This window comes from Paenibacillus diazotrophicus, from assembly GCF_042610465.1.
The window spans coordinates 286,774-344,444 of record NZ_JBGJZN010000004.1; the positions used below are offsets into that span (position 1 = coordinate 286,774).

Sequence of the window (57,671 nt, forward strand, 5' to 3'; positions counted from 1 at the left end):
CGTAAATAAAAAGTAGCGCTCCCGGCCCTGGGCTGCCGTTCTCCTGAACAGCATATTCCCGGTCCGAGAGCGCTTTTTTTTTACCGTCCCATGAACTCCTCCACATACTGGTCGGCTTTGGTCTGGTTGCACAGATTGCAGGCGCAGACACAGTTGTCCGGCGTAGTGTGGCCCCCTTTGGCACGGGGCAGCAAATGATCTATGGTATCTCCGTACAAACCGCAGAAATGGCATGTATAGTTATCCCTGGTCAGAATAAATGCGCGGAAATCCTTATTGCTGTAGATTCGGCGGATCGTGCGGCGGTTCACTACCACGGCGGCATGCTCCCTGACGAGGGTTACAGCAAGCTCAAGGTCGATTTCCTGATGCCAGCGCCGCCCCTTATCGCTGTGCCCCCGCATGAGAATCATGCCTTTGGATGAGGGAATGAGGGCAGATGCGTCCTGGGGATCAGGCTTCGGTCCTCTAATCTGCGGCGCCTTATACCGGGGGTCTGCCCCGCGTGGCCGTGCTTTGCCCTTGATCCCGTGTGCCGATGGAGCTGCCTGGCCATCCTTGGAGCGTCCCGGCGGGGAAGGCTTATGGGCTCCAGGTACAGCAGGCTTGGAAGCTGAAGCAGCCGGGACCGGGGGAAGTGGATGACGCGTAAGCACGAGCGTATCAGTCAATCCCGCATCGGAGATCACTGTAGCCGAAATTGCTGCAGCCCCTTTTCCCCGCACAGCCGGCTTGGGTCTATTCGCCAGAAGCTCCTTGCGGCAATCCCGGCAGGCACCGCGGCGGGACTGGCCTTTGGAGCGCTTGCCGGTGCGCCTGCGGAATTCAGTTAGAGGTTTATACTGCTGACAGTAGGCGCATTGTTTGGTTAATGGCTGATGGATATCGGTCATAGGTATGTGTGGAAGGCCGTCTTGAATACGCCTGTCCAGTCCCCTTCTTTTTTGTGGTAGCTTTAGTATAACGCAAAGAACGGTGAATCACACAGCAGACAGGGTGGGGGACGATCTCCTAATTTCTGCTGGACGGCGGGACCTAAAGGCGTTAGAATGGCAGTGAATATAAAAGGGCTTTCATAGTGGGCCGGCGGGAGTGAACCGGATTGACAACGATTTATGATATAGCCAAAAAAACCGGCTACTCGCCAACGACAGTGTCCAAGGCGTTCAACAATTATTCCGATGTGCGGGAGAAAACCCGTCAGGACATATTGCGGACGGCTCAGGAAATGGGGTATTTGCCAAACGCCCATGCCCGTACCTTGACCACCAAGAAGTCATGGACGATCGGTGTGCTGTTTGTAGAGGGAACCGGGGCGGGGATCCGCCATCCCTTTTTCAGTGCGGTCATCGAGAGCTTCAAGCAGGTTGCGGTAGCCAAAGGGTATGCGCTGATGTTCATCTCCAAGGATGTCGGCGGCAAGCAGAGCGGATATCTGGAGAATTGCCGCATTCGCGGGGTGGATGGAGTTGTGGTCTTCTTGTCTGACTATGACGACCCTTATTTTCTGGAGCTGCTCGAAAGTGATATTCCTACGGTTATTCTGGATTATGATACATCACAGTCGCATACGGTATGTTCGGATAATATGGAAGGAGCGCATCTGGCGGTGAATTACCTGGCGTCTTTGGGTCACCGTAGAATTGCCCATATTTCCGGGGGCGAGAACTCCTTTCCGGGAAGCCAGCGCGAGCTCGGGTACATAGCGGCAATGGAGCTGCAGGGGCTTGAGGTGCGGGAAGGATACATCGCTGAGGGAGCTTTTTTCTCCAGGGAAAGCGGTTATGCTGCTATGCTGAAGCTGCTGGAGCTGCCGGAGCGTCCTACGGCTGTATTTGCTTCGGGTGACCTGCTGGCATTGGGTGCAGTGATGGCAGCCAAAGACAAAGGTCTCTCTGTTCCTTCCGATATTTCAGTCCTCGGCTATGATGATATTGAGCTTGCCGCCTATGTAACACCGGCATTGACGACCATCCGGCAGGATACGGAAAAGCTCGGGACCCGGGCTGCGGAGATTCTGCTTGCTTCAATCGACGGCAAAAGACAAGAGAAGGAAGCACTGCTACTTCCGGTGGAGGTAGTCGTACGGGATTCCTGCGCGCCGCCGGGCGGAAAATAAAGAGTTCCGCCGGGTGCGCATTTTTTTTCGAAATAATCGAAACCGGTTTCGATTATCATATAAGTACAACTAAAAGGAGATGGATGAATTGACAAAAGTACGCACAGTGATGACCGCCAAGGACACAGGAGAACGCTTAAGCCCAGTAGAGGCAATCGCATTCAGAGTCCGCACAACCGATGAGAAGGCGGATGTGCAATTGCAGCCGGAACGGGAGTTTCAGCAAATGCTTGGTTTTGGGGGCGCTTTCACAGAAGCGGCGGCCTATACCCTGTCCCGGATGAGCCCCGTGAAGCGGGCGGAGGTCATCCGGAGGTATTTTCATCCGGAGGAAGGATTGAACTACAGCATGGGGCGTGTGCATATCCACAGCTGCGATTTTGCCCTCGGGAATTATACCTATGTTCAGGAGGGGGATGCGAAGCTCGCGACTTTTGATATTTCCCATGACCACAAGTGGGTGCTTCCGCTGATTAAAGACGCGATGGCAGTCAGAGGCGGGCCTTTGACGATGCTGGCTTCTCCCTGGAGCCCCCCGGCCTGGATGAAGACCAATGGGGAGATGAACAACGGCGGTTCACTGAAGCCGGAGTATGCAGCAGTTTGGGCGCGGTATTATACCAAATTCATTGAAGCTTACCGCAAGGAGGGCATTCCGGTCTGGGCCGTCTCCGTACAGAATGAGCCCGCAGCCGTACAGACTTGGGATTCCTGTGTGTACAGTGCGGAGGAGGAGCGGGATTTTGTCAAAACCCATCTGGGCCCTGTGATGCATGAGGCGGGAATGGCGGATGTAAACATCGTAATCTGGGACCACAACCGCGATATCATGGTCGAACGCGCCTCTACTGTGTTGTCCGACCCGGAAGCTGCCCGGTATGTATGGGGTACAGGCATTCACTGGTACGGCGGTGAGGAATTCGATAAGGTGGCCAAGGTGCATGAGCTGTTTCCGGAAAAGCATCTGCTGTTCACGGAGGGCTGCCAGGAGGGCGGTGTGCGTCTGGGCGAATGGTTCACCGGTGAACGTTACGGGCGGAATATGATCGGTGATCTGAACGCCTGGACGGAAGGCTATCTGGACTGGAATCTTGTGCTCGACGAGACCGGGGGACCGAATCATGTGGGCAATTTCTGCGATGCTCCGGTGATTGCCGATACGACTTCGGATGAGGTGCATTACAACAGCTCCTATTATTACATCGGACATTTCAGTAAATTCATTGCTCCCGGTGCTATGCGCATTGGCCTGGAGTCTGCCGCCGGAGGTATTCTGTCCACTGCATTCCGCAATCCGGACGGCAGTCTCGCCGTTGTTCTCATGAATGAGGGGGAGGATACGTGCATCGTGACTCTGGGGCTTGGTGATGAGTTGGCCGAATGCACGCTACCGCCGCATTCCATCGCAACACATCTTATCTTTTCGTAATTTCATCACGTTCAGCATGCTGTTAATTGGTGCAGTTTAATTTAAGGAGGCAAATGTATGAGCCATTATTATTTTGATTCCGGCAACTTTGTGATCGAACAGTTTCATGAGGGCAAGCCATTTTCGAGCTTTCTGCCCGGACTGGCAGGACTGAAGGGCATTCCTATGTGGACCTTTTATACGAACCGGGGTCAGGGAATTTGCAGCTTTGGAGTACGCGATAAAAACTCGCCGATTATGGAGTTCTCACCAGCGAATATTTCCTACAAGAACGTTGCTTCGTCCGGCTTCCGCACGTTCATCAAGATAAAGGGTGCTCAGGAAGTGTATGAGCCGTTCCAGTCGGCACGGCCTGATTCCGATGCGAAACGCAAGATGACGATTCTCCCGAATGGGCTGATGATCGAGGAATCCCATACGGGCTATGGATTAAAGACAACCGTTCACTATTTCAATATGCCGAATGATGATTACGCTGCATTGGTCCGGCGCGTAGAAATCGAGAATATAAGCGGAGGGGAGCTTGAATTAGAGCTTCTGGATGGTCTGCCGGAGATTTTACCGTATGGTGTAGAGAATAGCGGGTACAAGGAGATCGGCAACCTGCTGCGCAGCTGGATGGAAGTATACAATCTGGACCATGGAATTCCATTCTACAAGCTGCGATCCAGCACGAATGATGATGCGCAGGTCAGTGAAATCCGAAACGGGCATTTCTATCTGTCCTTCACTGCAGAAGGGGAGCGGCTGGCACCGGTTGTGGACTTCGAGACGGTGTTCGGAGGCAATACTTCGCTTGGTTATCCGGACCGTTTTGCTGATCTGCCGCTTGAAGAGCTGCTCGCACAGCCCCAGTATCCCGTCAATAAGGTTCCCTGCGGCTTCAGTGGTACGGCCCGGACGCTCGCTCCAGGCAGCAAGGTGATCCTGAACACCATTATTGGACATGTGAACGATATCGACAAAATCAACCGGAAGGCGGATACTCTCTGCCATGATGAATACATTATGTCCAAAGCCTTGGAAGCTGCCAGCCTGACTGAAGAGCTGACAGCAGATATTGCCACCCGTACCGCTTCGCCGGTATTTGATGCATACTGCCGGCAGTCCTATCTGGATAATTTTCTCCGTGGCGGCTATCCGTTCATCTTCGATAACGGGGGAGAAGGCTTTGTCGTGCATCTGTTCTCCCGCAAGCATGGCGACATGGAACGTGATTACAACTTTTTCTCGCTGGCGCCGGAATATTACTCCCAGGGAAACGGGAACTTCCGCGACATGAATCAGAACCGGCGCAATGATGTATTCTTCAATCCCCGGGTCGGCAGCTTCAACATCAAAATGTTCTACAGCCTGATTCAGGCGGATGGCTACAATCCGCTCAGTGTTCAGGGGACTACCTTTGAAATTCTGCCCGGCAAAGCGCCGCAACTAGCGGAATGGATTCGCGGAGCAGTGGCCGATCATCAGGAGGAGCTGGTGAAGCTCTGCGCGGGCCGGTTCACTCCAGGACGCCTGATTAACTATATTGCTGATTATGACGTTACCTTAAAGGTGAGCGAGCAGGAATTCCTGAGCGGTGTGCTTGCTTGGTCGCAGCAGAACATCGAGGCCGCCTTCGGGGAAGGCTTCTGGTCCGACCACTGGACGTATAACCTCGATCTGGTGGAGGGTTATCTGGATATTTTCCCTGAACGCAGACAGGAGCTGCTCTTCGGAGATGAGAGCTATGCGTTCTATGACAGCCCGGCCTATGTACTGCCGCGAAGCGAGAAGTATGTGCTGAGTGACGGCAAGGTCCGGCAATATGGTGCTCTTCTAGAGGATGAGGAGAAGCTGCATCTGCTGAAGCGAAAGGCTTCGGAGACGCACTGGCTCCGCACCGGAGGCGGACATGGGGACATCTACCGCACCAGTCTGTTCGTGAAGATGCTGTCATTGGCCTTGAACAAATTTGCCACACTGGACCCTTATGGCATGGGTGTGGAGATGGAGGGCAACAAGCCGGGCTGGAATGATGCCATGAACGGCCTGCCGGGGTTATTCGGATCAGGGATGAGTGAGACGTTTGAACTGAAGCGGATGATCGTCTTTATGCTAGAGGTTCTGGATAGCAATGAAGAGGGGGCTGGAACATCAGGATTATCCGTCAAGCTTCCGACAGAAATGTCCCTGCTGCTGGAACAGGTGCACCATGCTGTAACGGCAGTACTTGCAGGAGAGCTTGGGCAGTTTGAATATTGGGATACTGTAGCATCCGCCCGTGAGTCCTACCGGGAGCGTATCCGCTTCGGTATCACCGGAGAAGAGCAGCCGGTTAATCTTACGGTGATACGTGAGGCGCTGGGCCAATTCCTGAGCAAGCTTAATATCGGGATTGAGCAGGCAGTCGAACTGGGCGGCGGTCTGACTCCGACTTATTTCCGCTTTGAGGCTGTGCGGTTTCAGGTAGTGACCGATGAGGCCGGGCAGCCGGTAATGAGCGGCTACGGTCTGCCTAAGGCGGTGGTGGAAGCGTTCGAGGCCTTTCCGCTGCCGTACTTTCTGGAGGGGCCTGCCCGTTGGCTGAAGACACTGGACAGTCCGGATGAGGCGCGGGATATCTACAACCGGATCAAGCAAACGGAGCTGTATGATCCGGTCACGTCGATGTACCGCACATCAGTCTCTCTGGATGAGGAGTCCAATGAAATCGGACGGATGCGTGCATTCACGCCGGGCTGGCTGGAGCGGGAATCTAACTTCCTGCATATGTCCTACAAATATTTGCTGGAGCTTCTGAAAGCGGGGCTCTATGAGGAGTTCTACGGAGAACTGAAAACTTCGCTTATCCCTTTCCTGGACCCGGCAGTCTATGGACGGAGTACACTGGAGAACTCCTCCTTCATCGCCACGGGCGGCAATCCGGATCCGGGCACGCACGGAAGAGGTTTCGTCGCCAGACTTAGCGGTTCCACCGCAGAGTTTCTGAGCATGTGGCGGACGATGATGGCCGGAAGCGGGGTGTTCTCGGTGGTGGACGGGGAACTGGCCTTATCCTTTGACCCGGCGCTTCCGGGCTGGCTGTTTGATGAGCAGGGGGAGTTATCTTTTACCTTCCTGGGAAAGACCCGGGTTACCTATTACAATCCGCGCCATCTGAACACTTTCGGTGAGGGAGGGGCATCCATTCAGAGTCTTACGCTGGCTTACCGCGACGGGACCGCAAGCCGGATACCTGGCCCGCTGCTGCGTGGCGCGGAGGCCGAAGCGCTGCGCCGGGGAGAAGTCGCCGAAATCCGGGCGGTGCTGGAGTAATTGATGCAGCCTAAGCCACCAGCTGCCATTGAATCCTAGAACGGTAAGTCATCAATCTCAGAGTGGACAGTAAAGGGCAAGTAGAGGCGGAACAGCCTCTCCTTGCCCCTCACTCTGCCTGATTTTCTATTTCATTTGAACTTAAAGTCCAGCTTGAGGAGGTGGGAGTGGCGGAGGGGAAGTTTGAAACTGGAGGAGCGGCAGCGTTCGCCTTTGTATCCGGATTTCATCCGCTAGAAGCGGTATGAATCAAGAAATCTGGATACAACAGCGACCGGAAGTCCAAACATTCCCCGCAGTCACGGTTTTCACCGAGCCAGCCGCGCTTTACTACAAATTCTATAGCCGAAAAATCAGCCCCCAAATACGAAATCTGGGCCCTTACAGCCCAACCTGAAAAGCTATACAATAAACGCATGGAGCTGTAAGCGCTTCACATAAATGCAGACAGACAGATTTTGGAGGCCATATGATGGAGAACAAAAGCAGCACTGAAGCAAATTCCGCGATGAAACCGCTTCTTTCGCCAAAAATCGAAACCGGTTCAGATTCCAGAAGCGCGTTCTGGAGGCGGCTTCTGGCCCAGCGCCATTTACAGACAATGGCCCTGCTCGGCGTGGTCTGGATGATTATTTTCAACTACATTCCAATGTACGGGCTGATTATTTCCTTCAAGGAATACAACATCGTGAAATCGATCGCTGAGGCTCCCTGGGTGGGGCTGACGCACTTCCGTGAGTTCATGGATGATGATGATCTGGTCAATGTTATCAAGAATACACTGGGCATCAGCTTGATCAAGCTGCTGATCGGTTTCCCGCTTCCGATTATCTTTGCACTGTTTCTGAACGAGGTCCGCTCCTTAAGGTACAAGAAAGCGATCCAGACTATTTCGTATCTTCCGCATTTTCTCTCTTGGGTGGTACTGGGCGGAATTCTGGCGACCTGGCTGGCAGATGTGGGGATTGTGAACCATATTTTGATGGGACTGCATCTGATCGATCAGCCGATTACCTATCTTGCTGAGCCCAGCTATTTCTGGACGATTATTATTTCCTCCGACATTTGGAAGGAGCTTGGGTGGTCCGCAATTATCTACCTGGCAGCGATCTCCGGGGTCTCTCCTGAAATGTACGAAGCAGCGACGATCGACGGAGCCGGACGATTCCAGAAAATGTGGTTTGTCACACTGCCGGCGATTAAATCGACGATCAGCATTCTTTTCATTCTGGCAGTCAGCGGTGTGCTGAACTCCAACTTTGACCAGATCCTGGTGCTGCGCAATTCGCTCAATGACAGCGCCAGTAATGTAATTGACTATTACATCTACTATACAGGCATAGTCTCGAACCGCTTCTCCTACTCTGCGGCGGTTACCCTGATTAAGGCGTTCATTGCACTCATTCTGCTGCTGATTGCCAATCAGGTATCCAAAAAAATTAACGATACGTCGCTGTTCTAGAAGGAGGACTTAACCAATGTTTGCACTCAAGCGCAAGACGAAGGGCGAAGCCCTGTTTGATATCGTCAACAATCTGATTATGCTGTGTGTCTGTTTCCTGACGCTTTACCCGATCTGGTACGTGCTGATCAATGCCTTCAATGACGGAAATGATGCGATGCTGGGCGGGATTTACTGGTGGCCGCGAATGTTCAGCCTGAAGAATTTTGACGCGGTGTTTGCGAGTCCCGGCATCATGCAGGCCATGGGAATTACCGTTGCCAAAACGGTGCTCGGCGTGCTGGTACACGTGTTCTTCACGGCGATGGTGGCCTACGCTTTATCCCGTAAAGGGCTCATCGGCGGCAAGTTCTATATCCTGCTGGGTACGATTACCCTATTCTTCAACGGTGGCCTCATCCCGACCTTTCTGCTGAACCGGGACCTGCATCTGCTGGATAACTTCATGGTCTATATCATTCCGGTGATGTTCAGCTTCTTCGATCTCATTATCTTCATGACCTTTTTCCGGGAAATTCCCGAGGGTCTTGAGGAGGCGGCACGGATTGACGGTGCCAATGACTGGTCGATCTTCCTGCGGGTCGTGCTTCCGGTATCCATGCCGGTCATTGCCACGATTGCCCTCTTCCATGGTGTGTATCAGTGGAATGATTACTTCGCCGGGATCATCTACGTCAACAATCCGGACCTGCAGCCGATTCAGACTTACCTGTTCCGGGTGGTGGCACAGTCCAGCTCTAACCAGATGATGGTGGCCGTGCAGGGCAGCAGTGTTACCAAAAGCGTGACCTCACAGTCTATCAAGCTGGCTACCATGGTGGTCACTACGCTGCCGATCGTATTCGTCTATCCGTTCCTGCAGCGCTATTTCGTAAAGGGCATGATGATTGGCTCGATCAAGGGCTAAAGGTTTGTCTTGAGGTAAGCAACTTAAGCCTCAAGCCACTCAAGCAACAGGTAACTCCTCCGGCACCCGGGTACATGTGGGGTATGGAGTTGAGCTTATAATTTACTACAATCTCAGAAAAGGGGTAAATAAGCATGAGCATGAAACGCAAGCCGAAAGCAATGGTACTGCTGCTCTTGGGGCTGATGCTGGCATTCTCGGCAACGGGCTGTTCGAATGGCAATAATGCCGGAAATAATGGCAAGGATAACGCGGGCAACGCTACAAAGACGGCAGAGGCTACCAAAGCACCGGCGGAGCCGGCTGCATCAGCGGTCTCAGCGGATGAGCCGGGCTGGAAAAGCGACACCTCACCGATCACGTTCGACTGGTATCTGAATTTCGCCTGGTTTCCGAATAAATGGGGTGTAGATCCTACCTCCCAATACGTAACGAAAAAGACAGGTGTAAATATCAACTTTATCGTTCCCGCAGGAAATGAGAATGAGAAGCTCAACACTCTGATTGCTTCCGGCAAGCTGCCTGACTTCATTACGCTGGGCTTCTGGGAAGATGCGATCAAGAAGATGATCGAGGGTAATCTGGTGCTTCCGCTGAACAAGCTGGCCGAAGAATACGACCCGTACTTCTTTAAAGTATCCGATGCAGATAAGCTGGGCTGGTACACACAACCGGACGGCAATGTATACGGCTATCCTAACTCCTCATCTTCACCTGCTGATTATAAAAAATACGGTGATAGCTATGTCTCCAACCAGACCTTTGTAGTCCGCAAGGATATTTACGAAGCCATCGGCAGTCCGGATATGCGCACACCGGAGGGCTTCCTGAACGCACTGAAGATGGCGAAGGAGAAATTCCCTGAGATTAACGGCCAGCCGATTATTCCGCTCGGTCTTCATGAGTTCACGGAGAACGGCAACGACTCGCTGGAAGGTTACATTCAGAACTTCCTGAACATTCCTTGGGAAAAGGACGGCAAGGTCTATGACCGCGAAACCGACCCTGAATATGTAAGATGGATGAAAACGCTCCGTCAGGCCAACCAGGACGGACTGCTGGCTAAGGATATTTTCATTGACAAACGTGCTCAAATGGAAGAAAAGATCGCACAAGGCCGCTATTTCGCCATGCTCTATCAACGCACTGACTTTGCTTCACAGCTCGGCACCATTTTCCAAAAGAATCCTGAACAAACTTATATTGCTGTAGACGGACCTGCGAACACCAAGATGGACCCTCCGGCACTGAACGGCCCGGGGATCTCCGGCTGGACCGTAACGCTGATCTCCAAGGATGTGAAGGATAAAGCCCGGGCGATTAAATTCCTCAGCTACCTGAACAGTGAAGAAGGCAACAAGGATCTTTATCTGGGTGAAAAAGGGGTCAGCTATGATACAATTGACGGGAAGGATCAGTTTCTTCCTGAAGCCTTTGATTTAATGAACAAGGACCGTGCAGCCTTCGATAAAAAGTATGGATCTTCCTTCACCTTCTGGATGATGCAAAATACGAATATTACAGACCAATGGGCTCCAAAATCAGTTGAGCCTTTCAAACAATTGGAAGACTGGACCCGCGGCAAAGCGGTCAACACTTCGGAATTCCAGCAGATTGATCCTACAGGCAACTCGCCTGAAGGCATTATCGCCACCAAGCTCAAAACCCTTCGCGGCAAAACGCTGCCGAAGCTGCTGATGGCTTCCTCCGATGCTGAGTTCGATAAGCTCTGGAGCGAGTATCTGGCGAAGAAAGAAAAAGAAGGTCAAGCGACCTTCGATGCTTACCGCCAGACGAAATATGAAGAGAACAAAAAGAAACTTGGAATGTAACTCTCTAGAATAATGCCCAATGGCCCGCTGACTGCGGGCTTTTGGGTTATTTTCTAAATATAAGAATTTATAGGATTCACGCAATTCATTATCCTTCTATTTCTTACTGAAACGGTACCGTCCTGTAGAAGGACGGCTTAGCTGTTTCTGCTTGTCTAATCTGCGGCCTTTGAGGCGAGGTGTACAGGATACAGGTGAACATGCGCACACGAACCGGGGCATTATGGAGCTCCTTCAGCTATTGGTGGGGACGGAGATCGCTGCAAAGCCGGCTGGTGGCGGCCTATATTTTCATTATTTTGGGTCCCTGCCTGTTGGTGTCCCTCTATTCCTATAGAGCGATCAATAATACGTATGTCCGCGATGCTGTGGACAAAAACAACTATTTACTGCAAATGGAAAAGATGCATATCCTCAATCAGATCGAAGCCATGGAGCGTGCGGCGCAGATGGCTTATTCCGACAAGGTGATCCAGAATTATCTGCTTAATGAGAGTGACCCTTCACTTGGAGAACTGATTGATTTCAATACGACCACTTATGTGAATTTGAACCGGATTCAATTCAATAATCCCAATATTGAGCATCTGCGGCTGTATTCGGCGAGCAAGGAGGTGCACGAGATCTGGCCGATTATTTTCCGGGAGGACCGGGTGTCCATGGAGCCATGGTTTCAGCAAGCACTGAAGCTGCAGGGGCAGGAGCTGTGGTCTTTTCAGAAGAGCGATCCAGATCTTATGCAGCGCTATACGGGCCATGCACCGCAGGGGCAGCCCAAGGTTTCTTTGCTGAGGGAAATTAGCATTCCGGCCGGCCATCATGTCGGCATGATTCAGGTAGATATGCTGCTCAGTCGCTTCACGCCAAAAACCTATACCGATGTGCGTGACAACCAGTCTCAGATGTTCATCGCAGGGGACGGGCTGCAGCTGTTTACGCGGGCGGACCATTCTTTTGAGCAGGATAACCCGAAGCTGAACGGAGCGATTGCCGAACGCTTGCAGCAGTATGAGAAAACCGGGGAGTGGGATGTGCACTACAAGGAGGATGGCAACTCTTTTCTGCTGATTCAGACCCCGATTCCTCAGATTGGCGCTTCATTGCTGAATGTGGTGTCGATGGAGGGTGTCATGAGGGATATTTCTCATACCCGCAATCTGATTATCGGTCTTAACATCGGTTTTATCGTTCTGGTTACGGTTATAGCTTATGTGCTGAATGCCTTCATTCTGAAGAATCTGCGCCGGTTAACAGAGACGATGAAACGGGTGCGCAGAGGGGAGGCGTATACGGGCATCAGCATCCGCGGAGGCGGGGAGGTCGGAGAGCTGGCGCATCATTTCTCCAAGCTGATGAATACGATCAATACACTGGTGGCCCAGGCGGTGAACAAGGAGGCGCTCTCCAAAGAGGCGGAGCTTCGGACGCTGCATAACCAGATTGATGCCCATTTCCTCTACAATACGCTGGAAAATATTAAGATGCTGGCAGAGATCGAGAATCAGCGGGGCATTTCCGATGCCCTGACTTCGCTCGGCGGCATGATGCGGTACAATTTCAAATGGTCCGGCGAGTATGTGAAGCTGCGGGATGAAATCCGCCATATCGAGAATTACATCGAAGTGATGAATATCCGGTTTGAGCATCCCATTACGCTGGAGCTTTTGATTGCTCCCTCTTATCTGGAACTGGAGGTACTGAAAATGTCGCTGCAGCCGGTGGTGGAGAACAGCGTGAAGCATGCCTGGTCTTCCAGAGAGGAAGAGCTGCAGGACCGCTCCATCCGCATCCAGATTTCAGAGGCAGAGGGGGACATCTTCATTGCAATCCGGGATAATGGGTTCGGACTGACACCCGAGCGCCTGAAGGAGCTGCATGCCTTGATTTATGCCAAGGATGAACCGGGAGCGGATGCTTCCGGATCAGCGGCAGGAGGTTACAGAGTTGGCGGTATTGGACTGCGGAATGTACATCAGCGGCTGCAGTTATTCTATGGGGACGCATACGGGCTGGAAGTGCAGAGTCAAGCGGGGGAATGGACGACGGTGTTCATGACGCTGCCTAAAGTTCTTTTGACGGGGGATAGACAGACATGAAGAAGCTGCTGATCATAGATGATGAGAAAATGATCCGACAGGGCCTGAAGGCCATGATTGAGCGGGAATACCCGTCCCGTTACAGCATCGAGCTCGCGGGGAACGGTGCAGAGGCACTGGCGCTGTATCAGCAGGAGCGCAGAGATATTATTATTACCGATATCCGCATGCCGGTGATGGATGGGATTACTCTGCTGGAGCGTCTTGCCGCTGAAGCTGAGCCAGGCGGGGAAGGACCGGCGGTCGTCATTCTGAGCGGTTACGATGATTTCGAATATGCCAAAAGCGCAATCCGCTACCGCGTCAAGGACTACCTGCTGAAGCCGATAAGACGCGAGGAGTTATTCGGAATTCTGGAGCAGATCAACAGAGAGTGTCTGGAGCAGGAGTCAAGCTCCCGCAGGCTTGCTGAGGAGACGGAGGGCTACCGCCAGGAGCTGCGTAATGCCCGCCTGCGCGAACTGCTCATGCAGGAGCCTGTGGAGCCGTCACTAACGCAGCTGCAGGAGCTGGACCGGTTGCCTGTTCCTTTTACAGTGGGTGTGCTGAATTTCTATTACAAAGACGGGAAGCGCATGAAGCCTGGTGAAGTTCAGGGTTTGATCGAGCGGATGACCGGACCGCTGGCCGGGCCGTTTGCTGAAGTTCTGACAGATTGGGAAGGGAAGCTGGTCCTGGTCGGAGGCAGCAAGGAGGCGTTCCGGGAGCTGTCCCGGCAGGCTGATACAAGAGAACTGAATGGGCTGCTCATCGGTATCAGCGGTGATAACCGGAATCCGGCAGACTTCCGTACCGCGTACAAAGAGGCTTGCCGCGCGCTGCAGTATACATTCCTGCCGCCGCAGTCCAGCTTCATCGACTACGCGGATTTCCGGGAAGGACGGCTGCGTTTTGCATGGCCGGAGGAGGAGCTGCGCAAGCTGCTGAACATGCTCGGTACAGACCGCGAGAAGGAAATTAAGAGCCTGCTGGGGACGATTTTTCAGCTGGATCATTTACAGCATCTCGATCTGGCGTATCTTGAACAGGTAGGACGCAGCATGAACGAACGGGTACTCGATGAGGTATTCCGGCTGCACGGGGAGGCCTCTGTAGAAGTGCTCAAGCTGTACCGTACGGTGGGCAATCTGTATAATTTCCGCCATTTTCATGACTATTACCGGACACTGGAGCATTTGCTCATTAAGGTGAACGACTATATTATAGGAATTAAATCTGCCCATACGGAGCATGCCGACATGGAGGAAGCGCTGGCTTATATAGAGGCGAATTATACCCGTCCGCTGAATATGGCGATGGTGAGCAATCATGTGTCGCTTAACTACTCTTATTTCAGTGAGGCCTTCAAGGCCTACACTGGAGAGAGCTTTGTGCTGTATCTCAAAAAAGTCCGCATCCGCCATGCCAAAGCGCTGCTCTCTGAGAACCGCATCAAGCTGGCCGGTGTCTCCGAAGCCGTCGGCTTCGAGAACAGCAAGCAGTTCGCCCGCGTGTTCAAGGAGCTGGAAGGCATCTCGCCAGGCGAATACCGAGCCAAGCTTCTCCTGGAGCGCTATTCTGGACATTTGGGAGATAAGGAATCGTAAGAACCCGGAACGGCAGCGGTTTTACCGGTGGCGTGGCTGCGTGGCTGCTGGCTCGCGTGATCAGCTTAGGCTTTTAGTTACTTCTTTGTTAGTGGTAATTTGTATAATTAATTTAGCGATATCAGGCTCTTTTTTGGGTTTAGGTGGAAAAAGGGAACTTAAATTTTCAGCTATAAGCGTATTTGGGTGTTTATTAACGATTACGGAAAATTGAAGTGTACTAATTCCAACTGGATTATCGAATGAAAGTGTTAGGGGGGAACGTTTGAGTGGAAGAAATACAAGGGGAGCTTATTACTGTAGAGACACTGGCTTCGGATTTTCGGGAGCTGGGGGTGCGTGAGGGGATGACGCTGCTGCTGCACTCTTCTTTTAAATCGCTGGGGCAATGGGTGGCAGGCGGGCCGGTTGCCGTTATTCTGGCGCTGGAGCAGGTGCTTGGGGAAGAAGGGACTTTGGTGATGCCGACCCACTCCTCAGATGTTACCGACCCGGCAGGCTGGAGCAATCCGCCGGTACCGGAGGCGTGGTGGCAGACCATCCGGGAACAGATGCCGGCCTATGACCCGGATCTAACGCTGCTAAGGGGGATGGGCGTGATCCCGGAAACCTTCCGGAAGCAAAAGGGGGTTAGGCGCAGCAGCCATCCGGTCCATTCTTTTGCTGCTTGGGGAAGATATAGGGATGAGATTATCGATGGGCATGCGCTGGATTTTGCTTTTGGTGAACAGTCGCCTCTGGCCCGAATCTATGACCTGAAGGGAAGCGTACTGCTGCTTGGTGTGGACAGCTTCAACAATACTTCACTCCATTTGGCTGAATACCGGGCAGAGTATGCCGGGAAGCAGGAGGTTACTGCGGGAGCGCCCATGCGGGTTGACGGAGCCAGACAATGGGTGGAATACAGGGATTATAACTGGAATTCGGATGATTTTGCCGCCATTGGCACGGACTTTGGACAGGAGACAGGACAGATTACATATGGAAAAGTTGCCGCAGCCGCGGCTCAGCTTATCCCGCAGCGTGAGATCGTGGATTATGCGGTGAAGTGGCTGGAGCAGAAGCGGGTATAACCAGGTCAGGTGGGTATTGAAAATAGTGATATAGAGGAGTGGAGTACATTGGCTGCAACAACCGTATATTTAACCCGGCACGGGCAGACCGAGTGGAATGTCCAAAACCGGATGCAGGGGCATCTCGATTCACCGCTTACACCACTCGGCGAGCAGCAGGCACAGTGGCTGAACCAGGGACTGCAAACGGTGCCTCTGGATATCATCTACTCAAGCTCAAGCCCGAGAGCTTTGCGGACAGCAGAGATTGTCCGGGGCGAGCGGAGCATCCCGCTCATCGCTTGTGATGAATTCAAGGAGATTGGTATGGGACTGTGGGAGGGGCGGGAATCAGGTGAGATTCAGAGTGCTGACTCAGCGCAGCACTTTAATTTTTGGAAAGACCCCGAGGAATTCAATGTAGAGGGCAGCGAGACCTTTGCCGGCGTGCAGAAGCGGGCTCTGGATAAGCTGCATGAAGTAGTGGCGGAGCATGACGGTCAGAGTATTCTAATTGTTACCCATACGGTAGTGATCAAAGTGCTGATGGCTTATTTCGAAGAGAGAGCTATGGAGAATCTGTGGGATTTGCCTTATATTCATCCTACCTGTCTGTGCAGAATTGATTTTACGGACGGAGCGGCGGAGATTCTGCTGCACGGGGATACGAGCCATTATGGGAATAGCGTAGAAGATGAACTTTTCGATTAATTAGAGTGAACGTAAGGATCTTACTTGCTGTATTAGCGAAACTCTGGGTCCACAAGGGTTTCCCCCATTCGGCTTATATAGCCAAGAAACTTGCAGGCGATGCTCGGGGAATACGGGTGTCGCCTGTTCGTGTTCATGCGAGTGCAGTCCATGCGGTCAATGCGGTCCATGCGGCCCAGAAAGCTCCTATTTTCGCCAATTGACCTTATCAGCCGGCCTAACGGACCCATGGTTCAGCGTGGTTTATTGACCCAGGGCTGCGGGTTTACCGTTTGGCTGAAGCGGCTGGAGTCACGCCTTGAGGCGCAACTGCCGGCCTGCTGTTCTGCAGATATCTCGCTTCAATCATGGACAGGTCGCCATCAAGCATTCTGAGGCCGGGGAGCAGCAGGGCGGCTCCGGCACATAACGCCGGCAGCAGTCCAGCGGCGAGGAACAAAGCGGACACACCGTAGATTTCGGCAATCGCCCCTCCGGCAAAAGCGCCAAAGGGCTGCAGGCTGCCGCCGATCAAAAACCGGATCGAGTTAACCCGTCCCTGAAGATTGCCGGGAACCAGACGTCCATGAAGGGAGGAGCTTAAGGAGCCGAAGAAGGGGCCAAGGGCGCCGGATATAAATACGGCCGCAAGCGCAAAGGGGAAGCTGGGAATAAGCCCCCACATGGATGTCATGACTCCAATGGCTCCAAGACTGCAGAGCATCACCAGGCGTCTGTGCTGAATCTCACCCAGCACCGAGATTACGCCCAGCCCGACCAGCGATCCTAGTGCAGAAGCTGTGGTAAGTGTTCCCAAGGCTGCGGCATCACGGTGGAGCACTTCGCGCACATAGGGAACCATCATCGTCCAGACCGCGATGGAGCTCAGGTTACTGACCGAAGCCATGAACATAATGGTGAGCATTGCCGGGAACTGCTTGTAAAAGGTAAAACCTTCAGCCATCTCGCGCATGTACAGGGAGAGGGAGAAGCCGCCTAAGGCGGCAGCCGGTTTGGTAGTTGGCCCCGGAAGCTTCGGCAGGTACAGTAGCGTGGCGATGGCGGCAGTGTAGCAGAGCAGATTGATACCGAGTGCCGGGAGCGCCCCGCTGGCTGCGGTCAGCACACCCGCCAGCGCAGGCCCGAGCAGCGTCGCTGCTCCCTTGCAGCCGTCGATGACGGCAAAGGCGCGTACCAGCTTCCGGCTGTCCGCGACGCCGGGAATCACAGCCATCGCCGTCGGCATGAACAGCGCGGCGCAGGCGCCGCTAAGTCCGGCAGCGGCGAATAAATGCCAGAGCTGGAGCTGGCCGGCGAGGCCCATGCCCAGCGGAAGGGCGATGGCCAGCAGCCGGATCGCGGCCAGACAGGCCATGAAGCGCACGCGGGGCAGCCGGTCGGCGAGCGGTGAGCCGATTAAGCGAAACAGCAGCTCAGGGATGCCGGAGCTGAGCGCCAGCGCGCCCATAGCCAGCTTGGAGCCGGTCAGTTCATAGACCAGCCACTCCATCGCCAGTAGCCCGAATGCATCTCCGAAAGCGCTCAAAGAAATGGTAGACAGCAGACCATAATAGCTGCGTTTCAGCATAGGAAATTCACTCCTTTATATGTAAGCTGAGGCAGGGGCTTAGGCCGTAAATGGTGCACAACACACTAAGCGGCCTTTCAGCATAGGGGATTGCTCTTTCAATCCAACCCGCTGCCTGCTACTCCAAATAATCGGCAATCCGCTTGGGCAGATCATTCAGCGCATCCAGGCGCAGGCTGTAGGACGCGCTTTTGCCGGTGGAATGGACAATGACCAGCCCGGCCGAGCGCAGCGTGATGAGATGATAGTGGATCGTGCTTTTGGAGAGGCCGACCTGCCGTACGATTTCTGTAAAGCTCAGCTGTTTTCCAGCCAATAGGCGGAGAATGTATAGCCGTGTCTCATCCGACAGCGCCCGGGTGAGCCGCAGCAGTGTGGGAGCGGGCCGTCCTTCCTCGGGAGGCAGCGCATCATAGGCATAGCTGGTAAATACAAATTCATCGCACAGCGATGAAGTGACCAGAGGACGTGCGTGGTACTGTGGGATTAGGATAATCTGCTTCACTTCTTTGGCGGGATACAGCCGCATCCCCTGCGTCGCCCGTTCGTAGACCTCCATAGCATTGTTATCGTTCAATTCCGTTCGTCTGGCTTCCGCCTCTTGACTTAACCCTACAAGAATGGCGGGATCAATTCCGCTGAAATACTGTTCATTCCATTCCCTCAAAATACTGGAGGTGCGTGTGCGCAGTAAGGCAAGATTGGAGGACACGGTTGATCCAAAGCGTGCAGCGGTCTCGAACAATTCCCCCGGAGACAGGCCCTCGAACCAATCTAGGAAGCCGTCGACCGAACGGTCTCCAGGACAACTCCAGATATAAGGCGTGAGCGTGAAATCTGTATTTTCTTTGTAAAATTCCTGCATGTTCTGCAGCTGGGCTGGGGTGAACCTCTTCTGAACCTCCTTGACCCAGAGCTTTCCAGATTCCAGAGCGTTATGGTTCTGTTTCCCAAGGAAGGCGCTCAGACTGTTAAAACATTCATGCATGGGGGCAAAATCCACTTCTACCTTATAATCCACGTATGTTCCCCGTTTCTCTATTTTGTATATTTTGTTCTATAAGCATAGAACTTTTAATTGGTTTTATTATATGCGAACTATTGTTTAATATCAAGGGTATGGAGCCCAAGGTCTTGACCAACATCGCTGCAGCTTCTGCACTGGTTTATTATTTCTGAAAAAAAAAAGCCTCGGCCGCTTAAGGGCCAAGGCTTTATCGTGCGGTTACTCCGCTGCCGGCGCAGCGGCGTGTAGAATTTCCTGCCCGTCCATATACTTGCGTAGGGCCTGCGGGATATAGATCGAACCATCCTCCTGCTGGTGGTTCTCCAGCAGGGGAATCAGAATTCGCGGCGTGGCGACTGCGGTATTGTTCAGGGTATGGCAGTACTGCAGCCTTCCGTTCTCGTCACGGAAGCGGATGCCCGAGCGGCGTGCCTGGAAATCCAGCAGATTGGATGCCGAGTGGGTTTCCCCATAGGCATCGCGGCTAGGCATCCAGGTCTCGATGTCGTATTGCTTATGCGTCTTCAGCGACATGTCGCCGCTGCAGACAGCCACTACGCGGTAAGGCAGCTCCAGAAGCTGGAGAATATGCTCGGCATTCGCCAGAATCTCCTGCAGCAGCTGCTCCGAGACTGCCGGATCATTCTTGCAGATCACGACCTGCTCGATCTTCGAGAACTGGTGCACCCGGTACAGGCCGTGTACATCACGACCTGCCGAGCCCACCTCCCGGCGGAAGCAGGCCGACATTCCGGCCAGCCGCAGCGGCGTGTCCGCCTCGATGATCTCATCGCTGTAGAGCGAGACGAGCGATACCTCCGAGGTTCCGGCCAGCCAGCGCTTTTCACCGTTCAGCTCGTAGGTCTGGTCCATCCCTCCAGGGAAAAATCCCGTCCGCTCCAGCGCCTCCGGCCGGACAATGACCGGCACGTCCATCACGGTGAAGCCGCGTTCAGCCAGCAGATCCAGCGCCAGCCGCTGCACGGCGAGGTGCAGATACAGTCCCGCGCCCTTCAGCACGTAGCTGCGCGGCCCTCCGGCTTTGACTCCGCGCGGAATATCGATGATGTTATGGAGCTCGCCGAGCTCCACATGATCTCGCGGCGCGAAGCCAAAATCCCGCTGGCTGCCGGTTCGCCGCAGCTCCACGTTCTCGCTGTCATCTGCGCCGATCGGTGTATCCGCCGATACCGGATTCGGCGCTAGAAGCAGTAATTCGCCCCAGCGCTGCTCGGCTTCGGTCAGCTCCGCCTCCAGCTTCGTAAGCCGGGCGTTAATCTCCCGCACTTGCGCCTTAGCTGTTTCTCCGGCCCCGGTATCTCCCTGTCGCAGCAGGCGCTCGACTTCCTTGGTCAGTGCATTGCGCTCTGCTCTTTGCTGCTCGGTTTCCCGCCGCAGCTCCCGCCGCTTATCGTCCCAGGTCAGCAGTTCATCCAGCGGGAAGTCTACCTTTTTCCATACTGCCGTGTTTCTTACGAGTTCCTCATTATCCCTAATCCAGTTCATGTCCAGCATCGCTATCCGCTCCTTTTTGTCTTATAAAAATACAAAAAACGCCCTCATCCATGGGACGAGGAGCGTCAGCTCGCGGTGCCACCCAGGTTGACCGAATCCTCTGGCTTCACAGCAGGATAAGGCCCTCTTTGGTCTTCGCGGTAACGGGCGAAACCCGGTAAACTTAGGGAGCAATCTTATTGCTCCGGTCGCAGACGCCTCACGGTTGGATGCCGGTCACTGGCCTGATCGGGATGTAGTATTGCCGCTTATTATAGCTCAGGTTTTTGCCGGGTGCAAGAAGTTATGCAGAGTTGTACAGGATTGACAATAAACCCTGCAATCTGCTAGGATTAGTACTAATTTAAAGGGTTCTTGCTGGAACAAATAGCAGGAGCTTCTAGTGCATAACGAACGGAAGAGGTGGCAAAGTGGCCAAAATAGTTGTCATTAACGGAACACCATCCCTGGTCTCGCGGATTAATGCAGTTATTGAATATGCGGAGGCAGATTTACGTGAACAAGGATTTGAAGTGGAACGGATCAATGTGGCTGAGCTCCCGCCCGAGGACCTGATCCACACGAAATTCGAGAGCGAAGCCATCGTCAAAGCCAACGGTCTGGTAGCTGAAGCCGATGCGGTCATCGTCGTCAGCCCGGTATATAAGGCGTCCTATACAGGCGTCCTGAAGACCTTCCTGGACCTGGTTCCGCAAAAAGGGCTGGCCGGCAAAATTGTACTGCCACTCTTCATGGGCGGCAGCCTGGCGCATCTGCTCTCGATTGACTATGCGCTGAAGCCGGTGCTGTCCGTGCTGGGTGCCCGGCATATCCTGGGCGGGGTATACGCTGTGGACTCCCAGGCGGTACGTAACGACCAGGGAGTGGTCGAGCTGGCTGAAGAGCTTAAGCTGCGTCTGGACAGTGTACTTGCGGAGCTGGCGGAAGAGACGGCGCATAAGGCGGCGCGCAAATCCGCAGAGTAGCAGATCAAGAAGAAGCCGAGTGTGAAAAAGGCATATCGTGTAGGCATTTCACCTGAGAAAAATGCCTCGCTGTACAGCAATGCCTCATGGTGAATAGCAAAGACCCCTTACCGGCGATTTTCGGAGGTAAGGGGTCTTTTTTATATTGCAATAATCACAAATCGTCAAACCCGTTGTCGTCTCCAACCTTGCCATAGTTGCGGGACTTGGCTTCGAAGAAGTCAGTTTTGGTCGCGTTCAGCGCTTCGTCGGAGAAAGGCTTGATCCAAGGCATACAGTTGACGTCAACGCCGGTGTAGGCTTTTTCCAGACCCATCAGCGTCAGGCGCTTGTTGGCGGTGTATTTGATGTAATCGCTCAGCTCGTTCATATCTATACCGCGTACGTTGGTCAGCGTGTAGTGGCCCCAATTGGTCTCAAGCTCTACAGCGCGGTCGATGGTGCGGTACACGTAATCCATATTTTCTTTGGTATTCAGCTCAGGGAAATCCACCAGCAGCTGCTTGAACACTTCGGCAAAGAAGTAGCAGTGCTGATTCTCGTCACGCTGAATGTAGGAGATCATCTGGCTGGTTGCCATCATCTTCTGGTCGCGGGCCAGGTTGTAGAAGAAAGCGAAGGTACTGTAGAAGAAAATACCCTCCAGAATCAAATCAGCTACCATCGCCCGGAAAAAAGTCTCCTTGGAAGGCGCATCCCGGAACTCCTGGTAGATGTCGGAGATGAATTGGTTGCGCTCCAGCAGTACCGGATCATGCTTCCAATATTCAAAAATCTCTTTCTGCTCGCTGTCCGAGACAATCGAAGAGAGGACGTAGGAGTAGGACTGGTTGTGCACAACCTCCTGCTGCCCGATAATTGCCGAAATAGCTTCCAGCGAAGAATCGGTAAAATAACGCTTCACATCACCTACGAACATCGTCTGCATCGAATCCAGCACCGCCAGCAGGGCGATGTTGATCTTGAACACACGCTGCTCTTCCGCTTCCAGCTGCGGGAACTGCTGCGCATCCTTGGACATTGGGATCTCATCGGCGATCCAGTGGTTCAGCAGTAGCACCTTGTACAGCTTGTACATATGCGGCATGCGGATATCATTCCAGTTCAGAATCCCTGAGCATTCCCCGTCAATAATGCGGGTGGACTGGTTCGGGGCTTCGGTATTAAAAATCTTTTGTAGTTGCATGTTGTTTCCCTCCTGTATGTTGCGCAGCTAATCTTCTGTGGTGCTCCGGCTATAGAATACGGCGATGTAGTAACGGAGCGGAAGTTTGGAACTGAAGGAGCGAAGCGTTCGCCTTTGTCTGCGGATTTCCACCGCGAACAGCGGTCTAAATCAAGAAATCTGCAGACAACAGCGGCCGGAAGCCCAAACATCTCGCAGTGACGAATATATCACCGTTTTTCTACCCAGGGCACTAAGACAATTAGCTCGCGCAAGACTCACACTCTTCTATAGTTAAGGCACGGCTCCGGACATAATAAGTAGACTTCAATCCGCCCTTCCAGGCGTTCAGGTGCAGATTCAGGAAATCGGTCGCCTTGATGTCAGGCGTCACGTACAGGTTGAAGCTCTGGCCCTGATCGACATGGCGCTGGCGGGCCGAGGCCATGCGGATCGACCAGTTCTGGTCAATCAGGAACGCCGTTTTGTAATACCAGATCGTCTTCTCGGACAGATCCGGTGCTGGGTTGGCGATCTTGTAAGTCGTCTTCTCCTCGTAGGAGAGCAGCTCGTACAGCGGATCGATGCTGGCAGTAGAGCCGGCGATGATTGAGGTCGAGCCGTTCGGGGCAATCGCGAACAACCAGGCGTTGCGTACGCCGTCGGCAGCCACTTCCTGCTGCAGCTCACGCCACTGCTCCGTAGTCACATATTTGCCTTCCTGCTCGCCGCTGGTATAGCCGCGCGAAGTGAAGTAAGCGCCAGTCTCCCAGTCGGAGCCTGCAAACTTCGGATAGCGGCCCTTCTCGCGGGCTAGCTCCATGCTGGAGCGTACCAGCAGATAGTTAATGTGCTCATACAAATGGTTGTTGTATTCCACGGCTTCGTCGGACTCCCAGCGGATACCCTTCAGCGCCAGCAGGTGATGCAAGCCGAAGGTACCGAGGCCTACCGCGCGGTATTGGCTGTTCGTGTACTGTGCCTGCAGTACTTCAATATTATTGATGTCGATGACATTGTCGAGCATGCGGACCTGAATCGGTATCAGCCGCTCCAGCACACCCGCCGGAATCGCACGGGCCAGATGGATGGAATTCAGGTTGCAGACCACAAAATCTCCAGGAACCTTCGAGATCACGATCCGGGTCTGGCCGTCCTTCGTAACCAGTTCCTCACTCTCGATAACGGTTGCTGATTGATTCTGCATGATTTCCGTGCACAGGTTGGAGGAGAAGACCATCCCCTGATGGCGGTTGGGATTGGAGCGGTTCACCGTGTCGCGGTAGAACATGTATGGGGTGCCGGTTTCCAGCTGCGATTTCATAATCCGCTTCATGATGTCGATGGCTGGAACCGTGATGCGTGACAGCTCCAGATTAGCGGTAGCTTCAGCATACTTTTCACGGAAAGTGCCTTGTCCAAGCTTCTCGTCATAGAAATCCTCAAGACCCAGCGCGCGTCCGCTTGCATCCTTCCAGCCCATTACCTTCTTCACTTCATGAGGGCAGAACAGGTTCCAGTGGCTACGTGCTTCCACAGCTTCCATGAACAGGTCGGGCAGGCAGACGCCATGGAATACGTCATGCGCACGCATCCGCTCGTCACCGTTGTTCAGCTTCAGGTCGAGGAAGGCGAGAATATCTTTATGGAAAACATCGAGGTAAACTGCAACAGCACCTTTGCGTGTGCCGAGCTGGTCTACACTGACTGCAGTATTGTTCAGCTGGCGGATCCAAGGGATGACGCCGGAGCTTGTGTTCTTGTGGCCGCGGATATCGGACCCGCGGGCCCGTATTTTGCCGAGGTAGACGCCGATGCCTCCGCCCATTTTGCTCAGCCGGGCTACATCGGTATTGGAGTCAAAAATGCCTTCGAGTGAGTCATCCACAGTGTCGATGAAGCAGCTGGAGAGCTGTCCGGCGACTTTTTTACCTGCATTGGACATGGTAGGGGTGGCAGCGGTCATATAAATGTTGCTCATGGCCCAGTAGGCTTCTTTAACCAGATCCAGACGTTTCTCTTCCGGCTCGGTGTGCATGAGGAACATCGCGATAATCATATAACGCTCCTGCGGAAGCTCCATTACGCGGCCGTCGAAGTCATGCGCCAGATAGCGGTCTGACAGCGTCAGCAGGCCGATATAATCGAACAGCAGGTCGCGCGTGTAATCGATGCAGCCGCCGAGCTCATCGATCTGTTCCTTGGTGTAGTGTGACAACAGTTCTTCGCGGTAGATACCCTTCTTGACCAGATCGGTAATCAGCGGGTACAGCTCGCCGTAAGGCTCTTCCGGGTAAGCTTTATAGCGGCGGTTGACAGCGGCTTTCTTGTACAGGGAGGTCAGGAGGGAACGCGCAGCGGCGAACTTCCAGTCCGGTTCCTCTTTGGTCACCAGTTCAAGGGCGCTCATCGTAAAAGCATTGCTGATCTCTTCTCCGCTAACCTCGTCACGGCGCAGCTTGGACTGCACTCCGCGAATCAGGGTTTCCTTGCTTAGTTGATCCAGGCCATTGAGGATACGGTCGGCGTATACGGACAGGCGGATTTCATCAAAAGCCAGTTGGCGGTTATCGGGTTTCACAACGAGCTGTGGCATAGGTGCATACATCCTTTCGTTTTTGAGTTTAATTTTCAATATCACAAATTGAAGTATATAAGCGCAGAGAGCGGCCCGCCCCAAGGCATGGCCTGCTCTTTGAAAGTTAACTGAATTTATAAGGCAGCCGGCTGCCAATGTACGATTTCGGTATCGGCGAGGCTAGCCTGAATATCAATAATCCGCTGGTTGCTGCTTCCCCGGTAGGGAAGGGTGGTGTCTTTAAGCTCTTCCACAAAACGTCCGTCAATCACGACCTGGCACAGGGCCAGCAGGTTCCATTCCGGTGAGCCGGGTGCTGCTGTAAGTTCTTCATAGGTATAGCCGGTGTAAATCCAGATAGGATAATCGGGCAGCACGCTGCGCAGCTCCTGAATGAAGCCCGCAGCCTCCTCTGCCGAGAAAAAAGGGTCGCCGCCTGCCAGCGTCAGTCCGTCCAGCAGTGGATTCGCTGCTATTTCGGCAATGATCTCCCGCTGACGCTGGAGGGTGAACGGCTCGCCGAAATTGAAATTCCAGGTCTTGGGATTGAAGCAGCCCGGGCAGCGGTGGCGGCAGCCGCTGAGGAAAAGGACGGCCCGCATGCCTTCTCCTTCATTTATCGATTCCGGGTAGTAGCCGCATATGTTCATAGATGCTTAACGCGGTCCCTTACTTCGGCTTGCTTGGCGGCATTGAAGCGGGTCTGGTAGTCGCCGGTCAGGTAGCCGGTTACCCGGCGCAGGCGGCGGATATGCACATCGTTCTCATGCGCGTCGCAGGAAGGGCAATTGGTGCCAATCACGCCTTCGTAGCCGCAGTTCGAGCAGCGGTCCACGGGATGATTGATGCTGAAATAGCTGACCTGCTGTTCCAGCGCGTAACGGATGATCTTCACAAAAGCCGCCGGGTTGCTGCGTGCATTCCCGTTCAGTTCCACGTAAGAGATTGCCCCGGCATTGCAGTATTCATGGAACGGTGCTTCCAGGCTTATCTTCTGAGCAGCGCTCAGCTCATAATAGACCGGGATGTGGAAGGAGTTCGTATAGTATTCACGGTCTGTGATGCCCGGAATGGACCCGAGCACTTTGCGGTCCACCTTGGTGAACTTGCCCGACAGGCCTTCAGCCGGTGTGGCGAACAGCGTGATGTTGAGGTTCAGCTCCTCGCTCTTGCGGTCACAGTATTCCCGCATATGACGGACAATGGCGAGCGCCTTGGCATGGATCTCCATGTCCTCACCGTGATGCTTGCCGTACATGGCCTTCATGCACTCGGCCATTCCGATAAAGCCAATGGACAGACTGCCGTGCTTCAGCAGCTCGCCAACCGAATCATCGGGAGCAAGCGCTTGGCCCCCTTCCCAGACGCCTTCACGCATCATGAAGTCGGAAGCTTTGGCCTTCTGGGAAGCCTGGATGCGGAAGCGGTGGAGCAGCCCTTCCAGAGCAATGTCCATGTAATGGTTCAGATCGTCATAGAAGCCTTCTTCGTCGGCGGCAAGGCGGCGGCCTGTGGCCGTGCCGTAAGCAAGTCCGAGCCGCACCAGATTGAGCGTATTGAAGGACAGGTTGCCTTTGCCGGAGCAGTGGTTGCGTCCGAAGCGGTCACCCAGTACCCGTGTGCGGCAGCCCATGGTTGCAAATTCGGTATCCGGATCGGCCGGATCGTAATACTGCAGGTTGAGCGGAGCATCCAGATTGGCAAAGTTCGGATACAGTCTGCGGGCAGAGCATTCGGCGGCTTTGAGGAACAGTTCATAGTTAGGATCGCCCTGCTGCTGATTCACACCCTGTTTGCATTTGAAAATCTGGATTGGAAATACCGGCGTTTCGCCGCTGCCAAGCCCGTTCATCGTGGCGGTCAGCAGCGAGCTGATCACCAGTTGTCCCTCAGGAGAGGTGCATGTACCATAGTTGATGCTGGTAAAAGGAATCTGGCCGCCCGAGCGGCTGGACATCGTATTCAGGTTATGTATCATGCTCTCTGCCGCCTGCAGCGTTTCGCTTTCTGTTTCTTTGGATGCAAAGCGGAAGGCGCGCGGATACTGCTCTGCCAGATCACCACGGCTCATAGTGATTTCGCCAGCAATGTCCCCGGCTTGTCCTTCTTCGAAATATTCGAGTCCCTTGCGAAACAGCTTGGCGAAGGATTTGGTCACATAAGGGGCCAGGTCATAATCCAGCTTGTTGGCGGATACGCCCCCGTATTGGGCATTCTGCTGGGACTGGAAAATAATCGCCACAAGCGACATCGCAGTCATAATCGAGTTGGGAGGACGCACGCTGCCGTTGCCGGTGTTGAAGCCTTCACGTAGAAGACGGTCGAACGGGATAAAGATACAGTTGGTGGTTCCAATCGCGTATTGGTCCAGATCGTGGACATACACCACATTGTCGAGGGTAGCCTGCACCAGTTGCGGAGGCATCGTGAAGTTACGGGCATACCACTTGGAATACTCACTGCCGAACTTGCTCATTTTGCCGGAAAAGCTCTCTCCGTTCAAATTGGCGTTCTCACGCAATAGATCCAAATCCCGGCTGTAGATGATATCGCGCCCCAAATGGATAACTTCCTCTAATAGATCCTCCTGTGCAGCTTGTCCAACATTGTACCGTTTCTCCAGCAGCGTCATTGTATAGCTCTCCTCTCGGTATATAAGAACGTTCTGACATAACGACTGACATTGTAAAAAAAAGCATCTCCCGCCGAGGACGGCGGAAAATGCCCGGATGCGTAAGCAAATAGCCGAAAACCGGATATTTGCGGATGGTCTCCATGGAAAGAATCTTTCCCGCAGAAGCCGATACCTGAGCGCGATATGCTTATCGCATTCAGGTATCGGCAGCCTTTGTCTCCCATTCGGCGGGAAGGCTGAATCTGCTGGTGCAGGCCGCATGCGGACACCTCTCCTGTTCCTCGCAGGTGTATATGATGGTGTCCGGAAACAGGCAGGTCTCCTGGCTTCCGGTGAATCCTGTGAGGCGCCTTCCCAAGGGGCGATGCCCTCAGTGGCGTGAGCCTCCAGATACTGTTCTGCAGGGCTTGTAGAAGCCAGCAGAACACCCGGTTACAGTGGCGGGACCACAGCGGATTTGCACCGCGTTTCCCTATTAAGCTTCAACCCTCTTGAGAGAGCAAAGCACCTGTTTCCACTATATTTTGTTGTCGCTAGATAAAAATAACCCAATATATTGTGTTTGTAAACATTTTTTTGCGAGTCCGCGCCCCGGGCGGGTTCCACCCGTTTACTCACAAATGATCCACAGATGATCCACAGATAACCTGGCATTCGTCCACAGTTCATCCACAGGTAATCCACAACTTGTGTGTAAATTTTGCCGAATCCGGTTCATAAATTGTCCAAATGTTAGGGGGGATTTGTGGGGGGAGGCGGGAGTTGCTACAATAGAAGGGACCAGGGAATTATATAACGAGTTTTATATAGGAGGGGCTTCAGAATGGCAATTGGCGAAGTAACCGTAATTCCGATTGGTACAGGCAGCACCAGTCTCAGCAGCTACGTGGCGGATATGCAGCGCGTGCTGGAGACAGTGGAAGGTATTAAGTATGAGTTGACATCTATGGGCACGATCATCGAGGGACCGCTCACACGGATTCTTGCGGCAGTCGAAGCCTTGCATGAATCCCCTTTTCGTGCGGGAGCCCAGCGGGTGTCCACCTCACTCAAGATTGATGACCGGCGCGACAAGCCTTCCACAAGCCGCAGCAAGCTGGAATCGGTGGAGCGCAAGCTACAGGCGGAATAGTTCTGTTTAACTAGCATTGTGATAGAATGGGTTGCGTTTTTCCCTAGACGGGGTATAATGTATTTTGTTTGACAGAAAAGAGCTTTAAGCTGGTGTAGCTCAGGGGTAGAGCAACGCACTCGTAATGCGTAGGCCGGGGGTTCAATTCCCTTCACCAGCATCCTTAATAACTCAATCATGGCGCGGCTTTCCGGGATTCCCGGGGGTCGTGCTTTTGTTTTATTGATCCGACTGATTATGTGTTAATCAAAGTCTTGTGATAAAAAACGGGTAGATCTGGAGGCTTGAGTTTGGGGGGGTTACTCTTCCCTTAATGTGGGATGATGTGCTTATGCACCGGGTATTCTTATGATTTTCACGTACTGTATTCAATCCTCCATAACTCCCTAAGCTTTTTCGCGATAGACTTCTCATAATCTAAAACTTGAAATGATAGATCTTGCGTTGTAGTACTCCTTGGAAATTCTCCGGTTACGCTTACTCTGTTCGACCATATAAGGAGATGTTTACAAAGGTATTGTTATGCAGATGACCCGCAATTTTAAACTAATAAAACGATGATTGTACCTGGATCGAGATGTCGGAGATCGATGCAGCTACATATTGGATTGCCAATATTTGAGCAATTAAGTTGTTTTGCTGAATTGGGTCTTAGGCATTTTTTTGTTTTTAAGTTAAGTATAAGCGTGTTGTATGAATGAGATTTTAATCAAATATTATGATTTTTCCAAATAAAGTCGATAACATAGTAAATACTTTTTTTGGAAGGGGAAGTTTAGTTGAAATCAGTTATTAAGAATGGGCTTAAAGTACTTTTAGGCTCAGCATTAATCGTATCAGAATTTTTGCATCCAACTGTTACAAGTGCATCATCCGTTCCATTTAATCAAGGGGCAGGATATCAGCAAGGAATGTACGATGCAGAAGCAATGCAGCCACTTGGTTATAATTGGGATCATAACTCACGATATGCTGGAGTCTCAAAAAATCCATATGTTAAGTGGACGTATCAAACTAAAGCGGCCAGTAATCTACAGTTAGTAATTGATAGGGAAGGAACTGTAATTACAACAAGTTCTGGTTCGCCATCCTTAAGGGACAGTGAAATATACGCTGTAAGTCCAGATGGGAGCCTGAAGTGGAAATTGATTACGAATCAAGATAGTGTACTTTATACATCGCCAGTAATAAGTGCTGATCAAAATTTTATAATGCAAAATAATTATTCTCTCTGGAAAATAAATAATGTGACTGGAGTTCTAAGCTCATTTACTGATAGTTTTATGAATAAAATTAATTATTTCTATGAACCAGTAATTGGTAGAGACGGAACTATATACACAGCGGGTGTTGGTTATACAAGTGCTTTAATTGCTTTTAGTCCTGATGGGAAAATGAAATGGTCAAAAGGACTTTCTCCAACTACATACTATAAAAGTGATATGTCTTTATCTAATGATGGGACACTATATTTCAAATCTAGTGGTACCAACGCCCTATCTGCCTATAATTCTGTGAATGGGAATAAATTATGGGATTATAAGATAAAACTTAACGGTAAGTTTGGTGTGGGAACAGTTCCTGCCATTGGTATTGATGGAACAATATACATTACCGATGCATCAGGATATATACATGCAATTAATCCTGATGGTAGTTTGAAATGGAAGAGCGAATTACCAAATAGCTTTAATAAGAACGTCGTTGATCCTGTAGTTGGTAAGGATGGATCAATATATGTGTCTCATCCGGATAAAAATCTTTATTCTTATGATTCTTCTGGAAATCTAAAGTGGGTTTTTAACACGTCTTCTGTAGTCTCAAATCCTCTAATTGATGTGAATAATATTATTTATATAGTTGAGGGCATGAATGTTAAAGCGATAAATTCGATGGGTCAAGAATTATGGTCATACACATTGGATTGGGTAGGTAATGGTTCTAAAATTAGTGCGGCAATTGCATCAGATGGAACAATTTACGTTCAAGATAACAAAGGGAAACTATATGCAATAGGAGGAGAAGTTCAAGATAATACTCCAAACGATCCATCCCCAGATGAGGAGCAACACGGATTAAACGCAGAATACTATAATAACGATGATTTAACTGACAAAAAGTTAGATCGGATAGACTCAAATATTGACTTTGATTGGGGTTTAAAATCACCGGACGCGATAATTGATCCAGAGACGTATTCTGTTCGGTGGATTGGGAAAATTTTACCGGAACGTACAGATAGATATAATTTTTATATCTATTCAGATGATGGTGCTAGACTTTGGGTCAATAACGAATTGATCATTGGTCCCCTCAAGGAGACGGAGAGTTGAGAGGTCAAATTTGGCTGGAAGCTGGCAAGAAGTACGACATAAAGATGGAATATTTCAATGGACCGACATATGGACGTGCCCAGCTTTCATGGTCCGATAGCGATCTTATGATTAAAGAAGTAATACCTACTAAGGCTTTTTATTTGAATTGATACAGTGATTATCAATCATCATAATACCATCTTTAATAACTAACACATCCCCAAATATTACTTTTTTGGATGACTCCACTTCAATAACTTCACATTCAGGTAATAATCCTAACAACATTTGATGGTCAGCATCCTTGATAACTCAATCGTAGCGCGGCTTTCGGGAATTCCGGTAGACGCGCTTTTTTTGCTTGCCTAAAAGTTTCTATAGAAGAGAACGAGTGAAATTCATTAATCCTGAAACCATGCTGGTATCCTTTTAGTACACGAATAGGGTAAGTCAGAAGTGTGCGGACGATCTATATATCCGGATAGGTCGCCCTCAATAAGGAAGGCCAAGTCGTTGGGACAGGGGAGCTGGACACGCAAACGAACCAGGTATATTAAAATATCAAAGCGGCTCTGGAAGCTGCAGACGCAAGTTTTGATGATCTGGTGAAATTGATCTTCTTCCTGACCGACATCTCCCAAATGCAGGTGGTGCGGGATATCCGGACCAGTACGTCAATACCTTTTATCCGCCGGCCAGTTCGGCAGTTGAAGTTCGTAAGCGGATCAGAGACGAGCTGCTCATTGAGGTAGAGGCTATTGCTGCTGCAAGCTTTTTTCGTTTCCCGGAAGATGCCCCTCTTTCCTGTAATAGTTGCACAGAACCCCAGAGAGTCATACAATAAAGTAGTAGAAAGCACACACAATGCGCAGGGAAGGGCTTCATGCTCTTTCGCCGGCATCCCGATATAAATAGGCGGCGCAGCTTTCCGGATTTGGGGGCTGCGTTTTTGCTGTCCAGGGAGGAGTAGAGGTACAGATGAGATGTCTGACTATCCGGCAGCCCTGGGCGACCTTAATTGCGCTTGGGGAAAAACAGTTCGAGACCCGTTCCTGGAGAACGGCTTATCGTGGGGAACTGGCTATTCATGCAGGCAAAGGGATCGACAAATCAGCCTGCAGACAGGAGCCGATTCAGTCGGCCTTAGCACGGCACGGATTCAGCGCAGACAACCTTCCTCTCGGGGCCATTATTGCTACATGCCGTCTGGTTGAATGCTATCAGGTGACGGTTACGGACGCTGAAACGGGCTGGCCGGGCGGTAATGAATTTATTTTTGGGGATTATTCGCCAGGGCGCTTTGCTTGGAAGCTGGAAGAGATAACGGCGCTTGCTCATCCGATTCCTGCAAAAGGCAGGCTGAGCTTCTGGGAGCACCCTGTCCTGGAAGGAGAGCAGTGACCCGCCCGGAGAACTGGATAAGCTTTTGAAGTGGACGGCAATGATTGGAGTAACAGGAAATTTATTTGTAGGCCCAAGCCATTAATGGGTATGAACCGGCTGACTCGCGGGTAATCTTCTTATAAGATGCGTTGGTGCAGCCATCGTGTCCTCCGTGATCATCAGGATGAATAAGAAAGGGCGTATGCATAGGAAATGGGAAGTCTCCTTATTGCGTGGCTTTGTATGTTGTGTTTGTATTTTTCGTTCGAAGATAAGGTAAGCCGGAAAATTATCTTTCCCGTGGCACTGGTTGTTTTTTTCGGCACCCTGGGTTATTGGAAGTTTTTAATGTAATTTTTAGGTAGCTATCAGCTTGTTTTCAGGTTAAAGATATATATTAAATGTACCAAACACTCCCCGGTGTTTATAAATAGCTTTCAGGGTCTTGCCAACTCCCATGGCGAGGCCCGTTTTTTATGTATTTTCAAAAAAATAATCGATGAAATATAAAAATAGGGGAATAAATGTGATATTTTTCACAATTAATTCTGGAGAATTATTATATATTAAATTTGAAATAATAAAGATTGAAGCGTAACAAAATAAAGCACCTCAAAGAGGAGAATTGAAATGAGTCATGAAGGAAGTCTTCGCCGCGGGTTGGCATTCGGGTTGTTTTTGAGCATTCCGTTATGGATGTCAGTGATTGGCTGGGTTCAACTGCTGTAATATACCGATCCGCTATATCCGCAGTGTCTGGTTACGGGAGCGTATATAGCATACATAGAGATAGAGGCAAGGCTGCTTCCGGATTTTCCGGGGCAGCTTTTTATTTGCATGTCAGGAGAATCTTAAGTGCGTGGTGCTTAAGAACTGTTTTTAGTAGTTTTAATTTCAGAGATTGGTGGGTTTGGGATCTCTTTTGGGGAGGGAAAAGAGCTGATTTTATTTGTATGCAAAGTAGATTTCTGGAAGATATGAGCTGTAATCCCTTATGTACAATGGGTTTGTTGCACAGCTGCACGTTCTGGTTACCTGAAAAAACACGAAAGGAATGGATTGACAATAGGGAGGAGGAGGAATAAACTGGAACTAGTTCAAAAGTAACAAATGTCACACATACATAAGAATCACCTCCTTCTATACCATCATGTATAATCGCAAACCGTTCGAAAGGACGGGACGCAAAGTCAGGAATCTAATGCCCGTACAGGGCTATGATCGTCCGGCCGCCATGAAGCTAACCCTTCGTGGCGGTCTTTTGTTGTTATATGTTCTTTGCAAAATCATAGAATAAGTTAATAGGAGGTGCATGTTATTGAGAAAGAGTACACGGAAGGCGGTAGCTCTGATACTGACAGGAGTGTTGGTATTTGGCGGTGCGGTTACTTGGGGATGGAACGTCAATGCAGCGGCTAATATGCCTTATATTCCTACACCTGTTTTGGGCGTTGCTGGTAATTTTAATGCCTTTATATTCGGGGATTTCACACAATCTTATGATCAGATTCATGGAAGGCTTGCGGCTGAAGGGAATATTACTTTGCAAGGATACGGTGTATCCAAGGATGCGCCTGGCGGGGATGTGCTGATTGCAGGCAAGAATCTTAGTCTTACAGATGGAACGATATATGGCGCAGCAGTATATGGCGGCAGTATAACCAGCACACGTGCAGATCTTAAGGAAACTCCCCGCAAGGGCGCACCGATTGATTTTGCGGCCGAGGAACAGTTTCTGATACAGCGTTCGAATGAACTAGCCGCTTTGCCGCAGACTCAGCCTTTTGTAAAAGAATATGGGAAAATCACCATTAATGCTCCGGATGCCTATAATGTTATTCATCTGGACGCTGCAGATTTGGCTGATGCCAATGGCCTGCAGTTCAACATCACAGGCGATGCCACCGTGGTTATTAATGTAAGCGGAGGCTCTGTGAAGATTCCGAATTTTCAATTCTGGGGAGGCAAACCCCGTAAGGTACTGTTCAATTTCTATGAAGCGGCTTCTTTGAATGTTGGAAATACCACCATCGAAGGCACCATTCTGGCTCCTCATGCCAGCGTCTTCTATGATCACGCCGAACTTCATGGCACACTAATCGCAAAAGCCTTCAGTGGATATGTGCAGATGCACCACTATCCGTATGAAGGATCGGAACCCCCGTTAGCGCCGACGCCAACGCCGAGCGCATCGGCGAGCCCGACGCCAAGCGCATCGGCGACACCAACGCCGAGCGCGTCGTCAACGCCGACGCCGAGTGCGTCGTCTACACCGACGCCGAGCGCATCGGCGACGCCAACGCCGAGCGCGTCGTCTACACCGACGCCGAGTGCATCGGCGACGCCAACGCCGAGCGCATCGGCGACGCCAACGCCGAGCGCGTCGTCTACACCAACGCCGAGCGCGTCGTCTACGCCAACGCCGAGCGCGTCGTCTACACCAACGCCGAGCGCCTCGTCTACGCCAACGCCGAGCGCATCGGCGACGCCAACGCCGAGCGCATCGGCGACGCCAACGCCGAGCGCGTCGTCTACGCCAACGCCGAGCGCGTCGTCTACGCCAACGCCGAGCGCGTCGTCGACGCCAACGCCGAGCGCGTCGTCTACACCGACGCCGAGCGCATCGTCTACACCGACGCCGAGCGCATCGGCGACGCCAACGCCGAGCGCATCGGCGACGCCAACGCCGAGCGCGTCGTCTACGCCAACGCCGAGCGCGTCGTCTACGCCAACGCCGAGCGCGTCGTCTACGCCAACGCCGAGCGCGTCGTCTACGCCAACGCCGAGCGCGTCGTCTACACCGACGCCGAGCGCATCGTCAACGCCGACACCGAGCGCATCGTCTACGCCGACGCCGAGCGCGTCGTCTACGCCGACGCCGAGCGCGTCGTCTACACCGACGCCGAGCGCGTCGTCTACGCCGACGCCGAGCGCGTCGTCAACGCCAACGCCGAGCGCGTCGGTGACGCCAACGCCGAGCGCATCGGCTGCGCCAACGCCGAGCACTACAATCATTTATGTACCGGTAATCGTGCCAACACCAACGCCAACACCAACAACGGTAATCGGTACAATTGTGGACGATACGGTGATCAATGAGGATCCCATTCCTTTGGGGCCAGCGGCAACGGTAGCTCCAGCGCAGCCGACAGTTTCACCCCAGACTACACCGGCGCCTCCCCCTGCTCCGTCAGCACCAGCAACGACGAAGTCTGAGGAAGAAGTGATCATAGACGATGAGATTCCTTTGGGGAGTGTGGATATACCCCGCAAGCTGCCGCAGACCGGGGAAGCCAGTCCAGCACCGTATTACCTCGTTGGTCTGGGAATTGCAGGTTTGGGTTTGCTGCTCAGTAGAGCAGCTAGGAGCAGTCGACGCAAACGGTAAGTGAATCTGGAAATAGTAGACAAACAAAAGAACAGGGCATCTCCCTTAGTGGAGAAACCCTGTTCTTTTGTATTAACTTGGGTATGAATTTCCAGTCGCTCCCTAAGCCATGGTATACTATGCTGAAAATTGGTTGGCGCCAAGCCAGTTGATTCAATTCTATAGAAGGAAAGGCGGCAGACGTTCATGTGGAGTGTAATTATACTTGCCGTAGTGATGATTATTGCCGGCGGTGTGACTTATGCAGGATTCTTTTTTTATGGCATCGCAATCAAGCGGGCACCGAAGGAATTTCTGGCAAAGACGCCTGATCTTAAGGTGGACCCGCCGGTTGCCGGGGCGTCCTGGGGCGAAGGAGCAGAGTGGGTATCCCGTCACAGCTTCAGAAATGTTGATATTATGTCTGATGATGGGCTCATGCTGCGCGGCTACTATCTTCCGTCAGAGCGTGCCGCAGGGCGAACTGCTATTATAGCGCACGGATATTCCGCGAAAGGCAAGGATATGGGGGCATGTGCCAAAATCTATTATGAGACTATGGGCTATAATGTACTGCTTCCCGATGCCCGTGGACATGGGAACAGCAAGGGGGATTATATCGGGTTCGGCTGGCCGGAGCGCCGGGATTATCTGAAGTGGATCGGGTACATCCTGGCGGAGAATGGACCGGAAGCACAGATTGTGCTGCACGGGATATCTATGGGCGGAGCAACCGTGATGATGACTTCGGGAGAAGAGCTTCCGCCGCAGGTAAAAGTTATTGTAGCCGACTGCGGATATACCTCGGTCAAAGCGCAGTTGTCTTACCAGCTTTGGCGGATGTATCATCTGCCAAGCTTTCCTTTTGTGCATATGGCAAGCCTCATCACCCGCATCAGAGCCGGGTATTTCTTCGGAGAGGCTTCCGCTCTGAAGCAGGTCCGCAAAGCCCGCGTGCCTATACTGTTCATACATGGTGATGCCGACAGGTTCGTGCCGTTCCATATGATGGAGGAGCTCTATCAAGCTTGCAAGAGTCCTAAGGATAAGCTTGTAGTGCATGGTGCGGGACACGGCCTCGCGTATGACACAGATAAAGCATCGTATATAGCGAAGGTGGCTAATTTTGTTACCCGGTACATCCATTGACCTGGCAAAAAAAGCCCCGGAAACGTAGACGCGCCCGATATCCGCAGAATGCGGTTATCGGGCGCTAATATGTTCCACACATGGGACTGCATCCTATCTACAAGAAAGCAGCGAAACCATGTCTTCTGCGTATATTTAATCCCCCGCCGTCCTTGAGAAAAACGGGTGTCTTGATCCTTGTTATTTCCAGCAGCCGTGTGGCGAGAATAATCCTTCCAAAACGACAAAAGCCCTACCTCTCTTTTGTCCTTGCGGCTCCGTGGCCGCGCCAGTGCGAATCGGAAAACTATGTTCGAATTTAATCTCATAAAAAGGAATAGTACTGCAAGAAAACGTAAGATTTTGTGTCCAAAATGCCGATATAGATAAAATCGCAACGAATCGGCTTGACATCTTCTTGATGGGGATAGTATATACTGCAAACAAATATTCACTAAGTATATCATGGAATGTAAAGAAATGCAAATAGTTAGGCTCAACAGGAACGTTGGAAACGAGGGAACCGATGAAGGTATACGGAGCTTTTTTGAAAAGACAGATTTTTAACTACATATTTGGTTCCGTGGTTGCTGTACTTGCGGTGGGAAGCCTGATCCTTCTCTCCTCGCTTGAAATAAGCCCAAAAGAGTATCTTCGGCTGCTGATCATATTGCTGATCTCGTTTGTTATTATGGCTGTTGCGGAAATCGGTGTTTTTGTCAGACAGATCCGGCCAATCCGGATGGCGCTTACGGAGCAAAAACCGACATTGGCCATGCTGGATGAAGCTTATCTGCATACTCACCGGATGCCGAAGCTTGCGGTACAGCGGATAATGGGTCCGCATTTTCTCGGGTTGTCTCTGCCGGCAACGCTCCTGACCCTATGGATGATTCGTACTGGATGGATCAGTTTGCCTTACTTTTATCTAATACTTGCGGTCGCGGGGGCCATTCTGGTGGCCTGCATGCACGCGCTGATTGAATTTTTTCTGACCTCCTCGGCAATCATCCCGCTGATAAAAGAATTCAGGAACCGGGCGTTGGCAATATATAAGGTGGACCTTTCTCTGGAAGGTCATGTGTTTGTACCCATTCGCCCCAAATTTCTCGTCACTTGTATGCTGATCGGTACTTTCCCGCTCTTTCTGTTCATTATGGCAACCCAGATCAGGCTGGAAACGCTGCGTAACGGAGGAGTGGACGGGATGCAGAACTATTGGGAGTGGGCAGGGCTTGTGCTGTTAATCGGTACCCTCTTTTCTTCCATAGCAGCTTGGCTTCTGACCCGAAGTGTGCAGCATCCGATCAACGAGTTGTACCAAGCCATGAACAATGTCAAAGACGGACGGCTGCTGCAGGTGCAAGACGAGTACTCTGATGAATTCTCGAAGCTTGTTGCCGGTTTTAATATGATGGTCCGGGGTCTGCAGACCCGGGAACAGCAGAACAGACAATTGCTAGACAGCTATTTTACCACCTTAGCCGTCGCACTTGATGCCCGGGACCCTTACACGGCCGGTCACTCGCTGCGGGTGGCAGAATACTCGGTGATTATTGGCCAGCTCGCAGGGCTTAGCGGGCAGAAACTGGATGATCTGCGCAAGTCTGCCCTGCTGCATGATATCGGTAAAATCGGCGTAAGGGACATTGTTCTCTTCAAGGAAGAAGCGCTGACCGACGAGGAATTCGACCAGATCAAGAGCCATCCCGTCCTTGGTGAGAATATTCTGCGTCAGATTGAGCCTGTGGAAAAGATGGCGCCATACCTGGGTGGGGTTCGTTCGCATCATGAACGTTATGACGGGAAAGGTTACCCGGACGGCCTGGCCGGAACGGTTATTCCGCTGCATGGCCGGATCATAGCCGTGGCTGATGCCTATGATGCCATGACCTCGGACCGGCCATACCGCAAAGGGATGAATCATGAGCGCGCACTGGCTATTCTGGAACAGGGCATGGGCACCCAGTGGGACCCTGAATTTACCGGTTTGTTTCTGGCGTATTTCGGAAAAACTGAGAAATCCGATGGAGCAGGTTATCCTGGCCGGGTTGGTTAGCGGTGAAGCGCGGGCAGTGAATAACGACTTTATCCTAATATTTCTTATTGAAGCGGATGCCATCCATTTATGATCGGTATCCGCTTCTGCTTGCGTGCCTATTTTGTGAACTGCTCCCTAAAACCGACAAATCCCGAGTACATTCATTGAAGGATTGCAAACAGACCGTTATAATTAATAAGTCTGGATTTTAACTAAAAAATAAGGGAGATCATTATGAAACGCGCAGATGTGCTGCTGATTTCCATCGTGCTCATTGCCGCGCTTGCTTTTATCGTGCCGAGATGGCTCTCGAACGATACCGACAAGGCGGGACCCGGCAACAACCTAGTAGCCAATATAACGGTGGATGGCAAGCTGTATAAGACAGTGAAGCTTACAAAAGAAGAACAAACCATTGATATCCGCACAGAGCGCGGTTATAACATTTTGAAGGTGTATGACTACGGGATTGAAATGTACGATGCGGACTGTCCGGACAAGGTATGTCTGGGCTTTGGCCATATTACCCGTCCCAAGCAGACCATTGTGTGCCTGCCGCACCGGGTATTAGTAGAAATAGCAGGCGGCGTGTCCGGGGAGGAAGAGATAGATGGCTATGTCCAGTAGTGAATCGGCAACAGCATTGAAACGAACGGTAATTGTGGCCATATTCGCTGCAGTCGCTGTAGTGCTAAGTCTGGTAGAAGCACAGATTCCGCTGGTTGGGGTTGGACTGATGCCTGGCGCCAAGCTCGGATTTGCCAATATCATGATTCTGACATGTATTTTCTTTTTGCGGGGCCGTGACGCCTTTATGCTGGTCATTCTGAAGACATTGCTTACCGCTTTTTTGCTCGGCACATTTTCGAGTCTTCTCTTCAGTCTGTTCGGATCGCTGCTCAGCTTTGTAGTGATGTTTCTGCTGGTGAAATGGGGAGGCAAGAAATTTAGTGTGATTGGTATTAGTATAGCGGGCGGACTGGCTCATAATACAGGGCAGCTGTTCGCGGCAGCCATTGTATTTAAATCCATGAGTATTTTCTACTACTTGCCGGTGCTGCTTATTACCGGGATTGTAACGGGGATTGCCGTTGGCTTCGCCGTACGTTATCTGGTAGCGTCGCTGTCCAAAATATCGCTGTTCGAAGAGTTTTTGGGCTAAAGCGGGTCCAACAGCGGAAGGATGACTAACATGATTGAAGCATATCAAGATCTGGAGGAAGAAGGAGTGCCGGCTGTGGTTCAGCTGGACGGAGTCTCTTTTGGCTATGATCCGGACGGTTCCATTCTCCACAATATCAACTTATCCATTCCACAGGGCCAGTGGGTGAGTATCGTGGGTCCGAATGGCTGTGGCAAGTCGACGCTGGTTAAGCTGCTGAATGCGCTCCTGCCTAAGAGCGGCGGGGAGATCACTATATGCGGCCATCGGCTGGGTGAAGAAACGATTGGAACGATCCGGCAATGTATCGGCATGGTGTTCCAGAATCCCGATAATCAGTTTATCGGGGCTACGGTTGAAGAAGATATATTGTTTGGCCTGGAGGGGTTGTGTTTGCCCTACGCTGAGATGGAGGAACGGCTTAGAACCTACACCTTGAAGCTGGGGATTGAGGATCTGCTGGCCAAGCATCCGGGCGAGCTGTCGGGTGGACAAAAGCAGCGTGTCGCCATCGCTTCCATTCTTGCCATGAAGCCAGGCATCGTCATCTTTGACGAGGCCTCTTCCATGTTGGATGAGGCAAGCCGGGATGAACTGCTGGGCATCCTGCAGGGGATGCGGGACGATGGGCAATACACTATCCTGATGATCACGCACGATGCTGACGAGATTCTGGCCTCCGACCGGGTGCTGGCTCTGCACAGCGGTGGCATTGCTGCTGATACTACCCCCCAGGAGCTATTCAGAAATACAGAGCTTCTGGAGAAATGCCATCTGCTGGAGCCGTATCCATGGCGCCTGGCCCGGGAACTTCAAAGCCGGGGAATCAGGGTGGATGTGCCCTCCAGTGAAAAGGAGCTAATAGATACACTATGGCCATTCAACTAGAGCAAGTAGGTTTTACTTATGCCGAGAATAGTCTATGGAAACAGACGGCGCTGCATGATATTACCCTAGGCATTCCCAAGGGCTCGCTGACTGGGATTGCTGGTGCAACTGGCTCCGGCAAGTCCACACTGCTGCAGCTATTCAATGGTATTCTCAAACCAACGCACGGGACTGTAAAAGTTCTGGATGTAACCATACACGCCGGTGAGAAATCGCCCAAGCTGCTGCCGCTGCGACGCCGGGTCGGACTGGTCTTTCAATTTCCGGAGCAGCAGATGTTCGAAGATACGGTGGAAAAGGATCTGATCTTCGGACCCCTCAATTTTGGCATGAGTCCGGAGGAGGCTAAGGAGCGTGCGCGCAAGGCCATGCTGGAAATGGGGCTGGATCTCGCGTTGCTCTCACGTAACCCGTTCCGCTTAAGCGGAGGCCAGATGCGCAAGGCAGCCATTGCCTCCGTACTGGCCATGGACCCGGAGATAGTTGTGCTGGACGAGCCGACAGCCACGCTGGATCCGGTCAGCCGTGCTGAACTAATCTCACAACTACAACGTCTCTGCCGCGAGCAGGGACGAACGATCATTATCGTAACCCACCGGATGGACGAACTGCTGCCGGTTGCCGACCGCTGGGTTCTACTGAAGGACGGGAAGATTGCTTTTCAGGGTAGCGGCGGTGAGCTTGCCGCCGATCCGGGCATTCTTACACGCTGCGGTCTTGGCGTGCCGCATTCCCTCCGTTATTGGCAGGCCGTTGCTGGCAAGTTCGGACTTGCGAGCGAGAAGCCCCGCTTGACTGCGGAGAGCCTTGCCGAGCTGATTGCTTCATTGCCGGGGACGCTCCGGTCTGGCACAGCGGCAGAACAGGGGGATGCCCATGAATGAGCGGCTGCTGCTGGGACGCAGCATTGAGACCGGCTCGTGGGTGCATAAGCTGGATGCGCGTTCCAAGCTTACCGGGATGCTGCTGTATGTAGTTGTAATTCTTTTGTCGGATTCCTGGCTGTCGATGGCGCTGCTGGCTGTATTTTCGATTTCGGTCATGGCCTCGACGCGCATTCCGCTGAAGTATTTTATCAAGGCGGCCAAGCCTTTGCGTTATTTGATGTTGTTCATCTTCATTGTGCAGCTCCTGTCCGTCAAAGAGGGAGATGTGCTATGGTCGGCCGGCTCGTTCTCGCTGCATGAGGGCGGTCTGCGTCTGGCAGCTTTCTCTGTCATCCGCATGCTGTTTCTGATCACGTTCACGGCGCTCCTTACCTTTACCACCACCCCTGGCAAGCTGAACCAAGGGCTTGAGGGGATTCTGGCGCCATTCAAAAGGTTAGGGCTGTCGCCGGATCGGATTACCCTGATGATCAGCATTGCGCTGCGGTTTATCCCTACGATTCTGGATGAATCGCAGATTATTATGAAAGCCCAGGCTTCCCGCGGAGCGGATCTGCAGGAACTGCCACTGAAAGAAAAAGCGCGGATGCTCGTATCGCTGCTTGTGCCGGTGATCTCCAGCGCCTTTCGGCGGGCACAGGATCTGGTCTATTCCATGGAAGCCAGAGGCTTCCGCATGGATGCTCCGCGCAGCCGGTATCACCGCTTGAGGTGGGGCGTTACCGATACTGTTTTTGTAGCTATGTTCGTTATCATGGGAGTTGTAGTGGCACTATTGTAATATTTTAGGGGGAATTGGTAATGGCAAGATTTTTTAATGGAAAAGAAATTGAACTACTCGCACCTGCAGGTACGTTTGATATTTTCAAGGCAGTGATCGAGTCGGGCTGTGATGCGGTGTATTTGGGCGGTCCTGTACTCAATATGAGAATGATGCGCAAAGGCTATAATCTATCGCATGAAGAAATCATAGAAGCCCTGGCCATAGCCCGCAGCTTGGATAAAAAAGTATATGTCACCGTCAACAATCTGTTCAGCGAAGAGGATGTGGAGGAAGCCAGAGCCTATCTGCAGTTTCTTGACGAGGTCCGTCCGGATGCGCTGATTGTTCAGGATATGGCTGTGCTGGAGCTGATCCGCGAGATGAAGCTTACCGTTCCTATCCATGCTTCGGTCATGATGAATGTACACAATCTGGAGATGATCCATGCACTGCGTGATCTCGGAGTAAGCCGGGTGGTTACCTCACGCGAAATGGATCTGCAGACGGCTAAGCTGCTAGGGCAGCAGAGCGGCATGGAGCTGGAGTATTTTGTTCATGGCGATATGTGTTCTGTTCATGGGGCGAATTGCTATTTCAGCTCCCAGGTCTTCGGGATGAGCAGCAACCGGGGCAAATGCATGAAGCCTTGCCGCTGGGATTACCGGATTAAGAAGGATGGTTATGTATTCCCGGCAGAATATCCGCTGGCCGTCAAAGATATGTTCATGTATGAGCATCTTCCGGAACTGATCGAATCGGGAATAACCTCTTTCAAAATTGAAGGCCGTATGCGCGATAAGGAATTCATGGTCTCCCTGGTGAACAGCTACAGCGACGCCATTGACCGTTACATTGAAGATCCGATTGGCTTTGACCGGACCGTGGACTCCAAAGAGCTATACAAAAACCGCAAACGCGATTTCTCCACCGCTTACGCTTTTGGCAAACCGGGCTTATCGAATATTAACCGCCGTTTCGAAGGCACAGGCAAATTCTACAGCACGGGCAAAGTGTTCAGTACACCAACTGCCGAACGCGAGCTGTCCGAAACCCGGGTGGTGGAGCTGCGCGAACGCCTGGCGGAAGCTCAGAAGGATCCCAAAGCTGCACCGGAACTTGCTGTGCGTGTGAATAACATGGAGCAAGCCCGTCTGGTCATCGAAATGGGTGTAGAGAGCCTGTATCTGCCTGGAGATGTGTTTGAGCCGGACCGGCCGTTTACGAAGCAGGATATTAAGGCGCTTGGGGCCATTAAAGGGAAGACCCGGTTGTACCTCGGAATGCCACGGATGATGACGGAGCTTCATTTTAACCAGTATGATCATTTGCTAAGTGGAGAACGCCTGCCGATTGATGGACTGATGATTACCAACCTTGGAGCCATTCGTCGCTACAGAGCTGCCGGTTATCCGTTGATCGGTGATGCCAATCTGAATATCTACAATCATCTTGCTGCGAAGCTGTATACCGGACTGGGACTGGAGAAGCTAACCGTATCGCCGGAAATGACGATGGAACATTTTGCCGACTTCACCTCGCGTTGTGATCTGCCTCTGGAGGTTGTTGTTCACGGCACACCGGCGCTGATGTATATGGAACATGATCTGTACGAGAATACCGAGGTTATGGAGCCTATTGCGGAAGAAGATAATCTGTATGTCAAAAATGATGTGCTGGTCCTAAAGACAGATAAAGGGGAAAATCCGGTCTATCGTGACCAATTTGGCCGCTGCCATCTGCTGTTCTCCAAAGAACTCTGCTACTTGCCTATGCTGAATGAGATGCGCGGGCTTGGCATTGCCAGCTTCCGGATCGAAGGCGCCACATACAGCACGGGAGAGCTGCGGACCATCATTGCTGCCTACCAGACTGCTATTAGAGGCGATCATGCGCAGGAAGATTTATTGGGCGGACTTACACCTGTGTATGCTGGTTATACACTCGGTGCCTTGCAGTTTAATTGAACTATTTAAATTTTAAAATATTAAGATAGAGCGTATAATAACGGTAAGCGCATGACTGATAAGTTACTTTTTTCACAAACATTGTCGAGGATTCATAATCCATACTGCACCGCCCGGACGGGCGCCTGAAAGAGAGGGAACCCTTCATGAAGCAACAAGAGACAGCCATTGGAAGAACAGCGGTTGCCGCCAAAAGAAAGCAATATTTCTATCCCTGTACTGCACACTTTTACCGGGATGCACCGCAGCTTGTACGTGGAAGCATGCAGTTTGTCTATGACGAAAACGGCAAGCAGTACACGGACTTCTTTGCTGGTGTATCGGTTGTCGCCTGCGGCCACTGCAACCCTGCGATTACAGGACGCACGATTGCGCAGCTACAGCAGCTACAGCACACCTCGACGGTATATCTTACACAGCCAAATGTGGATCTGGCTGAGCGTCTGGAAGAGGTGCTTCCAGGGAAGTTGCGGCGCAGCTTCTTCGTCAACAGCGGCTCCGAGGCCAATGAAGGGGCGCTTCTGCTGGCCAGAATGCATACCGGCCGCAAAGGGTTCATTGCGCTGGAGAGCGGACTGCACGGGCGTACCAATCTGACGATGAGTGTAACCGGGCTGTCCATGTGGAGAACGGATCAGTACCTGGATGAAGATGTAACCTTTATTGAGCGGCCCTATCATCCGGAGCTTACGCTGGAGGAGGCAGCGGCCGTTTCTCTGAAGAGCCTGGAACGGGTGCTGAAGGAAAAAGGCCACACCATCGCTGCAATGATCGTAGAGCCAATTCAGGGGAACGGTGGCATGATTATGCCTGCTCTCACGTATTTCCGGGAGGTCAAAGCGCTGCTGGACGCGTACGGGGTGCTCCTGATCGACGATGAGATTCAGACAGGCTACGGACGTACGGGAGCTATGTTCGCTATGGAGCATTTTGGCGTTGTGCCGGATATTATCAGTATGGCCAAAGCGCTGGGCAACGGGGTTCCGGTAGCTGCCTTTGCGACTACGGATGACATTGCGGCGTCTCTGAACCGTCCTTCCGCTTCAACCTTCGGGGGCAATCCGGTGTCTGCAGCTACTGCGCTGGCGGTGCTGGATTATATCCGCGACGAAGAGCTGCCGGTGCGTGCAGCCGAGCTGGGAGCTCGTCTCAAGGGAGGCCTTCATACCCTTCAGGAACGTTATCCTGGAATGATCGTTGATGTACGTGGCACTGGCCTGATGCTGGGCGCAGAGCTGGCGGCACCAAATGCTGCCGGCTCGGCTGAGCTGACCGACGATGTGCTGGAAGCGATGAAGGACCGCGGGTATTTGATCGGCAAAAATGGTATAGGCCGCAACGTGCTGGCCTTCCAGCCTCCTCTGGTTATTACAGCTGAGGATATTGACGGCATGCTGACTGCTTTGAATGAAGTACTGCTACAAGTTTCTACAGAAAAGGAAGAATAATATGGCCATCTTAAATGCTGTCAAAACCTCTGCGCTCAAGCTGAAAATGTTCAGCGAGCTGGTGATGTTTTCCCATACGCTGTTCTCGCTGCCCTTTGCTATCATCTCGATGGTCTGGGCGGCAGGGGGTTGGCCATCCGGACACATGATGCTGTGGGGGCTAATTGCTCTAATCGGTGCGCGGAACGGCGCTAACGCCTTTAACCGTCTGGTTGACCGGACCTTTGACGGTAAGAATCCGCGTACCGCACACCGTCATCTCCCGCAGCGGCTGCTTGCAGAGAAGGAAGTCATTTTCTTCATCATCATCAACTATGCTTTGTTCATTGTAGCTTCCGGTATGCTGAATCTGCTCTGCCTGCTGCTGTCGCCTGTAGCTATCGTTCTGATCTCATCCTATTCCTATACCAAACGATTCACGTTCTTAAGCCATTTGTATTTGGGCTTTGTCATTGCATCGGCGCCGATAGGTGCCTGGTTCGCCGTGACGGGGAATATTGCGTTCACGCCGTTTGTGATTGGTACGGTTGTCATGCTCTGGATCGCCGGGTTTGATATTATCTATGGTACGCAGGATATCGATTTTGACCGCCGGAACGGCCTGTGGTCGATTCCCAGCTTCTTCGGGCTGGAGAATGCGCTGCGTATTTCCAAAGGTCTGCATTTCATTATGATTATGCTGCTGCTGTTCTTGTACCTCTGGCGTGATCTGGGCTGGATGTACCTGGTAGGCATCGGCATTGCTACACTGCTGCTGATGACAGAGCACCGCATTATTAAGCCTCATAACCGGCGGCTGATGAAGGTGGCTTCTTATAATTTGAATCAGGTGATCAGTATGGTGATATTGCTGTGCACGATGATTGATTATTTTTATGTTCATTAGGGTGTGTGAGGGCGCGGTTAGGAGAGGCTCCGCTCCGGGGAATGTTTGGACTTCCGGCCGCTGTTGTCTCCAGATGTTTTGGATTAGATCGCTATTAGCGATAACATCTGGAGACAAAGGCGGACGCTATCGCTCCTACAGTTCCAAACTTCCCCTCCGTTCCGTCCTAACCTGGCTGGGCCCACCCCAAAAAACTAACACAAAAAAGACAACATGCCCGCCCAGCAGGGGGCGGGCATGAACACTAGCGCGGAAAGCTGGCTTACGCGGCTTTCCTTGGCTTGGTGGTCATTCCCGTGAACTCAGTCCCACTAGGGCCATGGTTCAAGGACAAACAGCTTTAAGAGCTAGAAAGATCAACCCCAACAACATGAACCACAACCACAGAACAAAAGAGCTAAACTTACTCACGGGCGCTTCGCTGCGTTCGCTCATTTAGCGAAATAAGGCAAAGACAAAGACAAAGACAAAGACAAAGACAATCAAATAACTCTTCGCATTCCTCTGTAGAGGCTCTAACGGAAGAATGCTAAACGCAAAAAGGAAAATACCAATAAGCAAAGGATTAGGAAAACGCAAAAAGAAGGCCCAGACTAACTGGACCTTCTTTTTGCGTTATTAGGTGGGCCGAGGTGGATCGCTGGCTGTTTATCTCTGACAACGCCCCCGCATATGAGTCAGCGTTTAGTTATTCTTAAGCTTCGGCTAGGTATTAGCTACCTAGCAGGCCATCTTCCAAGTTGCAAAAAGCACCTATGCAGTGCCAACTACACCATTCCAAGCAGCCTTAACGATCCCGGCCGGCAAAATACTGCAGCAGCGTCTCCAGATCAGCATGTGCCGGGTAGCTGGAGAGCTGCTGGATGATTCCAGCGGCCTGCTTCAGATAATCCTGGCTAACTTCCTCCGTACGGGCCAGGGCGTCACTGCGGCCTATCAGGGCCAGCACATGAGCGACCGCCTCATCGGAAGAGGAGGGGCCGATGGTACGGATCACTGGAGCCAGTTCGGGGTTCTGCAGGGCAAAGAGTACAGGAAGGGTAACCTGGCCATGGCGCAGGTCACTTCCGGCAGGCTTGCCCAGCACATCGGCCGACTGGGTGAAGTCGAGCAGATCATCCTGGATCTGAAAGGACATCCCCAGCGCTTCACCAAAGCTATAGAGCAGGTCCGCGACGTCTTTGGTGCTCTCCGTAGACAGCGCACCAACCCGCAAACAGGTCGCCATCAGCAGGGCGGTCTTATTCCGGGATTTCTCCAGGTACTCTTCGTGGGTAAGGTTGTAATCGTAAGCATGCTCCATCTGCTGGTATTCTCCCAGACATAGTTGAGCGGTAGCTACGGCTGATAGATCATGAACATAACGGTTTTTGTCACCTGTGTATTTGCTGAGCAGCTCAATTACGCGGGCGGACATATAATTCCCGATATGCACCGCAGAGAGTACGCCAGTCTTGGTATGCAAGGCCGGAGCCCCCCTGCGCAGTTCAGCATTGTCAATAATATCATCATGAATTAGTGAGGCGGCGTGTATAAATTCAGCAGCAGCAGATAACTGAAGAGTTCTGCGGCCCACAGGCTTGGGTCCAAAACGGCTGCCGACGATGACCATCAGCGGACGGAGCCTTTTACCTCCGGAGCCGGTCAGCTCGAGGATACTCTGGGCCAGCTGCGACTTTTTGGGTACATCTTTATCACGGACCACAATATTCTGGATTTCATGGTTAATTTCATTCAGGTCTATGTTTAAGGCTTCGTGCAGCTTCATCTTTATGGTTCCCACCTGTCAAATGGCTTTGCTGGTACGGCTGTGCTGCCTCCGCTCCTGAATCAGGAACTCTTCAATGCCCGCCGCCGGATTTTGTTCTGCGAAGTCTCCATTTGACCGCGCGATTTGCATTTTTTTAATCGAAGGAGCCAGATAAGCAACAAGGTCCAGTTCACGGCATTTCACCGCAAATTGCAGATAAAAGCTGTACAAATAATCTCCATCCAAAATGTTGCGGGTAAGGTCAGGATGATGTGGAGCACATTCCATATGGCGCTCAGCCGCTACAGTAAGAATGATATATATCCCTAGCAGATGGGCTTTGCGGTCATATTCCAGATCATGGCGTTCCAGTACCGAGAGCAGTTGCTCACATTCTGCCGGAGAGAGACGCAGCTGAATTCCGGCGATCGGGGACATTTCAGCCTGAAGCAACCGGATGCTGTCTTCAATGATTTTTCTGTTCACAAGATTCTCTCCTTCTTGTCGGTTTTGCCGGAAGAAACCATAACCTTGATTATCCCTACAAAACCCTTTGTTAAAAATCCAAATAAATCTGCGATGGATTATGCTAGTACCTTAATAAATAAGGAGAGTAATGTGTCCAACGGACACATTACTCTTAAGAACATCATATTCAGCTGAAACAACATACAATACACATAAGTTGCTGATATTATTGATTACACGATGTTAGAAATGCGAAACAACGGGTATATATATCAGTCGGTATATAAATACCACCGGCGCACAAGCGGGATTCGTTTCCACTGCTTTTTGAGCCAAGGCAGGACATAGTAGTCCAGACCGAAGACGCTGCCGGATCCGCCGATGCAGGCGATAGCTGCCCCAACATACCAGAGCATTTCTGTAGAAGCCATCTTGGTAGACCAGATCATAACGGCCATAGCTATGGTCGCTATTGAAGCAATAGCAGTAAACAGACCCACGATAAGCATAACGCCGAAGACGATTTCGGCACAAACCATGCCGATTTGGAACCATTTTGCCAGTGCAGTATAATCTGTTCCGCCACTGTTATAGAACATCAGGTTCATAAACCAGTGGGTAATATCATAAATCCATCCTGGAACCCACAAAGCTTCAACCGCTTCCTTAGCAGTGGATACTGCGGAGGCTGCGGATTGCGCATCTACTGTATCCTTGACGGCATCGACGGCAACGCTGGCCGAAGAGGCGGCATCCGTAAGATGTGCAGGAGCAGGAATCAGGAAAATCTTATTTGGATCTTCCCAAATCTTTCTGAGCTTGTCTATACCTTCATATAGCCACATGCCCCCAAGCAGCATACGGAGCGGAACCAGCCAGAAGTTCGGTGAACGTTTGGAGAAATAGCCGCCGACAAAGCTCTTGCGGTTCTCTACATGGAAGAATTCATGCATCATGTAGGTCCATACTTTGTTAAAACCTACTACTTGAGAAAGATAGAACATATTGATAAAATGCTTGGACAGCATTGCCATGAATCCGGTAAGCATGAAGAACTTGCCTGGAAGACCTACGTTCGCAACACCGTACCGGCTGCCGATGGAGACCATCGTGCCGTGGAAGCCTGGTTTGTAGGCTTTTTTGGCGGTACCGCTGATGTCTGCAGCAATGTTGTTGGCAATGACCGGAGCAGCTTGTTCAGCATTTTCAACCATCTGTGGAACAGGACGGGTTTCACCTTCAGGAATATAGAAAATATTGTCCCCAACTACGTAAACGTTCTTGTGGTCAACACTTTCCAAATGCTCGTTGGTAACGATGCGTTTACGTCCCTGTTGTTGTACTTCAAGGCCGCCAACGATTTCGGAGCCTTCCACACCGGCAGTCCAGACAATAGTCTGGGAATCTACGATGTTCTTCTCGCCGAGCGCTACACTGCCGTTACCTACTTCAGTGATCTTGGCACCGGTAACGATTTCGACGTTCAGCTTGCGCAGACGGGCTTCAGCCTTCTGAATAAGCTTATCCGGAAGGATAGGCAGAATCTTCGGAGCCATATCGGCAACGATCAGACGCACTTCGGAAGGATCGATGAAGAATTCTCTGCACAGTTCTTCGCGTTGTTCGGCCATTTCACCAACCAGTTCGACACCCGTGAATCCGGCACCGATGATGACGAAAGTCAACATTGCGCGGCGTACAGCAGGGTTCTTCTCCTTGGCGGCTTTGGTGTACATATCGCGGATCTGGCGTTTGAGCGCAACCGCATCATCATAAGACCAGAAGGAGAAGGTATTCTCTTCCGCTCCGGGAATTCCGAAGAATGTGGGTTTGCTGCCTGTGCCGATTACCAGGTAATCGTAAGCATAGGTTGCTTTGTCAGATTTAAGCTTTTTGCTTTTGAAGTCAATATTGCTGATCTCATCCAGTACAACATCCACTTTCAGGCCGGCAAAAATTTTCTTCAAATCCACTTTGATTGAATCCTCAGGCGCGCGGTTCGCGGACACCTCATGCAGTTCAGTCAAGAGAGTGTGATAAGGATTGCGGTCAATCAGCTTAATCTCTACATCTTTATTATTCTTATACTTCTTTGCCAGTTTCTTAGCCGTGAGTACGCCGCCGTAGCCGCCGCCCAAAATGACTATTTTCTTCAAGGGAAACTCACCTCATTCTTCTGATTAGCTGCAAGAGGGAAGCGAATATTATTTCGCGCCTTCAAGTGCTTTTTCTGCAAGTGTAAAGTATTCGCCAACATGGATGGAAACGCCGGAAATAGCGTCGGTTTTGCCTTCTGCATCCATAGTAGGAGCAGCGCCCTTGTTATCAAGGAAGTATTTTTCGGCCAGAGCGATTTCTTCGTGCCATTCAGCAGCAGCGCCGCCGGCTTTCATGCCGTACTTGCCGTCTACAGAATATTGTTTCTTGTCGTCACCGGCAGCATTCACGCCGCTGAAATTAGCAGCTACGATATTTCCGCCTGCAACCGTAATAGCGACAGTAGATTTCCAGCCGGATTCTGCATCCATTTCGCCTTCAGCAGTGTATCCGCCATCTTTGTAAGGACCAACTTCTGTAGGGCCTGCAGCCAGAGCAGCTTGAGAAGCAGCAACAAAGTCACTTACACCAACGGAAACGCCGGAGATTGCATCGGTTTTGCCTTCAGCATTTACGACTACTGCTGCAGGATCCTGTTTTTCAATTAAAAAGGCTTCAGCTTTAGCTGCTTGCTCATGCCATTCTGCTTGGCCGCCACCTTTGGATACCAGGCCGTATTTTCCATCTTCAGATACTTTTTTCTTCAGGTCGCCAGCGTTTTTAACGTTGAAAGCGTCCCAATCCGCTTTGGTGATTTTTCCGCCTTCTACAGTCAGCAGAACGAACGATTGCCAGCCGGTTTTTTCATCAGCAGGTGCTGTTCCATAATATGTTCCATCTTGATACTTACCTGTTTCAGCAGTTGCAGTGCCGGCATCAGTTGCCGCAGGTGCAGTGGATTCGACAGGAGCATTCGTAGCCGCCGCGTTCTTCCCGTCATTGTTGTTGCCGCAGCCTGCCAGCAAAGTACCAAGTACAAGAGCACTCGACAAAATTACAGAAGCTTTTTTCATTTTAATGTGACCTCCAAAGAAATAGTTTAAAATATATATATTAAAATGTAAAACATTTTAATAGCTGTTGGAAGTGATAAAAATCACTTTATAAATGACATATATCACTTTTGAATCGGTCTTAAGACCCTTTTTGTATCCGCTATATGACTTATATCGACAGATAATAGAAAAAATTTTAATTATCTTGTTTTATCTCCGGTGGCATTCTAGCATATTTAAAACAATAGACAAGTGAAAAAAATCACTTGAAAGTAAACTAATTTATCAACACATGAATTATATCAAATTTTAAAATACTTGGATACGGTTTTAAGAGACTATTATGTGACAAAAAACGACGTAATCTGCTGTTTTCCTCTGCCGACGGTATTAGATTCAATTTAAAGGATCGCGGGTAATGTTTTTTTAAGACATGAGCCTCTGGTCACTACTAAAAAAGACACCTAAGGAGATGAGCATGTAATGGATAACAACGTAATCAAAGGTAAGTGGATGCAGCTTAAAGGTGAAGCCAAGAAACAATGGGGACAACTCACGGATGATGACCTTGATGTTATCGACGGTGAGAAGGATAAGCTGGTAGGCAAACTCCAGGAGCGCTACGGCCATACCAAAGATGATGCAGAAGCGGAATACCGCAATTGGGAACAATCGATCCGCCACTAATATAAAAGCACACCTTCAGAACAGGCTCAAAACAGGATAATCACATGAGCAGGAGAGGCGATGTCTATGTATAAATCCCATGTTGTAAGCGGCAGGATTATCGAGATCAACACTGACCGGGTACTTACACAACAGGGTGAGATGTTCTGCAGCTTTCATCCCCGGTACTATATGCTTCCGGATGTTGAGACATGGACACCTGAGGAATGTGACCTGAAAGAGGAGTCTGTAATTATATTGCATAAGCAGAGCGGAGACCGGAGCATGAAAAGACGCTGGAGTCTTATGAGGCCCTGGTTTCCGCAGCATAAAAAGAGCGCAAATCGTATCTGATTTGCGCTCTTTTTATGCCTGGTTCACATGAACTACTAGGACTCTGATTTCATGTATTGATTCTACTTATTATGGTACTATGATTGTTAAGAATTACCTACCTGTACTATTGAAGGAGTGTGCTATGGAGTATTTGAAGAGTTTTTTTGTGAACACAGCTCTGCTGATTACTGTCGCTTATCTGGCGAATTTAATATATAAACATACGATTTCTCATGCCCCGGAGACGGTCAAAAAGGTAAGCTGGGTCATACTTTCCATTTTTGCCGGCTGGATCACCATATTGTTTGGATACAGACTGCATGAGAATGCCATCTTTGATCTTAGGTTTGTGCCGCTGATTATCTCCACCCTCGCATTTCCCCAGCCCTTTATTCTTATAATAATTGGAGTGGGCATAGGCTTGACCCGTCTCTTCTTCGGGGTGAACGAGGCGGCGGTGGCAGGCGTGCTGAATTTATCGATTTTGGGATTCGTGTGTGCCGGGCTCAGCTATTGGGTGCGCCGTACGACGGTTACGATTGTGGGCAAGGGCCTCCTAGTTATTCTGGTTGTTAATTTGTTGAATGCGGTGAATATCATTGTATTTGGAGTGATACCGGATCAAGTGTACCTCACGCACATTATGCCTGCCACGTTACCTGCAGGGATCGCTCTGAGCATACTGTTTTCGCTGATCATCCGTGATTTTCAGCTTGATCTGCAGCGCACCGGACAGGTGGTAAGGGCAAATGAACTGCTCTCCGCTCAGGCGGAAGAGCTGCATAAGAATAAGATTGTGCTGGAGGAACGGGCGAAGCAGCTGATGCTGGCCTCCCAATTCAAATCGGAGTTTTTGGCTAATATGTCGCATGAACTGCGGACACCGCTTAACAGTATCATTAATTTATCGCAGATTATTGAAGAAAATGATCTGCAGCTTGCCAGGGAGGAGATCGCTGAATATGGCGCAATCATACACCGGTCCGGCAATGATCTTCTGGCGCTGATCAATGATATTCTGGATCTCTCCAAGGTAGAAGCGGGCAAGCTGGATGTGGTTAATGAGGAGCTTAATGTCAGTGAGATTCCAGAATTGCTCGCACTTCAGTTTACAGTAGCAGCCAGACAGAAGGGATTGGAATTCAATATTACACTCAGCGAGAACGTGCCGCAGGTGATTCATTCGGATCCTCAGCGGGTACAGCAGATTCTCCGCAATCTGTTGTCCAATGCGTTTAAATTTACGGTGGACGGCTTTGTATCGCTGAATATTCGGCTGGTAGAGCGCTTAGAAGGACCTGTACTGAAACGCTGGGTGGTCTTTGATGTGCAGGACAGCGGGATTGGAATTGCCGCCGAGAAGCATATGATCATTTTTGAGGCTTTTCAGCAGGCGGACAGCAGCATCAGCCGGAAGTATGGAGGGACTGGCCTCGGACTATCCATCAGCAGTGATCTGGCCAAGCTCCTGGGCGGATTCATTACACTATCCAGCAGGGAAGAACATGGAAGCTTATTTTCCCTATATTTACCACTATAATTGTCAGGATAGGAAAGTTCATGGGAATCCAATTTTATTTGTGATTTTGGCGTATTGACAGGAGCTTGATGCAGAGTAGAATGAAGCAAAAGCCGCATCAAAGGAGTGTAATTCCCCCCATGAACATCATGAGAAACAGGCTTGGCGGTTCGAGTTCAAAACCTCTCCGCAAAGCCTCGGTACATCGTAAGAATCTGCAGATCGCTACGTTTGAGGGGGTACCATCAACGATATTTCAGGTACTGCTCCAAGGGCAGTTCCTGACAGGCTTTCTGTTATATCTTGGAGCAAGCTCCAGTCAGATCGGTTTTGTGATTGCACTTACTACATTGGTGAATGTAGCGCAGATAGGTGTAGCTTTTCTGATTCAAAAGCTGCCAAGCCGCAAATGGGCCATGGTGACTTTTATCGGCTTGCACAGGCTGCTCTGGGGCTCAACCGGGCTGGTCCCGTTTATTTTTCCGCAAGAGTATTGGGTCACCGCATTTATCGTTTTATATACGATTGCCTTCATTGCCAATACAGCAGGTGGTGTATTGTGGAGTTCTGTAATCAGCGACCTGGTTCCTGCACGCGTAAGGGGCCGTTATTTTGGAATCCGCAATACGGTTCTGAATGCCTTGGGAAGTCTGGTAATGTATGGCGGCGGTCTTATACTTGACCGTTATCCCGGAGGACACGGGTTTCTGATTCTGTATATTGTGGTCTGGATTTTTTCCATCTCCAATATCATCGTGTTCTTTTTCTATCCGGACGTGCCGTTTGAGAAATCGGAGGAAAAGGATTTTCTGCCGATGCTGAAGAAGCCTCTGCATGATACGCTGTTCATGAAATCTACATTGTTCTTGTCCGCATGGCTGTTGCTGCAGAACCTGACGGTTCCGCTTTATTCCTATGTCATGCTGCAACTGCTGGATATCAATTATGAGACCTTGTCCCTGCTGAACGTATCGCAGACGATCTTCATGATGGCGAGCTTCTATGTATGGGGAAATCTGAATGCCAGGTACAGCAATAAGCGGCTGCTGCTCTGGACACTGCCGATTATCGCCATATCCTCGCTGCTCTGGGGACTGCTGTCTGTACTGCCGATGCTGCTTGTGCTCTTTGCCGCCCATATTGTGTTCGGTGTAGGTGTGGGGGGCTTTAACCAGCTGGCCTTCAACTTCATCATTGGCGATACGCCGAAGAAAGAACGGCCTATGTACATGGCAATGTATGCGGCGCTGACAGGACTTGCCGCATTTTTTGGACCGCTTATCGGAGGGCGGATCTATGAGTGGATACAGGAATGGCCGCAATGGATGCAGGTATACGGGATGCAGCTTATCGTTGGTCTGCTGATGCTTGTTCTGGCACTGCTGCTGGGCCGGCGTATTCTAAGGGACTAAATGCAAAGGAAGGCCCGGCCTTCCTCTGACTTCGCGTGATAGGAGATCATTCAATGACAAGAATTGCAGTAGTAATGGGGGCTACGGGCCTTGTAGGCAGGGCGTTAACGGAAGATCTGCTGAACGGCGATTGGGATGAGGTACGCGTGCTGGTGCGTCATCCATTGAAGCTAGAGCATCCCAAACTGAAGCAGGTGATCATTGATTGGGAGCAGCTCGCACAGTACAAGGAGCAATTTGCTGGTGCTTTTGCCGTCTTTTGCTGTCTTGGAACAACCATCAAAAAAGCCGGCTCGCAGAAACAGTTTGAACGTGTGGATCTGGAATATCCACTTGCCGCTGCGGCGCTGGCCAAAGCCTGCGGGGTGAAGCAGTTTCTGGCGGTTTCCTCGATGGGGGCAAATGCCAAATCGCGCAATTTCTATTCCCGAACCAAAGGGAGAGTGGAGGAAGGGTTGATAGCTGCAGGTTTTCCGGGACTCCATCTGTTCCGCCCTTCTCTCCTGTTGGGAGAACGCGAAGAATTCAGGTTTGGCGAGCGGGCAGCGGCCGTTGTGATGAAAGCGCTGGACTTCGCCATGGTGGGAAATGCGGCCAAGTACCGGGCAATACCCGCAGCGAAGGTGGCAAGAACAATGATGAACATTGCCCTTGCCGATACGCACGGTGTGCATGTCTATACCAACGAAGTGATTCATGTGATTGGCAAAGTGAAGGCTTGAGGTTTGCAATAAGCTTGGCCCAGGTCGTACAATGGGACATAATCATACGTACATAGCGTGATCACTGCCTTTGTACAGCAAACAGGAGGAGAACATGAGCAAAAAACAGGTAGCAACCGAAAAAGCTCCAGGTGCAATCGGCCCTTACAGTCAGGCGATCATTGCCGGGAACTGGGTATACACATCAGGTCAACTGGGTCTGAATCCGGAGACAGGAGCTTTGGCAGAAGGCGTTGAAGAGCAGGCACGTCAATCGCTAAGCAATGTGAAGGCGATTCTTGAAGAGGCCGGCGCATCCATGGAGCATGTAGTGAAGACAACCGTGTACCTGAAGGACATGAATGATTTTGCGGCTGTGAACGAGATATACAGTACATTCTTCACAGAGCCATATCCGGCACGCAGTGCTGTCGAGGTTGC

The 57,671-nt window shown here is 51.3% G+C and carries 44 protein-coding genes, 1 tRNA gene, 3 pseudogenes and 2 riboswitches (2 of these 50 only partly in view); of the genes and pseudogenes, 35 read left to right on the plus strand and 13 right to left on the minus strand.

The features are described from left to right. Positions 1-5, plus strand: the 3' portion of a protein-coding gene (locus ACAN54_RS18165; protein WP_379158254.1) for a YwbE family protein. Its footprint begins 187 nt before the window's first position; only the last 5 of its 192 coding nucleotides appear in the window; its start codon lies off the left edge, out of view; its stop codon occupies positions 3-5. Positions 6-80: 75 nt separating this feature from the next. Here the strand turns inward: ACAN54_RS18165 and ACAN54_RS18170 are convergent, their stop codons facing one another. Continuing rightward, complete coding sequence (locus ACAN54_RS18170) at positions 81-893, minus strand: HNH endonuclease (protein ID WP_379158256.1); 813 nt, start codon at positions 891-893, stop codon at positions 81-83. A 209-nt stretch (positions 894-1,102) separates the two neighbouring features. Here ACAN54_RS18170 and ACAN54_RS18175 point away from each other — a divergent pair, with 209 nt between their 5' ends. The 10 genes from ACAN54_RS18175 (at position 1,103) to ACAN54_RS18220 (ending at position 16,491) form a co-directional block, all read left to right on the plus strand. Beyond that, entirely contained in the window at positions 1,103-2,119 is a 1,017-nt protein-coding gene (locus ACAN54_RS18175; RefSeq protein WP_379158259.1) for a LacI family DNA-binding transcriptional regulator, read from the plus strand. Between the two features lie 88 nt (positions 2,120-2,207). Beyond that, positions 2,208-3,548: a glycoside hydrolase family 30 protein gene (locus ACAN54_RS18180; RefSeq protein ID WP_379158262.1), complete on the plus strand. Its 1,341-nt coding sequence runs from the start codon at positions 2,208-2,210 to the stop codon at positions 3,546-3,548. A gap of 57 nt (positions 3,549-3,605) precedes the next feature. Further along, complete coding sequence (locus tag ACAN54_RS18185) at positions 3,606-6,845, plus strand: cellobiose phosphorylase (protein ID WP_379158265.1); 3,240 nt, start codon at positions 3,606-3,608, stop codon at positions 6,843-6,845. 472 nt (positions 6,846-7,317) lie between these two features. Further along, complete coding sequence (locus tag ACAN54_RS18190) at positions 7,318-8,307, plus strand: ABC transporter permease (RefSeq protein WP_379158268.1); 990 nt, start codon at positions 7,318-7,320, stop codon at positions 8,305-8,307. A 16-nt stretch (positions 8,308-8,323) separates the two neighbouring features. Continuing rightward, complete coding sequence (locus tag ACAN54_RS18195; RefSeq protein ID WP_379158271.1) at positions 8,324-9,214, plus strand: carbohydrate ABC transporter permease; 891 nt, start codon at positions 8,324-8,326, stop codon at positions 9,212-9,214. 134 nt (positions 9,215-9,348) lie between these two features. Further along, positions 9,349-11,046: a type 2 periplasmic-binding domain-containing protein gene (locus ACAN54_RS18200; protein ID WP_379158274.1), complete on the plus strand. Its 1,698-nt coding sequence runs from the start codon at positions 9,349-9,351 to the stop codon at positions 11,044-11,046. A gap of 200 nt (positions 11,047-11,246) precedes the next feature. After that, complete coding sequence (locus tag ACAN54_RS18205; RefSeq protein ID WP_379158277.1) at positions 11,247-13,142, plus strand: sensor histidine kinase; 1,896 nt, start codon at positions 11,247-11,249, stop codon at positions 13,140-13,142. Beyond that, positions 13,139-14,728, plus strand: a complete 1,590-nt coding sequence (locus tag ACAN54_RS18210) for a response regulator (RefSeq protein WP_379158280.1) — start codon at positions 13,139-13,141, stop codon at positions 14,726-14,728. Before ACAN54_RS18205 ends, ACAN54_RS18210 begins: the two co-directional genes overlap by 4 nt. A 269-nt stretch (positions 14,729-14,997) precedes the next feature. After that, complete coding sequence (locus tag ACAN54_RS18215; protein ID WP_379158283.1) at positions 14,998-15,801, plus strand: AAC(3) family N-acetyltransferase; 804 nt, start codon at positions 14,998-15,000, stop codon at positions 15,799-15,801. A 9-nt stretch (positions 15,802-15,810) separates the two neighbouring features. Next, the gene (locus ACAN54_RS18220) at positions 15,811-16,491 is read left to right on the plus strand and encodes a histidine phosphatase family protein (protein WP_379158286.1); all 681 of its coding nucleotides are present in this window, start codon (positions 15,811-15,813) and stop codon (positions 16,489-16,491) included. A gap of 265 nt (positions 16,492-16,756) precedes the next feature. Here the strand turns inward: ACAN54_RS18220 and ACAN54_RS18225 are convergent, their stop codons facing one another. The 3 genes from ACAN54_RS18225 to serS all read right to left on the minus strand — a co-directional run bounded on the left by ACAN54_RS18225 (position 16,757) and on the right by serS (position 20,579). Beyond that, positions 16,757-18,058 (minus strand): MFS transporter, encoded by a 1,302-nt coding sequence (locus tag ACAN54_RS18225; protein ID WP_379158289.1) that lies wholly within the window; start codon positions 18,056-18,058, stop codon positions 16,757-16,759. A gap of 118 nt (positions 18,059-18,176) precedes the next feature. Further along, the gene (locus ACAN54_RS18230) at positions 18,177-19,079 is read right to left on the minus strand and encodes an ArsR/SmtB family transcription factor (RefSeq protein ID WP_379158292.1); all 903 of its coding nucleotides are present in this window, start codon (positions 19,077-19,079) and stop codon (positions 18,177-18,179) included. 204 nt (positions 19,080-19,283) lie between these two features. Then, entirely contained in the window at positions 19,284-20,579 is a 1,296-nt protein-coding gene (gene serS / locus ACAN54_RS18235) for a serine--tRNA ligase (RefSeq protein WP_379158296.1), read from the minus strand. Positions 20,580-20,989: 410 nt separating this feature from the next. Here serS and ssuE point away from each other — a divergent pair, with 410 nt between their 5' ends. Beyond that, complete coding sequence (gene ssuE / locus ACAN54_RS18240) at positions 20,990-21,544, plus strand: NADPH-dependent FMN reductase (RefSeq protein ID WP_379158300.1); 555 nt, start codon at positions 20,990-20,992, stop codon at positions 21,542-21,544. 154 nt (positions 21,545-21,698) lie between these two features. On the opposite strand, the gene ACAN54_RS18245 is transcribed toward ssuE, so the two are convergent. The 4 genes from ACAN54_RS18245 to ACAN54_RS18260 form a co-directional block, all read right to left on the minus strand. Beyond that, positions 21,699-22,730 carry a ribonucleotide-diphosphate reductase subunit beta gene (locus ACAN54_RS18245; RefSeq protein ID WP_379158303.1) on the minus strand — a complete coding sequence of 344 codons (1,032 nt, stop codon included), beginning with the start codon at positions 22,728-22,730 and terminating at the stop codon, positions 21,699-21,701. A gap of 241 nt (positions 22,731-22,971) precedes the next feature. Beyond that, entirely contained in the window at positions 22,972-25,305 is a 2,334-nt protein-coding gene (locus ACAN54_RS18250; RefSeq protein ID WP_379158306.1) for a ribonucleoside-diphosphate reductase subunit alpha, read from the minus strand. Positions 25,306-25,421: 116 nt separating this feature from the next. Continuing rightward, entirely contained in the window at positions 25,422-25,937 is a 516-nt protein-coding gene (gene nrdG, locus ACAN54_RS18255; protein ID WP_379158309.1) for an anaerobic ribonucleoside-triphosphate reductase activating protein, read from the minus strand. Next, positions 25,934-27,919 (minus strand): anaerobic ribonucleoside triphosphate reductase, encoded by a 1,986-nt coding sequence (locus ACAN54_RS18260; RefSeq protein ID WP_379158313.1) that lies wholly within the window; start codon positions 27,917-27,919, stop codon positions 25,934-25,936. The genes nrdG and ACAN54_RS18260 overlap by 4 nt, the downstream gene beginning before the upstream one ends. A gap of 298 nt (positions 27,920-28,217) precedes the next feature. Then, a riboswitch (cobalamin riboswitch) is annotated at positions 28,218-28,449 on the minus strand. A 296-nt stretch (positions 28,450-28,745) separates the two neighbouring features. Between ACAN54_RS18260 and ACAN54_RS18265 the strand changes: the two genes are divergently transcribed. The 6 genes and pseudogenes from ACAN54_RS18265 to ACAN54_RS18290 all read left to right on the plus strand — a co-directional run. Further along, a complete protein-coding gene (locus ACAN54_RS18265) occupies positions 28,746-29,054 on the plus strand; it encodes an MTH1187 family thiamine-binding protein (protein WP_379158316.1) in 309 nt (102 codons plus the stop codon). An 88-nt stretch (positions 29,055-29,142) separates the two neighbouring features. Continuing rightward, positions 29,143-29,214 (plus strand) — tRNA-Thr (locus tag ACAN54_RS18270). A 769-nt stretch (positions 29,215-29,983) separates the two neighbouring features. After that, positions 29,984-31,539 (plus strand): annotated as a pseudogene (locus tag ACAN54_RS18275) (PA14 domain-containing protein). Positions 31,540-31,784: 245 nt separating this feature from the next. After that, a pseudogene (locus ACAN54_RS18280) lies at positions 31,785-32,141 on the plus strand (RidA family protein); the annotation flags it as partial. A 206-nt stretch (positions 32,142-32,347) separates the two neighbouring features. Beyond that, a complete protein-coding gene (locus ACAN54_RS18285; protein WP_379158319.1) occupies positions 32,348-32,770 on the plus strand; it encodes an ASCH domain-containing protein in 423 nt (140 codons plus the stop codon). A gap of 1,131 nt (positions 32,771-33,901) precedes the next feature. After that, positions 33,902-33,989: riboswitch (cyclic di-GMP riboswitch) on the plus strand. A gap of 183 nt (positions 33,990-34,172) precedes the next feature. After that, positions 34,173-34,844 (plus strand): annotated as a pseudogene (locus ACAN54_RS18290) (choice-of-anchor A family protein); the annotation flags it as partial. 44 nt (positions 34,845-34,888) lie between these two features. Here ACAN54_RS18290 and ACAN54_RS18295 read toward each other — a convergent pair. Beyond that, positions 34,889-35,767: a hypothetical protein gene (locus tag ACAN54_RS18295; RefSeq protein ID WP_379158322.1), complete on the minus strand. Its 879-nt coding sequence runs from the start codon at positions 35,765-35,767 to the stop codon at positions 34,889-34,891. Positions 35,768-35,783: 16 nt separating this feature from the next. Here ACAN54_RS18295 and ACAN54_RS18300 point away from each other — a divergent pair, with 16 nt between their 5' ends. The 11 genes from ACAN54_RS18300 (at position 35,784) to ACAN54_RS18350 (ending at position 47,286) form a co-directional block, all read left to right on the plus strand. Continuing rightward, positions 35,784-36,140: an LPXTG cell wall anchor domain-containing protein gene (locus ACAN54_RS18300; RefSeq protein WP_379158756.1), complete on the plus strand. Its 357-nt coding sequence runs from the start codon at positions 35,784-35,786 to the stop codon at positions 36,138-36,140. 186 nt (positions 36,141-36,326) lie between these two features. Further along, positions 36,327-37,268 (plus strand): alpha/beta hydrolase, encoded by a 942-nt coding sequence (locus ACAN54_RS18305; RefSeq protein ID WP_379158325.1) that lies wholly within the window; start codon positions 36,327-36,329, stop codon positions 37,266-37,268. A gap of 505 nt (positions 37,269-37,773) precedes the next feature. Continuing rightward, entirely contained in the window at positions 37,774-39,306 is a 1,533-nt protein-coding gene (locus ACAN54_RS18310) for an HD domain-containing phosphohydrolase (RefSeq protein ID WP_379158328.1), read from the plus strand. Between the two features lie 216 nt (positions 39,307-39,522). Next, positions 39,523-39,915 carry a NusG domain II-containing protein gene (locus tag ACAN54_RS18315; RefSeq protein ID WP_379158330.1) on the plus strand — a complete coding sequence of 131 codons (393 nt, stop codon included), beginning with the start codon at positions 39,523-39,525 and terminating at the stop codon, positions 39,913-39,915. Beyond that, positions 39,899-40,450 carry a Gx transporter family protein gene (locus tag ACAN54_RS18320; protein ID WP_379158333.1) on the plus strand — a complete coding sequence of 184 codons (552 nt, stop codon included), beginning with the start codon at positions 39,899-39,901 and terminating at the stop codon, positions 40,448-40,450. The genes ACAN54_RS18315 and ACAN54_RS18320 overlap by 17 nt, the downstream gene beginning before the upstream one ends. A 30-nt stretch (positions 40,451-40,480) precedes the next feature. Continuing rightward, the gene (locus ACAN54_RS18325; protein WP_379158336.1) at positions 40,481-41,338 is read left to right on the plus strand and encodes an ATP-binding cassette domain-containing protein; all 858 of its coding nucleotides are present in this window, start codon (positions 40,481-40,483) and stop codon (positions 41,336-41,338) included. Next, positions 41,323-42,222 (plus strand): energy-coupling factor transporter ATPase, encoded by a 900-nt coding sequence (locus tag ACAN54_RS18330; RefSeq protein WP_379158339.1) that lies wholly within the window; start codon positions 41,323-41,325, stop codon positions 42,220-42,222. The genes ACAN54_RS18325 and ACAN54_RS18330 overlap by 16 nt, the downstream gene beginning before the upstream one ends. Further along, complete coding sequence (locus ACAN54_RS18335) at positions 42,215-43,006, plus strand: energy-coupling factor transporter transmembrane component T family protein (protein WP_379158342.1); 792 nt, start codon at positions 42,215-42,217, stop codon at positions 43,004-43,006. The genes ACAN54_RS18330 and ACAN54_RS18335 overlap by 8 nt, the downstream gene beginning before the upstream one ends. 20 nt (positions 43,007-43,026) lie before the next feature. Beyond that, a complete protein-coding gene (locus ACAN54_RS18340) occupies positions 43,027-44,952 on the plus strand; it encodes a peptidase U32 family protein (protein ID WP_379158345.1) in 1,926 nt (641 codons plus the stop codon). Positions 44,953-45,098: 146 nt separating this feature from the next. After that, positions 45,099-46,400 carry an aspartate aminotransferase family protein gene (locus ACAN54_RS18345; RefSeq protein WP_379158348.1) on the plus strand — a complete coding sequence of 434 codons (1,302 nt, stop codon included), beginning with the start codon at positions 45,099-45,101 and terminating at the stop codon, positions 46,398-46,400. 1 nt (position 46,401) lies between these two features. Then, complete coding sequence (locus tag ACAN54_RS18350) at positions 46,402-47,286, plus strand: UbiA-like polyprenyltransferase (protein ID WP_379158351.1); 885 nt, start codon at positions 46,402-46,404, stop codon at positions 47,284-47,286. Positions 47,287-48,073: 787 nt separating this feature from the next. Here ACAN54_RS18350 and ACAN54_RS18355 read toward each other — a convergent pair. The 4 genes from ACAN54_RS18355 to ACAN54_RS18370 all read right to left on the minus strand — a co-directional run bounded on the left by ACAN54_RS18355 (position 48,074) and on the right by ACAN54_RS18370 (position 52,614). Then, positions 48,074-49,054: a polyprenyl synthetase family protein gene (locus ACAN54_RS18355; protein WP_379158354.1), complete on the minus strand. Its 981-nt coding sequence runs from the start codon at positions 49,052-49,054 to the stop codon at positions 48,074-48,076. Positions 49,055-49,072: 18 nt separating this feature from the next. After that, positions 49,073-49,522, minus strand: a complete 450-nt coding sequence (locus ACAN54_RS18360) for a hypothetical protein (RefSeq protein ID WP_379158357.1) — start codon at positions 49,520-49,522, stop codon at positions 49,073-49,075. 254 nt (positions 49,523-49,776) lie between these two features. After that, positions 49,777-51,660 carry an FAD-dependent oxidoreductase gene (locus ACAN54_RS18365; protein WP_379158360.1) on the minus strand — a complete coding sequence of 628 codons (1,884 nt, stop codon included), beginning with the start codon at positions 51,658-51,660 and terminating at the stop codon, positions 49,777-49,779. A 48-nt stretch (positions 51,661-51,708) separates the two neighbouring features. Continuing rightward, a complete protein-coding gene (locus ACAN54_RS18370) occupies positions 51,709-52,614 on the minus strand; it encodes an FMN-binding protein (RefSeq protein ID WP_379158363.1) in 906 nt (301 codons plus the stop codon). A gap of 465 nt (positions 52,615-53,079) precedes the next feature. Here ACAN54_RS18370 and ACAN54_RS18375 point away from each other — a divergent pair, with 465 nt between their 5' ends. From ACAN54_RS18375 to ACAN54_RS18400, 6 genes are all read left to right on the plus strand, one after another. Continuing rightward, the gene (locus ACAN54_RS18375) at positions 53,080-53,283 is read left to right on the plus strand and encodes a CsbD family protein (protein WP_379158366.1); all 204 of its coding nucleotides are present in this window, start codon (positions 53,080-53,082) and stop codon (positions 53,281-53,283) included. 66 nt (positions 53,284-53,349) lie between these two features. Further along, positions 53,350-53,616 carry a hypothetical protein gene (locus tag ACAN54_RS18380; RefSeq protein ID WP_379158369.1) on the plus strand — a complete coding sequence of 89 codons (267 nt, stop codon included), beginning with the start codon at positions 53,350-53,352 and terminating at the stop codon, positions 53,614-53,616. 124 nt (positions 53,617-53,740) lie between these two features. Beyond that, positions 53,741-55,138, plus strand: coding sequence for a sensor histidine kinase (locus tag ACAN54_RS18385; protein ID WP_379158373.1), 1,398 nt, complete (start codon positions 53,741-53,743; stop codon positions 55,136-55,138). Positions 55,139-55,257: 119 nt separating this feature from the next. Next, positions 55,258-56,529 carry an MFS transporter gene (locus ACAN54_RS18390; protein WP_379158376.1) on the plus strand — a complete coding sequence of 424 codons (1,272 nt, stop codon included), beginning with the start codon at positions 55,258-55,260 and terminating at the stop codon, positions 56,527-56,529. A gap of 53 nt (positions 56,530-56,582) precedes the next feature. Beyond that, positions 56,583-57,251, plus strand: coding sequence for an NAD(P)H-binding protein (locus ACAN54_RS18395; RefSeq protein WP_379158379.1), 669 nt, complete (start codon positions 56,583-56,585; stop codon positions 57,249-57,251). A gap of 94 nt (positions 57,252-57,345) precedes the next feature. Then, on the plus strand, positions 57,346-57,671 hold the 5' portion of the coding sequence (locus tag ACAN54_RS18400; RefSeq protein WP_379158382.1) for a RidA family protein. Its footprint extends 55 nt past the window's final position; only the first 326 of its 381 coding nucleotides appear in the window; its start codon is at positions 57,346-57,348; the stop codon falls past the right edge of the window.

Coding starts and splice junctions, on each gene's coding strand:
- ACAN54_RS18170 (WP_379158256.1), bottom strand. CDS start 893: ATGACCGATATCCATCAGCCATTAACCAAACAATGCGCCTACTGTCAG.
- ACAN54_RS18185 (WP_379158265.1), top strand. CDS start 3,606: ATGAGCCATTATTATTTTGATTCCGGCAACTTTGTGATCGAACAGTTT.
- ACAN54_RS18190 (WP_379158268.1), top strand. CDS start 7,318: ATGGAGAACAAAAGCAGCACTGAAGCAAATTCCGCGATGAAACCGCTT.
- ACAN54_RS18195 (WP_379158271.1), top strand. CDS start 8,324: ATGTTTGCACTCAAGCGCAAGACGAAGGGCGAAGCCCTGTTTGATATC.
- ACAN54_RS18200 (WP_379158274.1), top strand. CDS start 9,349: ATGAGCATGAAACGCAAGCCGAAAGCAATGGTACTGCTGCTCTTGGGG.
- ACAN54_RS18205 (WP_379158277.1), top strand. CDS start 11,247: ATGCGCACACGAACCGGGGCATTATGGAGCTCCTTCAGCTATTGGTGG.
- ACAN54_RS18210 (WP_379158280.1), top strand. CDS start 13,139: ATGAAGAAGCTGCTGATCATAGATGATGAGAAAATGATCCGACAGGGC.
- ACAN54_RS18225 (WP_379158289.1), bottom strand. CDS start 18,058: ATGCTGAAACGCAGCTATTATGGTCTGCTGTCTACCATTTCTTTGAGC.
- serS (WP_379158296.1), bottom strand. CDS start 20,579: ATGCTGGACATGAACTGGATTAGGGATAATGAGGAACTCGTAAGAAAC.
- ACAN54_RS18245 (WP_379158303.1), bottom strand. CDS start 22,730: ATGCAACTACAAAAGATTTTTAATACCGAAGCCCCGAACCAGTCCACC.
- ACAN54_RS18250 (WP_379158306.1), bottom strand. CDS start 25,305: ATGCCACAGCTCGTTGTGAAACCCGATAACCGCCAACTGGCTTTTGAT.
- nrdG (WP_379158309.1), bottom strand. CDS start 25,937: ATGAACATATGCGGCTACTACCCGGAATCGATAAATGAAGGAGAAGGC.
- ACAN54_RS18260 (WP_379158313.1), bottom strand. CDS start 27,919: ATGACGCTGCTGGAGAAACGGTACAATGTTGGACAAGCTGCACAGGAG.
- ACAN54_RS18265 (WP_379158316.1), top strand. CDS start 28,746: ATGGCAATTGGCGAAGTAACCGTAATTCCGATTGGTACAGGCAGCACC.
- ACAN54_RS18285 (WP_379158319.1), top strand. CDS start 32,348: ATGAGATGTCTGACTATCCGGCAGCCCTGGGCGACCTTAATTGCGCTT.
- ACAN54_RS18295 (WP_379158322.1), bottom strand. CDS start 35,767: ATGATTGTAGTGCTCGGCGTTGGCGCAGCCGATGCGCTCGGCGTTGGC.
- ACAN54_RS18305 (WP_379158325.1), top strand. CDS start 36,327: ATGTGGAGTGTAATTATACTTGCCGTAGTGATGATTATTGCCGGCGGT.
- ACAN54_RS18310 (WP_379158328.1), top strand. CDS start 37,774: ATGAAGGTATACGGAGCTTTTTTGAAAAGACAGATTTTTAACTACATA.
- ACAN54_RS18315 (WP_379158330.1), top strand. CDS start 39,523: ATGAAACGCGCAGATGTGCTGCTGATTTCCATCGTGCTCATTGCCGCG.
- ACAN54_RS18320 (WP_379158333.1), top strand. CDS start 39,899: ATGGCTATGTCCAGTAGTGAATCGGCAACAGCATTGAAACGAACGGTA.
- ACAN54_RS18325 (WP_379158336.1), top strand. CDS start 40,481: ATGATTGAAGCATATCAAGATCTGGAGGAAGAAGGAGTGCCGGCTGTG.
- ACAN54_RS18330 (WP_379158339.1), top strand. CDS start 41,323: ATGGCCATTCAACTAGAGCAAGTAGGTTTTACTTATGCCGAGAATAGT.
- ACAN54_RS18335 (WP_379158342.1), top strand. CDS start 42,215: ATGAATGAGCGGCTGCTGCTGGGACGCAGCATTGAGACCGGCTCGTGG.
- ACAN54_RS18340 (WP_379158345.1), top strand. CDS start 43,027: ATGGCAAGATTTTTTAATGGAAAAGAAATTGAACTACTCGCACCTGCA.
- ACAN54_RS18345 (WP_379158348.1), top strand. CDS start 45,099: ATGAAGCAACAAGAGACAGCCATTGGAAGAACAGCGGTTGCCGCCAAA.
- ACAN54_RS18350 (WP_379158351.1), top strand. CDS start 46,402: ATGGCCATCTTAAATGCTGTCAAAACCTCTGCGCTCAAGCTGAAAATG.
- ACAN54_RS18355 (WP_379158354.1), bottom strand. CDS start 49,054: ATGAAGCTGCACGAAGCCTTAAACATAGACCTGAATGAAATTAACCAT.
- ACAN54_RS18370 (WP_379158363.1), bottom strand. CDS start 52,614: ATGAAAAAAGCTTCTGTAATTTTGTCGAGTGCTCTTGTACTTGGTACT.
- ACAN54_RS18375 (WP_379158366.1), top strand. CDS start 53,080: ATGGATAACAACGTAATCAAAGGTAAGTGGATGCAGCTTAAAGGTGAA.
- ACAN54_RS18380 (WP_379158369.1), top strand. CDS start 53,350: ATGTATAAATCCCATGTTGTAAGCGGCAGGATTATCGAGATCAACACT.
- ACAN54_RS18385 (WP_379158373.1), top strand. CDS start 53,741: ATGGAGTATTTGAAGAGTTTTTTTGTGAACACAGCTCTGCTGATTACT.
- ACAN54_RS18390 (WP_379158376.1), top strand. CDS start 55,258: ATGAACATCATGAGAAACAGGCTTGGCGGTTCGAGTTCAAAACCTCTC.
- ACAN54_RS18395 (WP_379158379.1), top strand. CDS start 56,583: ATGACAAGAATTGCAGTAGTAATGGGGGCTACGGGCCTTGTAGGCAGG.